We start from the raw sequence: 57671 nt of genomic DNA on the forward strand, positions 1-57671 counted from the left end.
ATCGGCGCGTGATACTGAACGTCCTGCCGGATCTTGGACATCGCCCTCTCTCTTGGCCCGAATTCGTAAAGGCCGCGCGACGCGTTAGCCATTTGCAGAATCACTATTAGCGTTTTGAGGGAAACCCAAAAAGCAATGGAATGAAAGCACAAAGCCCCAATTCACAGGGAATATCCGGGCTGTGTCCGCAGCCTGCCACGAACGGTTGCGCAACCGGCGCCCAGTCGCTACAGGACGGGCCTGTCGCGGTGCTTGTGCGGGCCCGAAAAAAGCCGTCAAATGAACGCAACCTGTCGCCAAGGAGTACACCTTCATGTTCGATGAGATCCTCGCTCAACACGGCACGAAGTTCCTGGTGGCCGCGCTGGCCGTTGTGCTCGGGCTGGCTTGCCTGGCGCTGGTGCTCTGGATCGTCCGCCGCCGTCCCTCCTCGCCCTTCATCCGGGGCGGCCGCAACCGGCAGCCGCGGCTGTCGGTGCTGGATGCGGCCGCGGTCGACACCCGCCGCCGGCTGGTCCTCGTCCGCCGCGACGACGTCGAGCATCTGCTGATGATCGGCGGCCCGACCGACATCGTCGTCGAAAGCCGCATCGTCACCACCGCGCCGACGGAACTTCCGGAGCAGGCCGCGCAGGTCCTGCCGCAGCCCGCCGTCGCCGAGCCCGCTGCGCGCCCGCAACCCGCCCTGCGTGTCGAGACGATCCCGGTCCCGGCCGCCGAACGCGCCGCCCCTGCGCCGGCACAAGAGGCCGCCGTCGAGCCGCGGCCAGCCGTGCCGATGCCGGTCCCCGCCGCGGTCGCCGTCAGCCCGCCCGTTGCCGCGCCGGTCGAACCGCCGGTGCCGCCCGCAAGCCGCATCTCATCGATGGGCAGCGTGCTCTACGGGGCCGAGTCGGACGTTTCCGAGACCCCCGCTGCGCCGCCGGCACGTCCCGCGCCGCCGCAGGAACCGCCTTTCGCAAGGACCGTCGCCGCCGCTGTTCCGGTGCCGCCCTCGCCCGCCGAACGCGATGCCATCGACGCGCTCGATCGCGCCCGCGACCGCGTGCTGACCAACCCGGTCGGCATCGGCAGCGAACGGATGACCACCGCTGGCGACCCCGCCAGAAGTCCCGCGGGCCTGCCGCAACGCGCCGTGCCGGACAACGCCGCGCTCGTCAGTGAATTCGAGAAGATGCTGGAAGCGGAGATCGCGGCCTCCCCGGCCCGCCCCGCCAACCCGGCGGGCGTCCGTATCGAGCCGGCCGGCCAGCAGCCGAAGACCCGCGAGGAGACCGAGGCGGAGATGAGCAGGTTGCTCGGCGAGCTCTCCGCCAACCGCAAGTCCTGAGACCCGCGCCGGCGGCCCGCCCGGCAGGCGCGACGACCCCACCGCCGCAGGGGCTGCTCATCAACGAGCCACCTGCCGCGGGGCCCTTGCGTCAGGATGACCTGAATGCACCTCGGCCCTGAACGCACCCTGCGAGGCGCCCGACGCCATCACACAAAAAAGCCTGCCGACAACGCCGGCAGGCCAATTGTTTCAATCTGCATCAGACCTCCGCAAGGCGATCCACGGCATGCACCCCGAGCCGCTTTGCCCGGATTGCCGCCGGCGACGATCACTCGTCGCGGTAGACCTTCTCGCGGCGCTCGTGGCGTTCCTGGGCCTCGATCGACAGGGTGGCGATCGGACGGGCGTCCAGCCGCTTCAGGCCGATCGGCTCCCCGGTCTCCTCGCAGTAGCCGTAGGTGCCTTCGTCGAGCCGCTGCAGGGCGGCGTCGATCTTCGAGATCAGCTTGCGCTGCCGGTCGCGGGCTCTGAGTTCGATGGCACGGTCGGTTTCGGAGGAGGCCCGGTCGGCGAGGTCCGGATGGTTGGCGCTTTCCTCGGCCAGATGGTCGAGCGTCTCGCGCGCTTCGCGCAGAATGTCGTTCTTCCATGCGTTAAGCTTCGCTCGGAAGTATGCACGCTGGTTGGCACTCATGAACTCTTCGTCTTCATTGAGGACAAAGGTACTAAGATCGATCTTCTCACTCAACGCGATTCTCCTGAAGAACATCTCAAGGGCGCTGTATATCCCTCTGAATGAGCCGATTCAAGCCTGCCAGAACTTGCACACCGAATTTTGAATCTGCCCTTTCCGCAGACTATCCGGCTAATATTTCATCAACATAACGACGCTGCATTCCGGCCCGCCCTGGCGTCGGAGCGGCGGCGGCACTATGCCGCTCCGGCCGGGCCGCCGGCACCACCGCTGCTTGTGCGAGCTTCCATGGCGGAAGGAGGCAAGCAACGTGCGTGCCGTTCGACCAAGTAACGCATAAGTGGCCGATATGGTTGCTTGGCTTGCCTCGCCGGCGAATTCGGTTGATCTTTGCCGCGCGGCCATGGAAAACGGCATGGCAGGAAGCATTCGCGACGAAGGGGACTGGCGCTTGGCAACGGTGACGACTGGAGTCTATCGGCTTTACCTCCTCCGGCATGCCCGGGCCGGCTGGGCGGCGCCCGGAAGCTCGGACTTCGACCGGGCGCTCGACGACCAGGGCTATGCGGAGGCCGAATTGATCGCCGCCGAAATGGCCGACCAGGGCTACCATCCCCAGTTGGTCCTCTCCTCCACCGCCGTCCGCTGCCGGGAGACCGCCGAACCGCTGCGTCGCGCCTTCGGCGAGGACCTGCCGATCGAATATGTCGATACGCTCTACCGCGGCTCGGTCGATGCCTATGCGGAAGTCGCTTTCGCCGGGCGGACGGAGACCGCGGTCCTGATCGTCGGCCACAACCCGATGATGGAGGAATTCTTCCGCCTGGTCGTTGGCCAGCCGGTGGCCGATGCGGCCGCGCCGAACGGGTTTCCGACGGCGGCGCTGGCGACGATCGACTTCGATCGAAAGCCGAGCGACCGCGACTATACCGGCGGCAGGCTGTCCTGCTTCATGACGCCGCGCTCGGGCCTGTAGACCACCCTGCCTTGCCAAAATCGCCGCCTCGTCTTTTCCCGGACGGGCGCGCGGCCTATATCGCAACTGGACCTCACCGACGCGGGACATGCGCTTGCCGACCCTGACCACCCTTGCAGACGATGCGCTGATCGCCCTCGATAATATCGGCGATCGCGCCGCCAGCCTCGTCAATCCCACCATCCGGCTCGGCGTGACGGGGCTTTCACGCGCGGGAAAGACGGTGTTCATCTCCTCGCTCGTCCACAATCTCCTCAACGGCGGCCGCCTGCCCCTGTTCGAGCCGATGCGCTCGGGGCGGATCTCCCGCGTCCGGCTGGAGCCGCAACCGGACGACGCCGTGCCGCGCTTCCAGTACGAGGACCACATCCGCGCCCTGATCGGCGATCGGCTCTGGCCGGATTCGACCCGCGCGATCTCGCAGTTGCGCATCACCCTCGACTACGAGAGCGCCAGCGGCTGGTACCGGCTGTGGTCGCCGGGGCGCCTCTCCGTCGACATCGTCGACTATCCCGGCGAATGGCTGCTGGACCTGCCGCTGCTCGGCCAGGACTACCGCGCGTTCAGCGCCGCCACGATCGCGCTGTCGCAGTCCGGCATCCGCAAGGTGCTCTCCGCCGGATGGCGCGCCGCAAACGGCCTCGTCGATCCGCGCACGACCGCCGACGAAGGCGACGCCCGCCGCCTGGCCGAGGCCTTCACCGCCTATCTCAGGGCCTGCAAGTCCGACGAACGCTCGCTGTCGACCCTGCCGCCGGGCCGTTTCCTGATGCCGGGCGACCTCGAAGGATCCCCGGCGCTGACCTTCGCCCCCCTGCCGAACCTGCCGGAGGGTCGCGCGCCCAAGGGATCGCTCTGGGCGATGATGGAGCGGCGTTACGAGGCCTACAAGGCGCATGTGGTCAAGCCGTTCTTCCGCGAGCACTTCGCCAGGCTCGATCGCCAGATCGTGCTGATCGACGCGCTCCAGGCCGTCAATCGCGGCGCCGAGGCGGTGCAGGACCTCGAGCGCGCACTCGGCGACGTCATGGCCTGCTTCCGCCCCGGCGCCAACGGCTTTCTCTCCTCCTTCCTGACGCGGCGGATCGATCGCGTGGTGGTGGCGGCGACCAAGGCGGACCACCTGCACCACGAGAGCCATCCGCATCTGGAGGCCCTGACCCGCCGGCTCGTCGATCGCGCCATCGACCGCATCGGGCTGTCGGGTGCCGGCGTCGAGGTCATGGCGCTCGCCTCCGTCCGCGCCACCCGTGAGGCCACCGTCAAGCAGGACGGAACGACGCTGCCCGTCATCGTCGGCACGCCGATCGCGGGCGAGACCATCGACGGCGAAACCTTCGACGGCAACCGCAAGACAGCGATATTTCCCGGGGACTTGCCGGAGAATCCGGATTCGCTTTTTCAAGCCGTTGAATCGGACACGAAGGCCGCTCTCGCACCCACGCTCAATTTCGTCCGTTTCCGTCCGCCGGAGATGGAAGCGCCCGGTGGCGAGCTCAAGCTCTCCATCCCGCATATCCGGCTCGACCGGGCGATGCAGTATCTGATCGGAGACAGGCTGGCATGAACGACAAGCGTCCGGGCAGCAGGCGTCCCGCCGCCTTCGACCTTCCGGAAGAGCCGCAGCGGCCAGCGCGGACGGTGCCGCGGTCGCCGGCGCGCTTCGACGAGGGCGTCGTACTGACGTCCGACGCCGAGGACCCGTTTGCCGGAACGACGGTCGACCCCGCCCTGCTTCCGGCGACGGAGGTGGCGGAGCCGCGCCGCCGGCGCCTGACGCTCGGCGGCATCGCCGCCACCGCCTTCGGCATCCTGCTCTCGCTGGCGCTGGGCCTCTGGCTCGACGGCCTGATCCGCGACCTCTTCGCCCGCAGCGACTGGCTGGGTTACCTGGCCGCCGGCGCGGCCGCCATCGGCGTCGTCGCCCTGCTCGGGCTCGTCGCGCGCGAACTCTTCGGCCTGCGCCGCCTCGCCGTCGTCCAGGACATCAAGCAGGAAGCGGCGGAAGCCGCCGCCGCGACGGCGGCCGCACCCGCCCGCAAGGTCGTCGCGCGCCTGATGCATCTCCTCGCGAGCCGTCCGCAGACCGCTCGCGGCCGCACCCGCCTGCAGGAGACCGAGGGCGAGATCATCGACGGCCCGCATCTCCTGGACCTTGCCGAGCGCGAGATGCTCGCCCCCCTCGACCGCGAGGCCCGGGCGCTGATCCTGGCCGCATCGAAGCGGGTCTCGATCGTCACCGCCGTCTCGCTGCGCGCGCTCGTCGACCTCGGATACGTGCTGTTCGAGAGCAGCCGGCTGATCCGGGCGATGGCCGAGCTCTATGGCGGCCGGCCGGGCAGCCTCGGCATGCTGCGGCTGATGCGCGACGTGATCGCCCATCTCGCCGTCACCGGCTCGATCGCCGTCGGCGACAGCCTCGTCCAGCAGGTGCTCGGCCACGGCCTCGCCTCGAAGCTGTCCGCCCGCCTCGGCGAAGGCGTGATCAACGGCCTGATGACCGCACGCATAGGCATCGCCGCGATGGACCTGTGCCGGCCGATGCCCTTCCGGGCGCTGAAGCGGCCGGGGATCGGCGATTTCCTCTCCGACCTCGCGCCCGGCGCCCTCGGCAAGGGCAAGGACCTCACCTAGCGGCAGGCGGAAGGGCAGCCTCTCGGACGCCCCCGCAGACCGCTCCAAAACAGGTCCGAAGGCACAGGCGCGAAACCGTTCGTTAACCATTTTAGCGCAAGGCTGGATCCGACCAACCGACCAGCCCGTCAAGGATCGTTCATGTACTCGCGCACCTCTTTGATCGCCCGCGGCATCGCAGCGGCCCTCTTCGCCGCCACCACCGTTGCAAGCCCGATCCAGGCTGCCTCGAACGACAAGGCCTTCTTCGACCAGGTCAGCGGCTCCTGGCAGGGTCCGGGCGAGATCGTCGCCGGCAAGTACAAGGGCACGAAGTTCACCTGCAATCTCAGCGGCGATCCGGCCGCAGCCGGCGGCGAGGGCATCAAGCTCGACGGCCATTGCCGCGTCGGCGTGTTCAAGCAGCCGATGTCGGCGCTGATCACCCGCACCGGCGGCACCTACAAGGGCAAGTTCCTGGACGGCGCGGCCGGCAAGGGCCTCGACATCCTCTCCGGCAAGGTCTCCGGCGACAAGGTCGTCGTCGCCATCAACCGGCAGAAGCTGAACGGCGCGATGATCGCCCGCCTGCAGGACGACAACACCATGAACATCACGATCTCGGTGAAGGTCGAGGACAAGATGATCCCGGTCATCGGCATGTCCCTGAACCGAAAGGTCGACACGATGGCGGTCGGCTCGATCAAGTAAGGCGGCCTTCGGCGAGGCTCCTGCCCCCCGGCGCGAACTCTAGTCTGCCCGCCACCAGCCGTCGTCATCACTGACGCGCTCGATGCCGCCGATATCGGCGTCTGCCAGCCAGGACGACACCGCCCTGCCCCGCACGATCGCCTCCGGCGCGATATCGGCGAGCGGCATCAGCACGAAACCGCGCTCGGTCATGCGCGGATGCGGAATTTCCAGCGTCGCGCCGGTCCGCACCAGGTCGTCGTAGGTCAAAACGTCGATATCGATCGTCCGCGGGCCCCAGCGTTCGATCCGCTCCCGCTTCATCTGCCGCTCCATCGACAGGCAGGCGTTGAGCAGCTCTTCCGGCGAGAGCGACGTCTCGATCAGCGCGCAGGCATTGAAGAACCAGGCCTGGTCGGTTTTCCCCCAGGGCGGGGTCCGGTAGAGGCGGGAGACCGCCGTCACCCGGCAGTCGGCGCGGGCGTCGAGACCGGCCAGCGCCTGCCGCATCGCGGCCACCGGATCGCCGATATTGCCGCCGAGCCCCAGCGCCGCGCGATGGCGGCGCACCTCAGACGACATGATCGACCGTCACCTGCACATAGTCCAGCACGCCCGCGACGGGCGCGTTCGGCTTGCGGACCGAGATCCGGGCGCGCCGGATCTGCGGAAAGCGGGCACAGAGCGCCGTCGCGATCTCCTGGGCGAGCGCCTCGATGAGGAAACGTCTGCGCCCCGTCACGATCGCCTCGATCTCCTCGAAGGCGACGCCATAGTCGACGGTCGATTCGATCTGGTCGTCGGAGAGCGGCATCGACGGCGACACGTCGAGCTCGGCGTCGACGAAGAAGCGCTGCCCGAGAAACTCCTCGGCGTCGTGCAGGCCGTGCCGGGCGAAGAATGCGCAGTTCTTCATCGTGATCGTGTAGGTCGTGGTCATTTCCAATAGATCCTTCAATCGCCGGCGCGTGCGGCGCGTCCAAGCCGCGCCTCCACCATAGCATCTGCCACCAGCAGCGCATCCCTGTTGAATGCGACATCGTGCACCCTGAAAATCGCCGCGCCCGCAAGCCTGAGCAGCGCCGTCGTCGCCGCCGTGCCCGCATCGCGCTCGGCGGCCTCCCGCCCCGTCAGCGCCCCGATGAAGCGCTTGCGCGAGGTGCCGGCGAGCAGCGGCCGCTCGAAACGGAGCAATTCCTCGAAGCGGGCCATCAGTTCGACGTTCTCGTCGGTGTCCTTGGCAAAGCCGAAACCGGGGTCGAGGACGATCGTCTCGTCCGCGACGCCGGCGTCCCGCGCGATCCTCAGGGAGGTTTCCAGAAATGCGAACTGGTCGTCGATGACGTCCGGCAGCTTCTGCCGGTCGCGGCCGGTGTGCATGATGCACAGCCCGGCGCCCGCCTGCGCTGCCACGGTGGCGATTTCGGGCTCCCGCTGCAGGCCATGCACGTCGTTGATGATGTGCGCGCCGGCCGCCACCGCGAGCCGGGCGGTCTCGGCGCGGTAGGTATCGACCGAGATGACCGCCTCCCCGTCGCTGGCGAGCGCCTCGACGACCGGCAGGATGCGATCCTGCTCCTCGCCGGCGGAAACCGCGGCGGCACCCGGCCGGGTGGATTCGCCGCCGATGTCGATGATGTGCGCCCCTTGCGCGAGACAGAGGCGGGCATGCTCCAAAGCCTTTTCCGCCGTGTCGTGGCTGCCACCGTCGGAAAAAGAATCGGGCGTAACGTTGACGATCGCCATGATCAGGCCTTGTGGCCCCAGTAGCAGGCTGCGACCGTGCGCGAGCGACCATTGGAACGGGGCGAAGGCAGAGTACATGGGAACATCCATCGACAGCGGGCGCAGGCACCGGCAAAAGGGGCTTCGCCTTGAGAGCGCTATGCCCCAACCCGGTGGCGAGTTCAACCGCCTTTGCGGCCGGCTGTCCCGTCCCGCGGCACGCCGGCGTTAATCCATTTCGCAACAAGCACCGCTAGACTCGCACCGGACCAGTCCGCAAAATGGAACGGACTTCGAGGAAGACAATGCCAGCCACCGCCAAGACGCTCCTTCTGCTCCTGATGATCTCAGCCGCCGCAGCGACGGCACGCGCGGAGACGCTCACCAACAAGACGTTCTCCTATTTCTCCGTCGGCGGCAGGACGGCGGCCGAGCTGGACGACGAGCTCAGCAAGCGCGGACCGAAGATGAAGAACACCGGATCACGCCATCCCGGCGCGACCCGCATCCGCTTCGGCGGTTCGGTCACCTATGTCCGGCGCGGCGAGAAATGCTACGTGGGCGATGCCAAGGTGACGCTGACGACCAACATCATCCTGCCGCGCTGGAAGCATCGCCGCACCGCCAGCAAGTCGCTTGCCCTCATCTGGGACACGCTGTCGAGCGACATCAAGCGCCACGAGGAACGCCACGCCGAGATCGCCCGCAACCATGCGCGGGACCTGGAGAAGCAGTTGAAGGCCCTGCGTCCGGACAAGGATTGCGACCGGCTGCAGCAGAAGGTCGACCGCGTCACGGCCGCCGCGGTGGAAGCGCATGACAAGGATCAGGCCCGCTTCGATCGGGTCGAATCATACAATTTCAACGAGCGTATGCTTCGCCTCCTCACCCATAGACTGGAAGCGGCGCAATAGCCCGCCGAATCGGCAAGCACGTCCGATGTATATCGCAATGGTTGCTTAATAGAATCGGCTCCACCACATCTAATGAATGGTGAATTCTAGCGATGGCGAGATGCCGGGAATCGGCGTATCCTCATTATCAACTTAGAGAGAAGACCTGGTGACAGGTTCTGCTTTCGAAATCCGGAATTGCAGCAGTTTCTCCTGGCGCGTCCCCTTTGTGCAGCAGGCGTAACCTCCCACGCCCGGCTTGCGATGCGCCCCACTGGCCTCGCCTGTCCATCGGATCGGCGAGGCATTTTTTTCGCCCTGTGAAATCGGGGCGTCAGTCGCGTCCGAGCCGCTGGCGCACGCGCCTGGACGTGGTGGAATATTCGACGGACGATCGTTTCCCGCCCGAAAGATGCCGGCGCATCTGCTGCGTGGCCAGCGCAGCCTCGTGGAAACCGGACAGGATCAGCTTCAGCTTGCCGGGATAGTCGCAGGCGTCGCCGATCGCAAAGAGGCCCCTGCGTGCCGTCTCGAACGTGGCCGGATCGACGCGGATGCCGCCGCGGCTGCGCTCCAGCGGCCATTGCGCCGCCGGTCCCGGGACGAGCTCGGCCGCCTCGACAGCGCCCCCCGGCGGGATGTCGAACATCCCGATCCCCGTCGCCAGAATGACGCCGCCGGCCCGAAGCCGCGTGCCGTCGTCGAGGCCGACCTCCCAGGTTCCGTCCGCCTCGCAGGCAAGCTCGACCGCCGCCCGTCCGAGCGTGAAGCGCGGCTCGCACGGCGCCGCCTGCCGCATCAGCAGCTCCGTCAACGCGCCGCCGCAGGTCTCGGGGAAACCCGGGACGTCGTAGATCGGCTTGTCGGGATAGAGCACGGCGCACTGACCGCCGGCGCGGTCCAGGCGGTCGACGAGATGGCAGCGAAAGCCGTAGATGCCGAGCTGGAAGATCGCAAACAGGGCGGCCGGACCGGCTCCGACGATCAGGACATCGGCATTTTCGCGGTTCGACATCCCATCACCCACAGACGTGCGCAGTAAAGAGAAGGCCGGCAGACGTGGCCTGCGATCAGCCCTGGCGCTCCGGCACGTGCACCACGAGCCCGTCCAGCGCGTCGGACATCTTGATCTGACAGCTCAACCGCGAGGTCGGGCGGACGTCATAGGCGAAGTCGAGCATGTCCTCTTCCATCGCCTCCGGCGTGCCGACCGCAGCGGTCCAGGCATCGTCGACATAGACGTGGCAGGTGGCGCAGGCGCAGGCGCCGCCGCATTCCGCCTCGATACCGGGGACGGAATTGCGTACCGCGTTCTCCATCACCGTGGAGCCGTTGGCGACTTCCAGGTCATGAGATGTGCCATCGAATGCGACGATCGTAAGCTTGGTCATCGTGAATTTCCGGAACGATTGCTCGATATCGGCGTCGAACGCCAGGGGGCGGGCGCGCCTGCATGTTGCGGCCTACTTCCAACAATTCCCCTGGACAGTCAACAGCACGGGGCGATCGATGGCACCGCCCGCTCGCCGTCGCGGGCGGCGGGTATGGCAAGGAAGGGCGATCGGGAATGCTCAGCGGTAAAGGCCGGCGATGAAGTGCTCGGCCTCGGCGACCGCGCTCCTGAGGGCGAGAAGGGCGTCTGCATCTGCCGGCCGAAGCTCCAGCGCCAGCGCCGCCTCCGCCACACCATGAGCGCCGACCCCGCGCGCCGCGCCCAGCAGGCGGTGTGCGACGGCCGTGAGGTGCCCCTCTTCCCCGCCCGCGTCGAGTTCGGCCAGGCACCGGCCGGCCTGCTGGACGAACAGCGCCAGAACCTCGTCGGCCACGTCCTTGTCGTCCATCGTCTGGCGGGATAGGTGTTCGAGATCGATCGGATGCTGCATCATCGGCTTTGCCTCCCCCGCGGAGCGGACTGCAGGACGCAAAGCCGGGGCGATGCGTCGGCATGGACCGCACCGGTCCGCACGGCGCTGTCGAACGGCCATTATGGCCTGCCGACCTGCTGCTCCACGTAAACGCGGCCGCGACGACGGCCAAATTCGCCTGCTATGGTTAACGGTAACCCAAATCTGGGATTTTCCTGTCTTTCCGCTATGATACAGCGCCCGATATCGTTAACTTTCTGTTAGGAACCGTGCTCGCCGGCGGACCTGTCAATTGTGTGGAACACGGGAATGTGCCACTACGATACGATCAGGGACGGTTTATGCCGAACCGGCGGCCGGTCCTGGTGGATAACAACGTCCTGGGGTAACGCGCCTTTAGGATTTGGGGTTATCAAACGCGTTTGGAGTAGGAAGTGACGGTCCCGCCCCGCAGTCGGCATGATGCCTCTGCAATGGCGCCGTCGCGATCGGAAGCAATCCGGTAACCTGTGCTGGCGGCAGGCCCATCCGGAAAGCGTCCGTACAATGTAACGAGGCGTATTCGCATGGCGACGAAGAAAACCACAGAGTCGATCGACGACACCGCTTTCCAGGCCCTTGAGGAAGCGCTGAAGATCGATTTCGACGATCTCGCACCGGCGACACCCGCAAATGCCGCCAGGGAACAGGCTGCCGCCAGCAGCGCCGAAAGCGCGGCCAAGCCCGCCCCGCGCGCCGCAGCGCAGCCCGAGAAGGCCGACAAGCCGGAACGCAAGAGCGCGCCCGAGCCCGCGCCGAAGAGCCCGGCCTTCACGCCGGCCAACGACGCCTCGCGCAAGTCGCCTGCCGCGATCCTGCGGACGCTGGAGATGCGCTCCAGCCGATCGGCCATCCGCATGGCGGCGATCATCTCGGTTCTCTGGGTGATCGGCGGCCTCGGCGTCGCCAACCTGCTCTATGCGCCGCAGATCTGGCAGATCCGCTCCGTTGCCGACCTCGTCGCCCTGCCGGGCGCGATCGGCATGCTGGTCGCGATCGTCATGCCGATCATGCTGTTCTTCGCCTTCGCCACGATGATCTCGCGCGCCCAGGAACTGCGCAACGCCGCCCGCTCGATGGCCGAGGTCGCCCTCCGCCTGTCGGAGCCGGAAACGGTCGCATCCGAACGCATCATGTCGGTCGGCCAGGCCGTCCGCCGCGAAGTCTCCGCCATGAACGAGGGCATCGAGCGCACCATCGCGCGCGCCACCGAGCTCGAGACCCTGGTCCATTCCGAGGTCAACGCGCTGGAGCGCAGCTACGCCGACAACGAGATCCGCGTGCGCACGCTGGTCCAGGAACTCGGCACCGAGCGCGAGGCGATCGTCAACCACTCCGAGCGCATCCGCACCACCATTTCGAGCGCCAACGAGCAGTTGCGCCGTGACCTCGAGGCAGCGAGCGAGAACATCGCCACCCGCATCGCCACCTCCGGCGAGGCCTTCGCCTCGATGATCGACACCCGCGCCGCCATGCTGATGGAGAAGTCCGACGGCGCCACGCAGACGATCGGCGCCATGCTGTCGGCGCGCACGGATTCGCTGCTGTCGACGCTCAATTCCTCCGGCTTTGCGCTCGCCAACGAATTCGACAGCCGCCTCGAGGGCCTCTCCGAAGCGCTGGAGCGCCAGGGCCAGACCCTGCTGAAGCAGTTCGAGACCCGCGCCTCCTCGCTGGATGCGAATACCGAAAAGCTCAATGCCGCGCTCAACGAGCGCGCCCGCCAGCTCAATGAGACGCTGATCGCCCGCACCCGCGAGATCAACGAGAGCCTGACGATCGGTCAGCAGGCGATCAACAGCGGCCTCGACGACGTCATCCAGACGATGAACGCGACGCTCGACGAGAAGGGCGCGCAGTTCCGCCAGAACCTCAAGAACGCGGCCGACGACACGATCATGGATCTCGACCTGCGCTCCGGCTTCTTCGACGAGAAGCTGCAGGCGACGATCGGCCATGTCGCGAGCGCCTTCGACCAGCGGCTGTCCGATTTCGCCACGGCCTTCGACCAGCGCGCCGGCACGCTCGACACCAAGCTGATGGAAAGCCTCGGTCGCCTGAACGAGACGATCAGCAGCGGCAACGAGGCGATCGACGGCATCCTCAACAGCAGCATCGAGCGGATCGGCACCACGCTGACCGACCAGGCTTTCGCCCTGACCACCGCGCTCGGCACCGGCCAGGAAGTCTTCGAAAGCGCCGTGAAGGATCATGCGAGCGCGATCCGCGCGTCCGTCGACGGCGCGCACGACCGGATGCGCAGCGTCATGTCGGAGGCGGAGACGCGCCTGGCCGGCTCGCTCAGCGACGCGCAGGAGAAGATGCAGTCCGCGCTGAGCCAGCGCGCCGATGCGCTGATCGGCGGCCTGTCCCAGTCTCAGGAGCGGTTCGAGAACGGCTTCATCACGCGCGCAGACCAGCTCGTGTCGACCATGGCCGCCAGCGAGGAGCGCCTGATCGACGCGCTGGACACCCGCACGCTCGGCTTCGCCGTCAGCCTCGACTCCGCCCAGAGCCGCATGGAAGAGGCGCTCGCGACCCGCGCCGACGAGATCACCTCCTCGATCGCCGCGAGCCACAACCGGATCGACACCGCCCTGTCCGAACGCACGGCGTCGCTGTCGACGATGCTCACCGAGACCAGCGGCGCGCTGGAAAGCTCGGTGCGCTCCGCTGCCGACCGCGTCGAAAGCGTGCTGGCCGAAGGCACCCGGCAGATCGGCGGCGTGCTCTCCGGCCAGGTCGCTGAATTCGCCGACGCCTTCTCCGGCCGGGCCGCCGAGATCGCCGGCACGCTGTCAGAGCGCGCCACCGAACTGGCAAGCTCGCTCGTCTCCACCCACGACCAGATCCGCTCGACGCTGGACGACCGCATCAATGCGATCAACGTCGCGATCACCGAGGGCCAGCGGCAGCTGTCCGATACCCTCTCCGACCAGGCGACGGCCATCGGCACCTCGATCGCCACCAGTGCCGGCATGCTCGAGATGAGCCTGGAGCAGCAGGAGGAGAACTTCCGCAAGGCCATCGACACGAGTGCGGCAGCCCTCGACAAGCGCATGCGCGACGGCGCCGGCGCCATTGCCGACCGCCTCAGCGCCACCTCCGACGAGATCACCCGTGCCGCCGAAACCTTCGGCAGCCGCATGGATACGGCGCTGAACGTCGTCAACACCCGCCTCGACGATACCGGCAGCCGGATCGAGAGCAATCTCGGTGCGCTCGAAGGCCGCATCCAGAACAGCGTCGAGCACGTGGCGAGCCTGGTCGATTCCGCCGGCAACCGGATCGCCGAGACCCTCTCCGACCGGATCGGCGACCTGGAACGGGCCGCAAGCGACGCCTCCGAAAGCATCGGCTCCGCCGTCGCCGGCAGCGTCAGCGAACTGGAACGCGCCTCGCGGGCATCGGCCGACGCCATCAGCCTCGCCGTCTCCAGCAACGTCGACCAGATCGAGCGCGCCTCGCTGGAAACGGCCAGCGCGCTCAGCATCGCCGTCTCCTCCAGCATCGACACGCTGGAGAACGCCAGCGAGAACGTCGTCGAGCGGATCGCCTCGACGCTGTCGGGCCGCGCCGCCGAGATCGATCGCATCACCGACGAAGCGGCCAACCGCATCGCCGGCACGATCGACGAGCGGACCGGCCGCATCGAGGAACGTCTGTCCACCATGGACAAGGCGCTGTCGATCGGCCTGGAGAACGTCAACCGGACCATCGACGGCAAGGCCGCCGGGCTGGCGCAGACCCTGCGCCAGGCAGTCAGCCAGGCGACGCAGGACATGGACGCCGAAGCGGTACGCTCGGCCCAGTCGCTCGCCAAGACCGGCGAGGAATTCGCGAGCCTGAGCACGTCGCTGCGCGGGGCGGTCTCCCGCGCCGCCCAGGACATGGGCACCGAAGCGCAGCGCGCGGCCGAATCCATCGCCAAGACCGGCGAGGCCTTCGCCCGTTCCGTCGAGGAGACGACCAGCAGCACGCTCAGCCGTTTCGCCGAGGTCGAGGGTCGCCTGGAAGGCCACGGCCAGGCCATCCGCTCCGGCCTCTCCGACATGGAAAAGGCGCTGGATGCGCGCGGCAATGCGATCCGTTCGACGCTCGACGAGCGCACCCGCGAACTAAACTCGATGCTGTCGAGCCGTTCGGCCGAACTCGGCCGGCTGATCGACGAGAAGGCCAAGCCGATCATCGAGGAATATGCGGCGACCGGCCGCGAGGCCGCCGAACGCATCACCGCAGCGGCACAGGAAAACAGCGAGCGCCTGCGCTCGGAAAATGCCGCCCTGCTCGAGGCGATCTCGTCCCGCACCAACGATACGCTCGGCGCCATCGCAAGCCGGACGCAGGAGGCCGCCAGTGCGCTGCAGAAGGTCGAATCCGACCTGCAGGGCAGCGTCCTCAGCCTCATCGAACGCCTGTCCGGCAGCAACAGCGCCATCTCGGCCCTCGTGCAGGAGGCGACCGCCAACCTGTCGCAGGTCGACGAGAAGCTCAGCACCTCCAGCGAGCGCTTCACCGCCTCCGCCGACATGGTCTCCACCGCCTCGCGGCTGCTGGAAGGCAAGATCGACCGCCTCTCGGACATCTCGAGCGGCACGCTTTCGCAGATCGGCGGCATCGTCGGGCGCTTCGAGGACCACTCCAAGCTGCTCGCGCAGGCCTCCGACCTGCTCGGCGCGGCCCAGTCGAACCTCGTCAGCACGCTCGAAGAACGCCAGGATGCGCTGCGCAACCTCTCCATCGGCCTCGTCCAGCGCTCCGAGGACATCGAGAACACCATGCGTTCGCTCGAAGGCATGGTCGAGGGCGCCTTCTCCCGCGCCGAGCAGCGCTCGGGCCAGGTCGCGGCCAACCTGCGCAGCGGCATCCAGGCATCCTTCTCCGATGTCGGCCGCCTGCTGAGCGAGACGGAAGAACGCGCCCTGGCCGCCTCCAACACGCTGCGGGACACGCTGTCGCGTGCCGGCGAAGAGGCCGGGGCCGCCGTCGAGGGCGCCTTCTCGACCGCCGAGGAGCGCAGCCGCGAGGTTGCGAGCCGCCTGCGCGGCAGCGTCGGCGCCACCCTCTCCGACGTCGATCGCCTCGTTGCCGAGACCAGCCGGAAGTCCGACGCCACGACCCGCCAGATGGGCGAGACCCTGCGCCAGGCGGTCGAGGACGCGCTCGGCAAGTTCTCCGGGGCGACCGACGAGATCCGTCGCGCCGCCGCCGACATCCGCCGCGAGCTCGACCAGACCCGCACCGAACTGAAGCGCGGCGCCTTCGACCTGCCGGAAGAGGCAAAGGAGAATGCGGCCAGCATGCGCCGCGCCGTTTCCGAGCAGATCCGGGCGCTCCAGGACCTTTCCGACATCATCGGCAAGTCCGCCAACAGCCTCGAGGTATCGCGCCCGGCCGAGCATCGCCCGACCGCCGCCCAGACGGTCGCCCAGGCGATCCAGCAGGTATCGCAGCCGGCCCCGCAGCCGCCGCGCCAGGAAGAGAGCGCGCCCGCGCTGCGCGGCACGCTCGGCATCGAGCGCCCTGCCGCCCCGACGATCCGCGAGATCCAGCCGGTCCGCGAGGCCCAGCCCGCCGCGCGGATCACCGAACAGGCGCGTGCGCCGGAAGGCGGCGGCTGGATGCGCGATCTCCTGCGCGGCGCCTCGCGCGAGGAGCAGCAGTTCGGCCAGCCGCGGGCGGAGAACCAGCCGCAGCGCAGCACCGACACGCGCAACCCGCACCACGTCGTCGAATCTCTGAACTCGCTGTCGGTGGACATCGCCCGCGCCATCGACCACGATGCCTCGGTCGACCTGTGGCGGCGCTACCAGCGCGGCGAACGCGACGTCTTCACCCGTCGCCTCTACACGCTCAAGGGCCAGCAGACCTTCGACGAGATCAAGCGCAAGTACGAGCGCGAGCCGGAGTTCCGCACCGCCGTCGACCGCTACATCAGCGATTTCGAGAAACTGCTCGCCGACGTGGCCCGCAACGACCGCGACAAGGTCCTGACCCAGTCCTACCTGACGTCGGATACCGGCAAGGTCTACACCATGCTCGCCCACGCGGCTGGCCGCTTCAACTGAGGCGGACGGATCCGGGACAGACGAACGGCCGCGAAAGCGGCCGTTTGCTTTTGGCGGGAAGTCTTCTCTCAGCCGGTCCGCCGGCCGCGGCGCCCTGCCCGGGCGGTCCCACCGACGCGCTGCGGCCGGCCGACGCGCTACGGCTGCTACCGCCGCTTGCGCGCGGCCCCCTGCCGGGTGATCCGCTCTTCGATGATCAGCGGGCATCCGCCCGCAAGTTTCCTCAGCGTCGTCAGCGGAAAGGTGATCTGCGACAGGGCGTCGATGAAGGCCGTCTTCTCGTCGCGGGCAAAGGTCACGACGGCGCTGCCATTGACGAACAGCTTCCGTCCGCAGGTGATCAGGATCTCGCGCGCGCCGAGGCAGAGATAAAAGTGATCCGGCAGATAGCTGATGGCGCGCGAATGCAGGATGGCACCCTTCTCGGAAATCTGCACGATCCGCACCTGCATGCTGTGGAGCGATTTCAGGCCCGGCGCCGGAAACAGCGCCCTCGCCACCAGGTTGACCTTGCGATACCTGCCGGCCTCATTGCCGGAATAGAGTTCGGCCAGATAGTGGCGCGCCTTGGGGTTCTGAAACACCGGATTGATCCATCGACAAACAAATTCTTTAACAATGAATGAATTCGTATGTGCGGATGGGATTACGTTCAAGTGCAAGAAATAGCGGTATGCACACGACGGTTGCAATGACCGCCGCATCGGGATCGTCCTGCAGACGGACATCTGCCCGACCTGCGAAGGAATGCCGCAGCCACAGCGTGCAGCCGGAACGGCTCCGTTGCGCTATATCAACGGCGTTTCCGGAACACTCCTCGCCAGTCTCCAGGAGGAGCCAGAAGTTCCGGACCAGGAGAAAAGACTATGAGCATGATCCTTCGTTCCTTGGCAGGTGCCCTTCTAGCGACCGCCGCCCTTGGCGGTAGCGCCCTTGCCGCCGATTTTGAAATTCATATGCTGAACAAGGGAAAGAGCGGGGCGATGGTTTTCGAACCGGCCTCCGTCAAGATCGCCCCGGGCGACACCGTCACCTTCGTTCCGACCGACAAGTCCCATAACGCCGAAAGCGTCAAGGACCTCATTCCCGAAGGGGCCCAGCCGTTCAAGGGCAAGATCAACGAAAGCATCAAGGTTACCTTCGACGTGCCGGGCGCCTACGTCGTCAAGTGCGCGCCGCATGTCGGCATGGGCATGATCGCGCTCGTCGTGGTCGGCGACGCGCCCGCCAACGCCGAGGCCGTCAAGACGGCGAAACTGCCGAAGAAGGCCCGCGACCGGCTCGACGCCGAAATCGCCGCAGCCGGGCTCTGAAACCCGCTTGGCAAGGCCGGGCGACCGCGCCCCGGCAAACCATCAACGAGCTCCGGCCCTCAGGGCCGGAGATCATCGGCCATGCAACCGTCCACACGCAATGACCTACACCGCCCCGCCGGAGGCCAGGAAACCGAACTTTCCGGGAATTGAATCGCGGTCGGCCGCGCGTCAGATGGACTTGAGCGTCCAGGCGACGATGTCGGCGGTCACCCTGGCGAAGGCCGCATCGAGTCCCGCCACGAAGGCCGGATTGCCGGCCCCGCTGACAGGCGCCGTGGCGCGGAAGACCTGTTGCGTGCGCACCGTGCCGTTGCGGTCGTTGACGATCTTGGCGAAGATTTCCACCACCGCGGTCGCAGGGCCGTCCGTCCGCACCTCGAAGGTCCGCAGCGTGGTCACGACCTGATAGTCGATCGCGAGCCCCTCGCCCGGCTTGCCGACGCCGCCGAGCTTCCCCGTCGCCTCGAAGGCCTGCACGAGCTTGGCCTGCACGATCTTGGGCAGGGTATCGCCCCATTGCGCCTTGCCCAGATACTGGATCTCGGAGGTGGTGGGCCGCACCACGACCTGGTCGCTGCCGAGCGCCTTCAGCGCCGTCGGCTCCGGCACCAGGATCTGGCGGTTGCGCGCAGACGGCCCTTCGACCACGGGCACGGTCGTCAGGCTGAACGTGTCGTTCACCGCCTTCGTCCCGCATGCGGATACGACCGATGCGGACAGGAGTGCGACGGCGACCTTCGTCGCCCATCCGTAACCCCGCAGCGCCTTTTCAGAACTCGTCATGCTGTGCGAATCTCTCCGATGTGCAATCTGTAGCAGCGGCACGAGAGGCTGTCACCGCACCGCGACGGCACAAAATGCGCGGAAAGCAATCGCTTCCGGGGTTGTGGAGTTGTGGCCACAGTCGCAGCCCCGCACGGCACTCGAAGCGCCGTACGATAGGGCACAGGGGACCCTGCCCCTCACGTGCGGAACGACGGGACGCGGGTTTCGGGGAGGAGGCAGGCCTTGGCTAGCGCCGGGTCCGGCCGTCGTATTGCTTGACGGTCTCGCCGCCGAAGATCAGCCGGCTCGGGTTCTTGTCGAAGTCGGAGATGGTGTTCTGCAGGCTCTGCACCGTCTGCCGCGTCTCGCTGACGAGCGCCTCGACGTTGCGCAGGCCGCCGCCGGAAAAGCGCTGCAGGTTGTCGGCGATCGGGCCGATCCTGGCGTTCAACGAATCCGCCGCCCGCTTGAACGATTCGAGCGTGGCCTTGGCCTCGGCGACGAGCGACTGGGTGTTGCCCTCGCCGAGGAAGCCGTCGAGCTTGGCCAGCACGCCGTCGACCCGCGTCGAGGCGGCGTTCAGCTTGCTCGCCATCTGGCGGACGTCGGTGATCGTCTGGTCGATGTCCTCCTGGCGGGCGCCCAGCCTGTCGGCCACCTGCCGGATCGAGGCGATCGCCTGGCGCGCATCGGCGCTCGCAGCATTGATGTCGTTGATCGTCAGTTGCACCTTCTGGGTGTCGACGGCAGCCACCAGCTTGTTGACCTTGTCGAGCGTGGCCGTCGCGTTCTTCCCCACCGTGTCGAAGGTGTCGGCCGTGCGCTTGAAGCTCTCGATCGTTCCCTTCACGTCGCCGGAGGCGGCCGCGAGGTCGGTGGTCACCTTGTCGACGTTCGAGACCACGTGGTCGATCTTCTTGGCGTCCACCGCCTTGATCAGCGCATCGATCGCCGCCATCGTCGAATCCAGCCGCCCCGAGACGCTCGAGAACGTGTCGGAAAGCCCGCCGACGCTCTGCAGGAACTTGTCGATGTTGTCGGAATTTCGCGTCAGCGCGTCGGAGAACTTTTCGGCATTGCGGATCGTGGTGGTCAGCGGGCCGCGGGCGTCGGCGACGAAGCCCTGCACGTCGGAAATGGCGCTGTCGGCGCGCTTGAGGATCTTGTCGGCCGTGGCGAGCAGGTTGGTGACGCTCGACTGCTCCGCAATCAGCACCGCCGTGCCGTCCGTTTCCAGCGCCTGCTTGAGGATGTTCTGATCCTCGGCGCGCCCGCCGGAAAGCTCGATATAGGCAGCACCCGTCAGGCCCTGCACCTCGAGGACGGCGGAGGTCGATTGCTTCACCGGCGCCTCGGTCGACACCTCCGTCAGGGCGATCGAATAGCGCGGATCGTCCGAATCGATCGCGAGGCTGCGGACGGAGCCGACCGGAATGCCGTTGAAGCGAACCGGCGAGCCGACGCTGAGGCCGTTCGCCGAGCCCGGGATGCGGATGGCAAGCGGCGCCATCTCGCCGCTGCGGCCATATTGCGACATCCAGTAGACGAAGCCGAAGGCCGCCGCGATGACGAGCAGCGTGAAGAAACCGACGATTGCGTAGTTGGCCTTAGTTTCCATGTCTCTCTCAGTCCACCCGCATCCGCCGGAAGAGCGCCCGGCACCGTCCCGACAAAGCCATCAGCGATACAGCCGGGAATCGGACCCCGGCCCAGCAATTCAACCGTACCCTGTCGCCGCAGTCCACCCCGCCCCCTCAGGAGCGGACGATGGAGCGGGCGCGCTTGCCCTTGAAGTAGGCCTGCACCCACGGGTCGTCGAAGGCCAGCATGTCCTCGATCGTGCCTTCCACCAGCACCCGCTTCTTGCCGAGCACGGCGATCCGGTCGCAGACGGAGAACAGGCTGTCCAGATCGTGAGTCACCATATAGACCGTAAGTCCGAGGGTGTCTCGCAGCTTGGCGATCAATTCGTCGAATTCGGCGGCTCCGATCGGGTCGAGGCCCGATGTCGGCTCGTCGAGGAAGACGAGGTCGGGGTCGAGCGCGAGCGCGCGCGCCAGGGCCGCGCGCTTGATCATGCCGCCCGAGAGCTCGGAGGGAAATTTCTCCGCCGCCTCCGGCGCCAGCCCCACCAGCTCGATCTTGAGCCGCGCCAGGTCGTCCATCATCGCCTGCGGCAGGTCGAGATATTCCCGCATCGGCACCTGGATGTTCTCCATGACCGTCAGCGAGGAGAACAGCGCCCCCTGCTGGAACAGCACGCCGAGATGCATGTCGAGGGCGACTCGCTCGGCCTCGCTCGTCTGGTCGAAGTCGGCGCCGAGGATGCGGATCGTGCCGCCGCGCCGCGGCAGAAGCCGCAGCACCGTGCGCATCAGCACCGACTTGCCCGCCCCCGAGGCGCCGACGAACCCGAGGATCTCACCGCGGTAGATGTCGAGGTTCAGCTTGTCGAGCACCAGATGGTCGCCGAAGCCGACGGTCAGGTCCTTGACCGACAGGATGACCTCCCGGCCGTTCTTGCCGTCCGCCCTGTCGGCGCCGTTGCCCGCGCGCGCTTGCCCGTCCTTGTCCACGTCCGCCCCGCCCATCAGAAATCGATCGCCGCATAGAACACGGCGAACAGGCCATCCATCAGGATGACGACGAAGATCGACTTCACCACCGAGGCGGTGACGTGCAGGCCGAGCGATTCGGCGCTGCCGCCGACCTTCAGCCCCTCCACCGAAGCGACGATGCCGATCACCAGCGCCATGAATGGCGCCTTGATCATGCCCGAGACGATGGTCGACAGATCGATCGCCTCGCGCAACCGCGACAGGAAGGTGTCGTAGGTGATGCCCGAATAGGCGTTCGCCACCACCGCCGCCCCGATCAGGGCGGCGAAATTGGCGATGACCGTCAGCAGCGGCAGGGCGACGGTGAGCGCCACCAGCCGCGGAAACACCAGGACGCCGATCGGCGACAGCCCCATGACCTTCAGCGCGTCGATCTCCTCGCGCATCTTCATCGAGCCGATCTCGGCGGTGATTGCGCTGCCCGAACGACCGGCGATCATGATCGCGGTCAGGAGCACGCCGATCTCACGCAGTTGCAGGATTCCGACGAGGTCGACCACAAAGACCTCGGCGCCGAAATAGCGCAGCTGGAAGGCGCCCTGCTGGGCGATGATCGCGCCGATCAGGAACGACATCAGGACGATGATCGGCACCGCCTTGACGCCCATCCGGTCGATCTGGTTGACGATCGCCGCCGGCGAGACGCCGCTGCGCCGCCCGAGTTTCAATTGTGCCCCGCGCACGGCCGAACCCAGGATGTACATGGCCGCCACGAGATCGCCCCAGATCTCGGAGACGTTCCGGCCGATCGGCGTGAACAGCCGCACGAACAGCGTCTCGCGCTTCGTCTCCTCCTGCGGCTGCCGCAGTTCGTCGGGCAGCGCCTCGATCAGGTCGGAGAAGCGCCCCTGCGGATCGACCAGCTTGACGTCGGCGCCGTTCGCCGTCCGCTCGCTCATCGCCTGGCGGATCAGCCACGCGCCGGCCGTGTCCATGCCCTCGATGCCGCTGAGGTCGATTTCGACGGGCTGGCTGCCGGTCGCCGCCAACTGGTCGAGCCGCTTCTTGGCGCCGACGGCCGTCTGTGCGCGCCACGCACCCGTCAGCCGCCAGACCGACCCGCGCTGCGGGTCGTCGGCAACCTCGATATCTGCGGAGGGGATGGTCGAAGGCTTCAATGCTCTTGCTTCTTCCCGGACGATGTAACCAATGATGCCATGAACCGTTGATCGCGACTCATACCGGCTCGGCCCTCATCTGTCACCGCCGGAAGCCGGAACACAACCACGCCGATCCCGAATTCGCGAGGAAACCGAAAGATATGCGCCGACAACTCGCCTCCGCCACCGAGCGTTTCCCGATCGCGGGCAGCTTCACCATTTCGCGCGGTTCCAAGACGGAAGCGCTCGTCGTCACCTGCCGAATCACCGAAGGCGGCCACACCGGCAGCGGCGAGTGCGTGCCCTACCCGCGCTATGGCGAATCGGTCGACAGCGTGCTTTCGGAAATCGAGGCGGCACGGCCGACGATCGAGGCGGGCATCGGGCGCGCCGAACTCGGCCGGACCATGCGTGCCGGCGCGGCCCGCAATGCGCTCGACTGCGCGCTGTGGGATCTCGAGGCCAAGCGTGCCGGCACGCCCGCCTGGCGGCAGATCTGCGCCGACGAACCGCAGCCGCTCGTCACCGCTTATACGATCTCGCTCGGCGAACCTGAGGCGATGGCCGCCCAGACGGCGCTGCATGCCCATCGCGCGCTCCTGAAGGTGAAGGTCGGCACGGCCGACGACGCTTCGCGCATCCGTGCCGTCCGCGCCGCCGCACCGGACGCGCCGATCATCCTCGACGCCAACGAGGGCTGGACGGAAGAGACCCTTGCCCGCCATCTCGCCATCTGCGCCGAGGCGGGCATCGCCCTCGTCGAGCAGCCGCTGCCGGCCGGCCGCGACGACGCGTTGCGGCATGTCGAGCGCACGGTGCTCGTCTGCGCCGACGAGAGCGTGCATCTGGGCGCCGATCTGGCAGCCCTCACCGATCGTTACGATGCCATAAACATCAAGCTCGACAAGGCCGGCGGGCTGACGGAGGCGCTTTCCATGCGAGACGAGGCCCGCCGCCTCGGCCTGAAGGTCATGGTCGGCTGCATGGTCGGCTCGTCGCTGGCCATGGCGCCGGCCGTGCTTCTCGCGCAGGGTGCCGACTTCGTCGATCTCGACGGGCCGCTGCTCCTGGCGCAGGACCGCGAACCCGCGCTGCGCTACGAGGGCTCGCTGGTGTTCCCGCCGAAGGCGAGCCTCTGGGGCTGAAGCGCCCGCGCCAGCACCGTCAGCGACAGCCCGAGCGCCGCCACGACCGACATCGCGTAGAAGCCGTCGATGCCGTACCAGGCGAACAGGTAGCCGGACAAAAACGTCGTCAGCGCCATCAGGATGCCGTTGTAGAAGAAATAGAGCCCCTGCGTGGATGCCTCCCTTTCCTCCGCGACGCGTTCCACGATCCGCCCCTGTACGCCGACGTGAATGCTGGCATAGGTCAGCGCGTGCAGGCACTGCAGCACCATATAGCCCGAAAACCCGAGACCGGCCGGGAACACGATCCACCGGAAGACCGCCACCGAACAGCCGAGCACGATCAGCGTCCACAGGCTGAAGCGTCGCCGCAACCGGGCCGCGAAGATGAAGAAGACGATCTCGGCGGCCACGCCGACGCTGAAGAGCAGGCCGATCTCCGTTCCCGAATAGCCCTCCGCCCCCCAAAGGATGGCGGCAAAGGCATAGAACATGCCGTGGCTGGCGTTGACCAGCGCGGCACCGACCATCATCAGTTGCACGTCCATCTGCCGGACGGGTGCCGCGGGCGCCACCGCAAGCGCGGAAATCGGCGAGGGTCGCCGCGGCTTGCCGATCCGCGGCGCGATGAAGGCGCAGACGACCGTGGAGACGAAGCCCACGGTCATCGCCGGCAGCACCATCGCCCCGCCGAAGATGCCGGAGAGCCAGCCGCCGATCATCGTCGAGACGATGAAGGCGACCGAGCCCCAGAAGCGCATGTGGCTGTAGTCGAAGTTCCAGCGGCGGACGCCGCTGAGCGCGATCGCGTCGGTGATCGGCAGGTAGGGCGCGTAGACGATGCCCTGCAGCGTATAGAGGATCAGCACCGGCCAGAAATGCTCGACGAACAGCAGCGCGATCGCAGTCGCAAGCGACATCAGGCCCGACCAGACCAGCACGATCGCCCGGTCGCCGATCCGGTCCGCGATCATCCCGGCGATCGGCGCTGCGACCACGCGCACGACGAGCGGCACGGCCAGCACCACGCCGATCTCCCAGTCGCTCATCGATAGCGAGTTCAGCCAGATCGGGAAGAAGGGCAGTGCGATGCCGTTGACGAGCATCGGCGCGCAGAAGACGATGGCGGTACGCAGGACGAAGAAGCGCGGCGCAGCGCCGCTCGCGACCATGCCGTAAGGCGCGTTCATATCGGGAAACCTGAACAGAGGGACGCACCACGACTAGCACGCCGAGGCACGTACGCCAATCCGCCAATTGAGGGTAGTCCGGCGCCGCCGCTTCACGTTTTCATGGTGGCTGTCCCGCGCCGTGAAGCGCGCGGCCGGGACCTCGGCTCAGGCGGCCTTCGACGCCTTGCGACCGACGGCCGGAACACCCTGGCTGCGCGGCAGCACCGCGATCGGAGCGGGGCGTGCGGCGGGCGACTGCCAGGTCACGAGCTCCATGGTCCCGTCCCAGTGCTCGATCACCGCGGTGCAGCTCTCGACCCAGTCGCCGGTGTTGATGTAGCGGATGCCGCCGATGTCCTCGATCACGGCGTGATGGATATGGCCGCAGATCACCCCGTCCGCCCCGTGCTTGCGCGCCTCCTCGGCGACGACCTGCTGGAAGGCGCCGATGAAATTGACCGCATGCTTGACCTGCAGCTTCGCCCAGGCCGAGAACGACCAGTAGGGCAGGCCCAGCCGCCGCCGCACCGCCGCCAGCGCGACGTTGATGGCGATCGCCGCGTCATAGGCCCAGTCGCCGAGATAGGCGAGCAGGCGGGCGTTGCGCACCACCACGTCGAATTCGTCGCCATGCAGCACCAGGTACTTCTTGCCGTCCGCGGCTTCATGGACGAGCTGCTGGGCGACCTCGATGCCGCCGAAGTGCACGCCGGGGAAATCGCGCAGGAATTCGTCGTGGTTGCCGGGCACGTAGATGATCCGCGCACCCTTGCGCGCCTTCCTGAGCAGCTTCTGCACGACGTCGTTGCAGCTCTGCGGCCAGTACCAGCTCCGCTTCAGCCGCCAGCCGTCGACGATGTCGCCGACCAGGATGATCGTCGCCGCCTCGTGGCAGCGCAGGAAGTCGAGCAGGAAGTCCGCCTTGGCGGCCTTGGAGCCGAGGTGCACGTCCGACAGGAACAAGGTCCGGACGCGCCGGACGTTCGGCTCTGGGGCGTGGGCGTTCATGATCGTCTACTCCGGCGGTCGGGCTTGGGTTGCGCTGGCCTTTCGCGCTAGCTCAAAACCAGACTCGTGTATCAGGGGAATGACAGGGCCTGTTTACAATCGCCCGGCGGCCGCCGGGCCGCGCCGTCCCGGGCGGATCCGGTCGCCCCCGGCATTTGACGGTTGCATGCGCCGCCGATAGGGGCTTTATACCAACCTGCACTGATAGCGACCGGTCCGCCATGGCCTCAGTCGGCCACCGGCGGACGGCCCAGGCGACAGGTCGATGTCAGGGCGGGTTGATACTACCGCATCGGCAAACTTCACGGCGCGCCCCATCCGTGCCAGAAGGGCCGCACATCGATTGGAATCGGGCAGGAAAACAATGACGACTGGCGACAAACCGAAAGCGAAACCCACGCCTCCGAGCGGCGACATCGACCAGCAGGCCCTGTTCTTCCACCGCCACCCCCGCCCCGGCAAGCTGGAGATCCAGCCGACCAAGCCGCTCGGCAACCAGCGCGACCTGGCGCTTGCCTATTCGCCGGGCGTCGCCGCCCCCTGCCTCGCCATCCGCGACAATCCGGAAACGGCCGCCGATTATACGGCCCGCGCCAATCTCGTCGCCGTCATCTCCAACGGCACCGCCGTCCTCGGCCTCGGCAATATCGGCCCCCTCGCCTCCAAGCCCGTCATGGAAGGCAAGGCGGTGCTGTTCAAGAAATTCGCCGGCATCGACGTGTTCGACATCGAGATCGACGCGGCAACCGTGGGCGAAATGGTCAACGTCGTCTCGGCGCTGGAGCCGACCTTCGGCGGCGTCAACCTCGAGGACATCAAGGCGCCGGAATGCTTCGAGGTCGAGCGCCAGCTGCGCGAGAAGATGGATATCCCCGTCTTTCACGACGACCAGCACGGCACCGCGATCATCGTCGCAGCCGCCATCCTCAATGGCCTGGAGCTCGCCGGCAAGGACATCGCGAAGGCGAAGATCGTCGCCTCCGGCGCCGGCGCCGCGGCCCTTGCCTGCCTCAACCTGCTCGTCACCCTCGGCGCCCGGGTCGAAAACATCTGGGTCCACGACATCGAAGGCCTCGTCTACAAGGGCCGCGAGGTGCTGATGGACCAGTGGAAGTCGGTCTACGCGCAGGAGACCGACAAGCGCGCGCTGTCGGAGACGATCGACGACGCCGACGTCTTCCTGGGCCTCTCCGCCGCAGGCGTCCTCAAGCCCGAACTTCTGGCGCGCATGGCCGCAAAGCCGCTGATCATGGCGCTTGCCAACCCGAACCCGGAAATCATGCCGGAAGAGGCGCGCGCCGCCCGTCCGGACGCGATGATCTGCACCGGCCGCTCCGACTTCCCCAACCAGGTCAACAACGTCCTCTGCTTCCCCTACATCTTCCGCGGCGCGCTCGATTGCGGTGCCCGGACGATCAACGAGGAGATGAAGATGGCGGCGGTGCGCGCGATCGCGGCCCTGGCCCGCGAGGAGGTCTCCGACGTCGCCGCCCGCGCCTATTCCGGCGAGACGCCGGTGTTCGGCCCGAACTACCTGATCCCCTCGCCCTTCGACCAGCGCCTGATCCTGCGCATCGCCCCGGCGGTTGCCCGTGCGGCCGCCGAAAGCGGGGTCGCGACCCGGCCGATCGCCGATTTCGACGCCTATCTCGACCAGCTGAACCGCTTCGTCTGGCGCTCCGGCTTCATCATGAAGCCGATCTTCGTCGCCGCCAAGAATGCCGAGAAGAAGCGGGTCATCTTCGCCGAAGGCGAGGACGAGCGCGTGCTCCGCGCCGCCCAGGTGCTGCTCGAGGAAGGCACCGCCAAGCCGATCCTGATCGGCCGCCCGCAGATCATCGAGACGCGCCTGAAGCGCTATGGCCTGCGCATCCGCCCGGGCGCCGATTTCGAGGTGATCAACCCCGAGGACGACCCGCGCTATCGCGACTATGTCGACGACTATTTCAAGCTGGTCGGCCGGCAGGGCGTGATCCCGGAAGCCGCCCGCACGATCGTGCGCACCAACCAGACGGTGATCGGCGCGCTCGCCGTTCGCCGCGGCGAGGCCGATGCGCTGATCTGCGGCGTCGAGGGCCGCTATGCCAAGCACCTGCGCGACGTCCGCCAGATCATCGGCCTGCGCAAGGGGGTGACCGATTTCTCCGCGCTCAGCCTGCTGATCTCCCAGCGCGGCGCGACCTTCTTCACCGACACCTATGTCAGCTTCGACCCGACGGCCGAGGAAGTCGCCCAGATGACGGTGATGGCGGCGAAGGAAATCCGCCGCTTCGGCATCACCCCGCGCGCCGCCCTCGTCTCGCACTCCAACTTCGGCTCGCGCGATTCCGTCAGCGCCTTCAAGATGCGCAAGGCGATGGCGCTCGTGCGGGAAATGGCGCCGGAGCTGGAGGCCGACGGCGAGATGCACGGCGATTCGGCGATCTCCGAGGCCCTGCGCCAGCGTGTCATGCCGGGCAGCACCCTGACCGGCGAAGCAAACCTGCTCGTCTTCCCCAACCTCGACGCCGCCAACATCACGCTCGGCGTCCTGAAGACGATGACCGACGGCCTGCACGTCGGCCCGATCCTGCTCGGCGCCGCGATGCCCGCCCACATCCTGTCGCCGTCGGTGACCTCGCGCGGCGTCGTCAACATGGCGGCGCTGGCCGTGGTCGAGGCGTCCTATCCGGACTGAACGCCACATTCGGCATCGATGAAAAAGGCGCGTCCGGAGCGGGCGCGCCTTCTTCCGTTTTGACCAGCCCCGCTCAGGGCGCGATCTGCGCGGCGGGCATCTCGGCGATGCCGGGGGCCGCGGCCCGGCCCCGTTCGTTCTCCTCCCACCAGTCGGAGATGGCATCGATCAGGGGCACGAGCGCCAGCCCCGCCGCTGTCAGGTCGTACTCGACGCGCAGCGGATATCCCGCAAACGCCGTCCGCTGGACGATGCCTGCCGCCTCGAGCTTCCGAAGCTCCAAGGTCAACATGCGGTGCGAGACTGTCGGATTGTCGCGCCGCAGGTCGGCGAAGCGCTTGGTGCCATCCTTGAGGTAGTAGATCAGCAAGGTCGGCCAGCGCCCGCTGAGGACCTGCATGACTTCCTCGATCGGGCAGCGCGAGACCAGATCCTTCATCGCATTCTCCGGCATGGTGACAAAAAAGTGCGTAATTTACATGGGGAAGGGCAGCGGATAGGTCCAGTGTCGCTGCGCAGCGTGATCGAAAGAAATCACGGAGAAAGACATTGGAACCGATCCTTATCTATGGCTTCCCCGCCGGAAGCTCCATGGGCCTCGTCGCCGCGCTCGAATGGCTCGGCAAACCCTATCGGCTCTGCCGCGTCGACATGCTCGGCGAGATGCGCGATCCGTCATATGCCCGCATCAACGCACGCCACGAGACCCCAGTCCTGATCACCGACGACGGGCGGGTACTCACTGAGACGATGGCCATCGTCCACTGGCTGGCCGCACGCGACGACGATCGCCGTATCAGCTTCGCACCGCAATCGAAGGAGGCGGACCGCATGGTCCAGCTGATGGCCTTCGTCAACACCGGCTTCACCGGTGCCTTCTCTGCGCTCTGGACGGCGCTGGAACTGGATGAGCCGGACCCCGACTTCCAGGACGCCCTGCGCCGCTTCGGCCACAAGGCCGTGGTCGAACGCCACCGCAAGCTGGAGGCGATGATCGGCGATACCGCCTATCTCGTCGGCGACCGCCCCACGCTCGCCGACGGCATCTTCGTCGGCGTCGCCCGCTGGCTCGATATCCACGCGGTCTCGCAGTCGGACCGCTGGCCCAGGCTGGAAGCGCTGCGACGCAGGCTGGAAGCCGATCCGGCCGTCCGTTTCGCCACGGCGCTGGAGAACGGTGAGGCGGCGACAGGAAGCGGGGCATGCCGCGGCCACGTTCCCCTGACGGAAGTCATCGCGCGTTTCGGCCAATGAGACGAAAGAGGCCGGGATCGCTCCCGGCCTCTCCTGCTTCTCGGTTGCGATCTGGACCGCGGGTTCAGGCACCCGGCTTCTTCAGCCGCTTCGACCACTCGCCGGCCTTGCCCATGCCCGCCGCGACCCAGGGCGAGCCCTTCAGGCCGAGCTTGCCGCGCAAGCCCATGGCGCCGATGATCAGGCGGATCATCTGCGACTTGATGGGGGGCAGCGAGGCGATGTGCAGGCCGGTGAAGGGCAGGAACGGGTTGCGCCGCAGCGACCCGTAGATCTCGATGCGCGTCGTCTGCTTGTAGCTCGGGCAACGGGCGTGGAAGCCGTGGGTGTCGGCGACGATCAGGGTGTTGGCCTTGACCACCATCTTCACCGGCTGGCCGTAGCCCAGTGCGGTCAGCTCGTGCGGCATGATGCGCAGCGAACCGCGGGCGGAATACTTGTTCTCGATCGTGTCGGCGCTCTCGCTGATGCGCTGCTCCCAGGCGAGCCGCTGCGGCGTCACCTTGTGCGAGCCCGGCACGTAGGAGAACGGCCCGTCCTCCTCGCCGACGTCCTTGAGGAACAGCCAGGCCTTCGCGGTCGGCTGGAAGGTGTCGCTGTGCAGCGCGGTCTGCGGATCGGCCGCCGTCTCCTTCGACGGCGTCGACGCCAGCGCCATCACCACCTGCACGACCAGCAGCGGCTGGCCGTCGCTCGAGGACACGTAGCGCAGGAGATTGGACATGCGCGGATCGTTGCGCGCCGCCTTGAAGCCCGGAAGCCGCTCCACGTCGCTGTCGTCGATCAGCGCGCGCCGGGTCACGGTCGTCCCCTGCAGCATGTCGTAGCGGTCGAAGTCGCTGTTCTCCAGCTCCGAAGTCACCTGCGCGAACACCTCCGGCGGCAGGAAGTTCTCGATCTTCACGAAGCCGTTCTCGTCGTATTCGCGCCGCTGCTCGGCGGTGACCAGGTGCGCCAGAGACTTGCGCCGCCAATCGGCCATGTCCATGGCGAGCGACACCCGCTTGGCATGCAGGCCCATCCTGTTCAGCGTCTTGCTGCCGATGATGGGATTGTCCGCGAAGGACTTGGCACCCGAGGCCAGCTGGAGCGCATAGAACGGGCTGAGCAGAACGGAGGAAAGGCGCATGCGGTGACCTATGGTGCGTTCGACGGGATGGCGGCGCCGGAAGGCGGGCAACATGCCCCGCCAGGGGCCGCCGCAGCCAGCATTTGCTACACCAAGGGCACGGCGATAGCAATTCCGCTGCGTAAAACATGAAGAAAGAAATCAACTATTATTGACGTTAATCACTTTCGAGGGAGTGCATTGCCCATTTGCCCCTCCAAGCTATGATCGTGAGGAAGGATGCCCGGTCTGCGGCGGAAATCACGGGCTCCCGCCCGACCCGCCGGAACCGGAGAACCGCTTCGGCGTTACTCAAGCCGCCCTCGCCCGTCGCACCCGACCCGCGAGGCAAACGCGACGGGAGGGGACGAGGTGCAGTGGGGACTGGGAAGAGTGTGGGTTCTGGCCGCTGCGACGGCCCTCCCGATGGCCCCGTCATTGGCCCTGTCATTGGCCTTGTCGCTGGCGCCGACCCATGCTCGGGCGCAGGACGTCTGCAGCGATCTCCAGTCGCAGCTCGTCAACCTGCCGCCCGCGGCCGATAGCGCCCAGCAGGTGCGCAGCTACGCCAGCGCCATCGCAAGGCAGAACATCGAACTGCGCCAGGCAAGGGCCGACCTTCGCCGGCTCGGCTGCAGCAACGGCAGCGTCACCGTCTTCGGCGGTCAGAATGCCGGCGCCTGCGCCGCCATCACGTCGACGATCGACCAGATGGAGCGCAACCTCCGGCAACTCGTGCAACAGCGTGACGAGGCGTCCTTCGGCGGCGATCCGGCCGAGCGCGGCCGCATCCTGGCGGCCCTGTCGGAGAACGGCTGCGAGGGGACCATCGCGGCCGAGTCATCCGCAGAGGCAGAGGCAGAAGTGACCATGGAGGGCGGCGATCTTCCCGAAATCGACGATCCGGACATGCCGACGACGTTCGACAACATGGGCGCGGCAGCGCAGGATGGCCCGCTGCGGACGGTGTGCGTGCGCACCTGCGACGGCGGCTTCTTCCCGATATCGTCGGCGGCGACCCCGCTCGACTTCCGCCGGGACCAGCGCGCCTGTTCGATGATGTGCCCGCAGACCGAGACGGAGCTCTTCTACCAGCCGCTGCAGTCGCTCGACAGCAGCAACATGATCTCGACACTGACCGGACGGCCCTATACCGCTCTGGCGAACGCCTACGCCTACCAGTCCCGCGACCGCTCCGCCGACCCGTCCTGCGGCTGCGACCTTGCCGGCTACTACCGCAAGATGGCGGGCGCCGGCGGCGGCGCGTCGAACGCCGCCGCGGGCACGAAGCCGGGCACGATCAGGCAGGATGTCGGCTCGGTGACGACGATCCGGATGCATCCGGTCGCGGGCGCCGCAGCCCCCGGAACGGTCGTCAACGAGCGGCCCTACGATCCGGAAAAGGACCGGGTGCGGATGGTCGGGCCGAGCTTCCTTCCCGACGACCAGCCGCCGCTCGACCTTCGCAACCCCGGCGGGGCGAACTGAACCGCTGCGAAGCCTCGGCCGTCAGCGCCGCTGCCCCCACCGGTCGGCGAAGACCAGTTCCTCCAGCGGCAGCCGCTGGCGCCATCCCTTGAGCGCGAGCTCGGGCTCCTCGTAGAGGCGATCGACGTAGCCCAGGCAGAGCCAGGCGACGATCTCGATCCGCTCGGGAATGCCGAGCAGCGCACGGATGTCGGCATCGTGGAAGATGCTGACCCAGCCGACGCCCACCCCTTCCGCCCGCGCCGCCAGCCACAGGTTCTGCACGGCGCACACGGTCGAATAGGCATCCATGCGCGGATTGTGCGTGCGCCCCAGCACCACGCTGCCGGCCCGGTCCGGGTCGCAGGTCACGCAGAGGCTGACGGGCGCCTTGAGGATGCCCTCCAGCTTCAGTGTCCGGTAACGTTCCTGGCGCTCGCCGGAAAAGAGCGCGGCCGCCTCCTCGTTGGCGCGCTGGAACGCCCGGTGGGCGCCGGCGCGCACCGCCTGGTCGCGCACGACGATGAAGCTCCAGGGCTGCATGAAGCCGACGGACGGCGCACTGTGGGCGGCACCCAGCAGGCGCTCCAGCAGATCGTCCGGCAGCGGATCGCTCAGGAACTGGTCACGCACGTCGCGACGGGTCTCGATGGCGCGGTAGACTGCGGCCCGTTCGGCCGCCGTGAAGGGTTGGACGGGAACAAGCTCGTCCCGCTTGGAAGGTCGCATCGTCAACTCCCCAACAATGCTCGCGACCCCACCGCCGTCCGCGCGGGCGGGTCCATCTCGCCAGGCCGGTCTTCTGACTTCGGATCGCCCGGCCACGCCCGCCTTCCCGGCCTTTCGACCAGTGGCTGTCTGGCGAGGGGTTTCCCTCGCGGCTTGGCCGTCCCCGTCACAGCGTTGGGCACGTTCCGGCTTCGGCGCACGCGGACGTCGTCCTCGGCCCCACCGGATTCCCGATTCTCCCCGCGCAAGCGGGGCACCTAGCAGCGCCATTTGCACATGCGGGGCGAAAGTGCGCAAGAGGGCCCGTCCGGCGTCTGCCGGATATCCCCTTGCAGGGCGTGTGTTCAGGCCGCCTCGATGTCCGAGGTCGGTTGGGCGCCGCCGGGCACGCCGTAGTGGGCGCGGTTGCGGCCCGCGTTCTTGGCCGAATAGAGCGCCGCATCGGCTGCAAGCATGATCGCATGCGCCGACTGGCCATGGTGGGGAAAGGCGCCGATGCCGGCGCTGCCGCCGATCTGGAGCAACTGGCCCTGGAAGGGCACGGGCACCAGCGCATCGCGCACGAAGCCTTCGGCAAGCGGAAGGGTGATCTCAGGGTCCGTGATCCCCGGAAGCAGCACCGCGAACTCGTCGCCCCCGAGACGCGCGACCACCCCGTGCTCTCCGAGCCGGGCCATGAACCGCGCGGCGACGGCGCGCAGGACCTCGTCGCCGGCCGCATGCCCATGCCGGTCGTTGACCGCCTTGAACCGGTCGAGGTCGATGGCGATGATCGAAAAGGCCCTCTGCCCCCTCCGGGAAAGGTCGGTGATCGCGTGATCGAACCCGGATCGACTGAGGACGCCGGTCAGTGCGTCATGGCGCGCCAGATGGGCGTTCTTCGCCTCGCTTCGCTCGAGCGCGCGCACGAGCGAGGAGAACTTGACCGCGCCGAAGCCCATCACGACGACGAAGATCGCGATCAGCGCGGCGATGTGCGGCACCGCCATGGTCCAGACGAACGATCCCGGACGGTTCGGACGCCACGAAGCCACCATCGGGTTGAAGGCGTCGCCGCCCACGCCGGTCGTCAGAAGGTTCGGGTCGTCGGTCGTGATCGGCGAGAAGCCGAGGCCGGTGAGCCCCAGGCGCCGCTCGGATTCCGCCAGCATCGACGCCGTCACCGGCTTGACCGTGATCATCAGCACGGGGCTCCGGCGCTCGTCGGGGATGAACAGCCGCCGCGGCACCACCGCCTGGACGACGACGATGCTCATGCCCCCCTCGATCACCCGCATGCCCGTTGCGCTGATCTGCGGCACGCCCCCGTTCACGCGACCGGCACTCGTCGGCGACTTCGCCACGATCCAGCCGTCGCGCGTGCGCCGCAAGGAGGCGTGGTAGCTCGCCGTCGCCCGCTTGATCAGGTCGCTGATCCAGTAGAGCACCTCTTCCGACTGCCCGTCCGGCACGATGATGCCGTCGCGCATGGCCAGAACCGGTTCGCCGGCCGGTTTGACGAACACCAGCCACGAAAAGCCGGACTCCCGCCACAGCCAGTTCCGGAGGTCGTGCCTGATGAACCGCTCGCTGAGCTTGCCGTCGCCCAGTTCATCGAAGGTCCTGTCCCATACCGACAGGCCGCTCTGGTAGAGCACCACCTGCTCGATCTGGTTGCGGAATTCGCTCTTGACGAGGGTCTTCTCGGTCTCGGCGACAAACTCGTTCGCCTGGCGGACCGAATAGTCGAGGACGAGGAAATTGGCGCTGGCGAACAGCAACACGATCACCGCCGATGCGATGGCGATGCCCAGTTTGACCCCACCCCGGCGCGCGGCCACGGCGCCGGCCCCTGTTCTCGCCATGTCGATCCCCATAGACATGCCTGCGGCTGTCCGCCGCGTCTCGTTTGGACGAGGACCTTATCCTGCAAGCAGGAACATTCATTTAATCGGACTGGTATCCAAACAATTAACCCGTGAAAATCTAGGGTTGTTGCCGGCACCCCGGGCTTACGGGGCGTAGCGGACGAATGCAAACTGCGATCCGTCCGGCGACCAGTTCGGAACGTTCATCGTCCCCTGCCCGCCGAAGAGTTCGAACAGCACCCGGTCGTTGCCGCCGTCGGCATCCATCAGCCGCAAGCGGACATGATGGTCGCGCGGATGATCGAACACGTCGCCGTCGTAGGACAGCACGAGAAGCGAGCGGCCGTCCGGCGTCGGATGGGCGAACCAGTCGCCGAAAGGGCTGTCGGTGATGCGGGCGAGGTCCGTGCCGTCCGGGCGGATCCGCCAGATCTGCATACGGCCGGTGCGGCTCGAATTGAAGTAGATCCAGTCGTCGCAGGACCAGTCCGGACCGTCGTTGCGCCCTTCGCCGAAGGTCAGCCGCGTCTCGTCGCCGCCGTCGACGGGGATCGTGTAGATGTCGAAGACGTCGTCGCGGATGCCGCAGTAGCAGACCCGGCTGCCGTCCGGCGACCAGCCGTGCCAGTAGGACGACTGGCTGGGCGTCACGAGCCGCGGCGTGCCGCCGCCGGCGGGAAGGACATAGATCGCCGCCTTGCCGAACTCGGTCTTGTCGGTGACCGCAAGCCAGCGCCCGTCCGGCGACAGCCCGTGGTCGTTGTTGCAGAGGGTCGCAAAGCCCGTGTCGATCCGCTCCGGCGCGCCGCCCGAGAGCGGCAGCCGGTAGATGAGCCCGTCGCCGTTGATGACGAGCGAGCGGCCGTCGCGCGCAAAGTTCGGCGCCTCCAGCAGCTGGTCGCTCTGCCACACCACCCGGGACTGGCCGGAGGCGACGTCGTGGATTTCGACGGAACTGCGCATCGCCTCTCCTAGCGGTCGCGGAAGCGGTTGGTGATCGGGTAGCGCCGGTCGCGGCCGAAGTTCTTCCTGGTGATCTTGACGCCGGGCGCCGACTGCCGCCGCTTGTACTCGGCGATGTAGAGCAGGTGCTCGACGCGGTGAACCGTCGCCTCGTCATGGCCGCGTGCGACGATCTCCTCCGTGCCCATCTCGTTTTCGACGAGGCATTCGAGGATGTCGTCGAGCACCGGATAGGGCGGCAGCGAATCCTGGTCGGTCTGGTTCGGCCGCAATTCCGCCGACGGCGCCTTGTCGATGATGTTCTGCGGAATGACCTGTCCCGAGGGCCCGAGCGCGCCCGGCGGCACCGTGGTGTTGCGCCAGCGCGACAGCGCGTAGACCTGCATCTTGTAGAGGTCCTTGATCGGGTTGAAGCCGCCGTTCATGTCGCCGTAGAGCGTGGCGTAGCCGACCGACATTTCCGACTTGTTGCCGGTCGTCACCACCATCGAGCCGAACTTGTTGGAGATCGCCATCAGGATCGTGCCGCGCGCGCGGCTCTGCAGGTTCTCCTCGGTGATGCCGGACTCGGTCCCCTCGAACATGTCGGACAGCGCATCCATGAAGCCCGTGACCGGCGCCTCGATCGGCACGACGTCATAGCGGCAGCCGAGCGCCCTGGCGCAGGCGGCCGCGTCCGTCAGCGATTCCTCGGAGGTGTAGCGATAGGGCAGCATCACGCAGCGCACCCGCTCCTCGCCGAGCGCATCGACGGCGATCGCGGCACAGATCGCCGAATCGATGCCGCCGGAAAGGCCGAGCACCACGTTCTTGAAGCCGTTCTTGTTGACGTAGTCGCGAAAGCCGAGCACGCAGGCGCGATAGTCCGCCTCCTCCCGCTCCGGGATCTTCGACATCGGCCCGCCGTCGCAGCACCAGTCGCCGTCCTCGTTCTTCTTCCAGGTGACGAGCGCGATCGTCTCCTCGAACTGGCTCATCTGGAAGGCCAGCGTCTTGTCGGCATTGAGCCCGAAGCTTGCGCCGTCGAAAACGAGTTCGTCCTGGCCGCCGAGCTGGTTGGCGAAGACCAGCGGCAGGCCGGTCTCGATGACCTGCTTCAGCGCCACCTGATGGCGCACGTCGACCTTGCCGCGATAGTAGGGCGAGCCGTTCGGCACCAGCAGGATCTCCGCTCCGCTCTCGGCCAGCGTCTCGCAGACGCCGAGATCGTTCCAGATCTCCTCGCAGATTGGGATGCCGAGGCGCACGCCACGGAAATTGACCGGTCCCGGCATGGCGCCCTCGACGAAGACGCGCTTCTCGTCGAACTCGCCGTAGTTCGGAAGGTCGAGCTTGTCTCGGTAGACGAGGATCCGCCCGCCGTCGAGCACGGCCACCGAATTGTGCCGCCCGGACTCGCCCTGTCGCGGAAAGCCGACGATCACGCCCGGCCCGCCGTCGGCGGTGTCCTCGGCGAGCGCCTCGACCGCCTTCTGGCACGCCTTCAGGAAGGCCGGCTTCAGCACGAGGTCCTCCGGCGGGTAGCCGGAGATGAAGAGCTCGGTCAGAAGCAGCAGATCGGCGCCCTGCGCGGCCGCATCCGCCCGCGCCGCCCGCGCCTTGGCGAGATTGCCGGCGACATCGCCCACCGTCGGGTTGAGCTGCGCAACCGCAATGCGAAGTGTGGTCCTGTCGTCTCGTCCGTTCATCTCGATCCTCGATCCGCGTCGTCCGAAGCCAATTCGGGCAAGGCTGTTCTTTAGATGATGACGGACGGTTTGAAAATGAAGGGATTTTCGAATTGCCGTCCTGAAAATAAGACAGCCCCTGCTCAGGCGCGCTTGCGGCAGAGCGCCGCATTCATCCCCCGTTCAAGATAACAGCGATATGACAATTGGGCGAAAGTTTTATGACATTTTGGAGTAGCGCGTGAGAACCTCAGTCCGGGCCGTTTCGGCGACAGCAATGCAGGAGACGGCGATCGCCGATGCGACGTCACGCCGTCTTGCGGTCGTGGCGACGGCGATCCGCTCGGTCGCGCTGACGTTTTTCTTCGCGCTTGTCACCGTCACCGCCGTCGAACTCATCACGCGCAAGTCCACCGACGCCACCCTGACCTTCCTGACGACCTATGCCCAGCCCGGCTGGACGACCTGCGGGCTGTTCTTCCTCGCCCTGCTCGCGCTCGACGCGCTGATCGGCCGCCAGCACAAGGCGATCCTGGTGCTGGGGCCGCTCGCCATCCTTCTGGCGCTGATCTCGGAACAGAAGCAGATCTTCCTGACCGACCCGCTCTACCCGACCGACCTGCTCTTCGGGCGGCAGATCATGGAGCTGATGCCGGCGCTCGTCCGCGACCGCCCCTGGACCGCCGTTGCCATCGTCATTGGCTCGCTCACCGCCGCAGGCGCGCTGATTTCCCTGTGGGTCTTCGCCTGGAAGCGCTTTCGCCAGTTGAACCTGAGGCAGCGCGCCGTCCGCCTCGCCGTCGCCGTGCCGCTCCTGGCAGGCTTCGGCTCGATCCTCGACTACAACCAGTTCTCCGAGATCCGCGACCGCCTGCAGGTCTTCCCGATCATGTGGGACCAGACCGAAAACTACCGACACAACGGTTTCATGCTCGCTTTCGCGATCAACGTGCCGATGGCGAACGTCAAGGCGCCTGCCGGCTATTCGCCGGATGCGATCGACCATATCAACCAGGATCCGCTGCCGGCCGGCACCAGCCACCGCAGCAAGCCGGACGTCATCGTCGTGATGAGCGAATCGCTCTGGGATCCGACGAAGCTCACCAGCGTCAAACTGAGCCCCGATCCGATGCCGCTCATCCGCAAGAGTGAATCCGGCGCGATCTTCTCGCCGGAGTTCGGCGGCCTGACGGCGAATGTCGAGTTCGAGGCGCTGACCGGCTTCTCCAACGCCTTCCTGCCCACCGGCAGCATTCCCTACCAGCAATATGTCCGCGACCCGATCCCGTCGCTTGCGACCTTCTTCCGCGGCGAGGGCTACACCGCCCGCGCGATCCACCCCTTCGCCGGCTGGTTCTGGAACCGCACCTCGGTCTACAAGTCCTTCGGCTTCGAGACCTTCAAGACCGAAGAGACGATGCCGCCGATGACCAAGCGCGGGATCTTCGCCTCCGACGAGGCCCTGACGAAGGAGCTCATCCGCCAGGCCGATGCGCAGCAGGATCCGTTCTTCTTCTTCACGGTCACCCTGCAGGGCCACGGTCCCTATGAGGCCACCCGCTACGCGAAGAACACGATCAAAGTCGAAGGCAACCTGCCCTATGCCGACCGCCAGGTGCTGTCGACCTACGCACAGGGCGTGAAGGAAGCCGACGACAGCCTGAAGATGCTGATGGACTGGGCGAAGAACCGCGACCGCGAGACGATCATCGTCGTCTTCGGCGACCACCTGCCGCCGCTGAACACCGTCTACACCTCCGCCGGCTACATGAACGACATCACCGCCGCCCGCCGCGGCCCGGTCGAGCAGATGAAGCGCGAGCACGAGACGCCGCTCATCGTCTGGTCGAACAAGGCCGGCGTCAGGCAGGATATCGGCACGATCAGCCCCGCGCTCCTGCCCTACCACATCCTCAAGGAAGCGGGCTACGAGCACCCCTACTACACCGGCTTCCTCGGCCGCGTGCAGGAACGCTACGACATCATCGACCGCTATCAGCTGATCCGCCACGACGGCACCGCCACGCAGGACTGGTCGCGCAAGAAGAACGTCGACCCGCTGGTCCGCGACTACCGCTTCCTGCAGCACGACATCATGTTCGGCAAGCGCCGCGGCCTGGATCGCTTCTTCCCCGCCCACGCCGGCGTCGTCGGCGCCGCGAGCTGACGCGGCACAGGCACCGCGAACCCGGCGGCGTCCACCTTTCGGACCGGCCTGTCCTCCGGCCGGCCTCGCAGCGAAAGCGAAAAGGGCGGCACGAGCCGCCCTTCGGGCTGACGACAGGCCCCGTTCCGGGCGTCTGCTTCGTCGATCAGACCACAACCGCCCGCCATGCCGGGCTTGATCCGGAATCCAGCAGGCAAGTCGTTGCGCACAGGCGACGCTCTCGCGTTGTGGACGCGAATCCGGAATGACGAGCGAGAAGGACGGTCCCGACAAGAGCAGGTTCGTCCACATACGAAAAAGGGCGGCACGAGCCGCCCTTTCATCCTGAACCGCGTCTGGCCGATCAGTTCACCGCTGCCAGTCCTACGATCAGCCCGGTCGCAGCCGTGATCAGCAGGAACTGGTTGTCGACCCGCACCCATTGCTGGCCACGGCCGGGTGCATGCAGGTGGTGGCGCCGGTAGTCGCGAGCGTTGATGATCTGCCGCCTTTCGGCGCGCGTCAGCTTGTTGCCCTTTGCCCAGCGGTGCTTGTGGACGACCGTGCGCTTCTCGACGACGACCGTCTTGGTCACCACCCGCTTGTCGACGTGGTGCTGCGGCACCGGCTGCCGGACGTCGCGGGCCTCGGCGACCGAGAAGGACGTGGCAAGGACCGAAGTCGCGATCAGGGCTGCGAAGAGCTTTTTCATGGGTGTCTCCTTTTGTCTGGACACCCCCTTGATAGGGCTCGACGGATGAACGGAAACTGAAATCAAGATTAAACTTGTGTAATGTAATCAGCGACTTGGGGACACGAAATAGCGTAACGCACAAACTTTATCCCTGAGTGGGCACCTGCCCCGACCGATAGGTGAAGCGCGAGAAATCCGCCACCTGCGCCCGCCCCGAGGTATCGAAGCAGAACATGCCGGCGAAGGCGCCGGTGAAAGAGCCGTGCTCGCCGCGTCCGCCTTCGTCCGACACCACGCCCGCATCCAGCACGGGACCGATCGCGCTCCAGCGGGCGGCGCCGTCCGGCCGCCAGAAGAACTGCAGGTCGTTGCCCTGCACCGCCATCGCAAGCGCGACCGGCCCCTCGCCGACCGGAACGCCGCTGCCGGCCGGAAAGACGAGCCGGGCATCCGGATAGTCGCCAGGGCAGGACAGGATGGTCAGAACGCGCCCGAGCGTCTCGTGCAGCGTCAGCCCGAGCGCGTGAAACTTGTGGCGGTTGTAATAGTGCACCAGGCCTGCGACCTGCTGGTAGGTGTCCGGCTGGAACTCCAGCACGGTCTCGGCGGAAAAGTCATGGTGCTCCTGCCGCCGGGCGACGAGCGACTGCTCGAACCAGCTGCCGATGCTCTCGCGCCCGAACAGCCGCAGGTGCCCCGGTCGCGCGCCGAGCGAGAACAGCCTCTCCGGCTTCGGCGTGCGCAGCCACTGGAAATCGGCCGGCAGCGCGGGCCCCTCGAAGCGATAGGTGGTCTCGGCCGGCTTCTCGCCGGCCGCGGTCGGCACCGGCGCCGGAACATCCACCTGCGGCACCGGGCCGCCGCCGTCGAGATAGAGCCAGCCGTCGTCGCGCCAGACGCATTTCTGGATGGCCGTCTCGCGGCCGAGCGTGCAGCGCCGGCCAGGCGGCAGGGGCCGCCCGGTCAGGTGCGTGTGATAGGCCTGGCCGTCCGGCGTCTCGACATACTGCCCGTGTCCCGCCCGCTGCAGCCTTGCCTCCGGATGATCCTTCGAGGTGATCAGATGCACGTCCGGGTGCATCTCGTAGGGACCGTCGATGTTCCGCGAGCGGGCCATGGTCACCGCATGGTCGTAGCCGGTGCCGCCCTCGGCCGTCGTCAGATAGTACCATCCATCGCGCTTGAAGAGATGCGGGCCCTCGACGAGGCCGAGCGGGCTTCCGGCAAAGATGTTTTTCACCGGCCCGACCAGCCGCCCGGCCACCGGATCCCACTCCTGCAGCAGGATGCCGTCGAAGGCCGGAGACTTCGGCATGCCGCCATAGCTCTCCGTGCGATGGTTCCACTGCATGTTGAGGAACCATTTGCGCCCGTCGTCGTCGTGGAACAGCGACGGATCAAAGCCGGACGAGTTCACGTGGACGGGATCGGACCAGTCCGCCTCGATCGACGGCGCAGTCACGATGTAGTTGTGCGCGTCCTTGAAGTTGCCGTCGAAGCGCTTGACGTCGGTATAGACCAGCCAGAACCGGCCGTCGGCATGGGAAAGGCACGGCGCCCAGACGCCGCAGCTGTCGGGATTGCCGCGCATGTCGAGCTGGCTTTCCCGCTCCAGCGGCCGGCGCACCAGCCGCCAGTTGACCAGATCGCGCGAGTGGTGGATCTGCACGCCCGGATACCATTCGAAGGTGGACGTCGCGATATAGTAGTCCTGCCCGACGCGGCAGATCGACGGATCCGGATTGAAGCCCGGCAGGATCGGATTTCGGATCACGGGTTTGCTCCTCCTGCACCGTGGTCATTCGGTCTCACATGCCGCCCCTCCGCCTGCCGGAGCATCGCCGCTCAGGGAGAGAGCCCAGCAGGAGATCCCTCCCTGTCGCGAACACGGCCGCGTTCAGGAAGCGCGACAACGGATTGGGGATTGGCAGCGCCCCATCCAGTCTCCCCCTTCAAGGGGAGACGTGCGCCAGGACGGAGGGGGCGCCCCCTCCGCCCGATCCTTCAAACGAGCTCGGCAGAGCGCGTCCAGAGATTGATGTCCGCCTCGCGGGCATAGACGTCGATCTCCTTGAGCTCCTCAGCCGTGAAATCGGGGGTCTCGAGCGCCTTGACGCAATCGACGATCTGGCCGGCGCGGCTCGCCCCGATCAGCGCCGAGGTGATCCGTCCGCCCCGCAGCACCCAGGCGATCGCCATCTGCGCCAGCGTCTGGCCGCGACGCTCGGCGATCGCGTTCAGCTTGCGGATGTTGTCGATCGTTTCGGGGCGGATGAAATCCTTCTTCAGGAAGTGGTTCTGCGCCGCGCGGCTGTCGTCCGGAATGCCGGCGAGATACTTCGTCGTCAGCATGCCCTGCGCCAGCGGCGAGAACACGATCGAGCCGATGCCGAGTTCGTCGAGCGTGTCGATCAGCCCGTCGGTCTCGATCCAGCGGTTGAGCATGGAATAGCTCGGCTGGTGGATCAGGCAGGGCGTGCCGAGATCCTTCAGGATCGCCGCCGCCTCGCGGGTACGCTGCGAGTTGTACGAGGAGATGCCGACATAGAGCGCGCGGCCCGACCGGACGATGTGGTCGAGCGCGGCACAGGTCTCCTCCAGCGGCGTTTCGGGATCGAAGCGGTGCGAATAGAAGATGTCGACATAGTCGAGGCCCATCCGCTTCAGGCTCTGGTCGCAGGAGGCGATCAGATACTTGCGGCTGCCCCACTCGCCATAGGGGCCGGGCCACATGTCGTAGCCCGCCTTGGACGAGATGATCAGTTCGTCGCGATAGCCGGCGAAATCGGTGCGCAGGATCTCGCCGAAGGCGGTCTCGGCCGATCCCGGCGGCGGGCCGTAGTTGTTGGCGAGGTCGAAATGGGTGATGCCGAGGTCGAAGGCGGTGCGGCACATCTCGACCTTGCGCTCGTGCGGCGTGTCGCCGCCGAAATTGTGCCAGAGGCCGAGCGAGATCGCCGGAAGCTTCAGGCCGGAGCGTCCGAGGCGGTTGTACTTCATTGTTTCATAGCGGTTTTCCGCGGGCTGCCAGGCCATGGCTGTCCTCCATTTCATGTCTTGGGCGGGAATGGATACTCCCGCCCGAACCGTTCCCGCAAGGGGGCGCTGCAACCCGCAGCGGGCCGTCCCGGCTATTCCGCCGCCGCCTCGACGGCCGGCGCTGCGACGTCGTCGCGCAGAAGCGCACGCGCCTCCGCGATGCCCAGCGCCGCAGGCTGGGTGCAGGTGGTGACGATATCGATCGCCCGCCCCTCCTCGGCCGACCGCAGGATCGCCGTCAGCACGTCGATCGTGTGCAGCGACCGTTCGAGCGAGCAGCGATAGTCGCGCCCGGTCGCCACCGCCTCCATCATGTCGGAGAGGCCGACGCCGCGATAGTTCGCCTGCGTTCCCCAGTCGAAGGTGTAGTTCTTCGCCGTCAGCGGATGATCCCAGACCTCGACCGCTTTCGGCTCCCGGTCCATGCCCGCAACCTCGACCGTGCCGCCGAAGAAGTTCGGATCCGGTACGAAGATCGCGCCGTCGGTGCCGTAGAGTTCCATGTTCTGGTGGCGGTGCGCCCAGACGTCCCAGCTCGTCATCAACGAGATCTGGGCGCCGCTCTCAAACTCGAGCACGGCATGGATGTTGGTCGCGACGATCACCGGCACCTTCTCGCCGGCCCGCGGGCCGTTGCCGATCGTGCGCTCCTCGCGGGCCTTGTTGGCGAGTGCGACGACGCGCTTCACCGGGCCGACGAGGTTGACGAGGTTGTTGACGTAGTAGGGCCCCATGTCGAGGATCGGCCCGCCGCCCGGCGCGAAGAAGAAGTCCGGGTTCGGATGCCAGCTCTCCATGCCGGGGCCCAGCACATGCGCCGTGCCCGACATGATCTTGCCGACGCGGCCGCTGTCGATCAGATGGCGGGCGAACTGATGGGCGCCGCCGAGATAGGTATCCGGCGCCGACCCCACCTTCAGGCCCCAGGCATCGGCAACGCGGCGCAGTTCCTCGCCCTGCTCCAGGGTCAGCACGAAGGGCTTTTCGGAGTAGACATGCTTGCCGGCCTCCAGCGCCTGCTTCGAGACGGGAAAGTGCGCCTCCGGCACCGTCAGGTTGACCACGACCTCGACGGCCGGATTGGCCAGCAGCGCCGCGATCTCCTGTGCCGGCACGCCGAACTCCTCCGAGCGCGCCTTCGCCGCCGCCGGGTTGATGTCGGCGCAGGCGACGAGCTTGAGGTTCCGATAGAGCGGGATCAGCTTGAAATAGGCGCCGGAAATGTTGCCGCAGCCGATGATGCCGACGCCGAATTCTCTTGTCATGTTGGTCATCCTCAGAATGCCTTGATGGTTGCGATGGACCGCTCGGCGAGCCGCTTCAGGTCCTTCGGGTTGTCGTGTTCGACGATGAAGTATTTCGCCTTCGTGCCGGACAGCACATTCATCAGTTCGCCCCAGGGCAGCGTGCCGTGGCCGACGTCCGCCCAGCCGTCCTCGTCGGCGTTCTGGCCGGCAGGTGCGATGTCCTTGACGTGCACCGAGGTGATGCGGTCAGCGTATTTCTTGATCCAGGCGACCGGGTCCGCGCCGCCGCGCACGATCCAGGCGATGTCCGCCTCCCAGGAGAGGTCGGGGCCGCCGGCGAAGATGTGGTCCTGCGGGAAGCTGCCGTCGGCAAGCGCAGCAAACTCGAAGTCGTGGTTGTGCCAGCCGAAGTCCAGCCCGGCCTTGCGATAGGGTGCGGACGCCTTCTGCAGCCGCTCGCCAAAGGCGCGCCAGCCACCGGCATCCGTCGGACGGTCCTCGGGCATCAGATAGGGGCAGTAGATCGCCTTGATGCCGAGCGTGCGGGCGATCTCCAGCACCCGGTCCGGCTCGTTCTCCAGCATGTCGATGCCGAAATGCGCCGTCGGCATGGCGAGCCCGTTCCGATCGAGGTCTGCCTTGGTCGCGGCGATGGCGGCACCGTCGAGCGCGGCATAGAGCGCGCCGTATCCCTCGACCTGGCTGTAGCCGGCCTCCGACACCAGGCGGAACACATCCGAGAACGGCTGGAAATTGCGGGCGCTGTAGAGCTGGAAACTGACTTTCTGCACTGGGTCTCTCCTGGAAATGGCGCGCGGGAACGCGGCACAGGTTGAAGTCTAGCCAGCCGAACCGGACTGGCAGGATTGAAGGTCGAGGGCGTGGAAGGCAGGCATCTCGCCTTCGGCAGGCGGGTGCGACGGCGTGAAGACGAGCCGCCGTTCCTCATTCGCGAGAAGATCGAATGCATTGTCCGACCAGCGCCCTGCGAGATTTGCCTCGACCATCACATGAAGGGCCAGAGACCGCGCCGAGACAGTGACGTCGAACGCGCCGTCCGGCCGCGGCGCGGATGCGAGCGTCAGCCCGGACGGCTCGAGCTCGAGCGCCTTGTAGGGGACCGGCGCATGGTGCCCCTCGCCGCGCAGGCCGTTCGATGCTTCGAAGGTCCAGAACAGCAGCATGTCGTCCGGCAGGTCGGCCGCATCGATCACAAGCAGCGTCTCGGCCCGGTCCGGCCCGCACGTCGCCACCGCCTTGCGGAAATCGCGCGCCTCGCCCGAAAGCGAGACGAGCCGGCTGGTGAACGACACCTCGACCGGTGCCGCGGTATCGTTCACCATCGAGATAGCGATGCGCCTGCCGTCCTGCGACGGAATGGCCGCGACGGCGACCGGCTGGAAGAACCGGCGCACCATGTAGTGCATCGCCTTCCACCCCCCGCCATGGTCGAGGCTCGACCATGAGGCCACCGGCCAGGTGTCGTTCAACTGCCAGTATAGCGTGCCCATGCAATGCGGCTTGAGCGAGCGCCAGTATTCGACCGCCGTGCGGATCGCCAGCCCCTGCTGCACCTGGCTGAGATAGACGAAGCTCGGAAAATCCTTCGGGAAGCGGAAGGCGCGGAACATGGTCGCCGCGATCCGCTCGTTGCCGCCGGCGTTCTTCTGGTGCCATTCCATCACCGGCGAGGCGATGTTCATATCCTTCTCCGCGGCGAACCGGCGGATAACCGGCATGGATGTATAGGACTGGAAGCCGAACTCCGAGCAGAAGCGCGGCCGCACCGTGCGATAGTCCTCGAACGGCTTGTTCTCGTGCCAGACGGACCAGTAGTGCATGTCGCCGGAACCGTCCGCATGCCAGGCGTCGCCGAAGTCGAGGTATCCCGACGCCGGGCTCGACGGCCACCAGATCGCCCCGGGGGCCGCCTTGCGCATCGCAAGCTCGATGGTGCGGTTCAGGCGGTCGTAGGAGACGAGATAGCGGTCGCGATCCTTGCGCGAGACGTCGAACCAGGTCAGCGCGCCGACGAGCTCGTTGTCGCCGCACCACAGCGCGATCGATGGATGCGAGGAAAGCCGCCGCACCTGGTAGTCGACCTCGGCCGTGACGTTGTCGAGGAAGTCGGACGTCGAGGGATAGAGGTTGCAGGCGAACATGAAGTCCTGCCAGACCATCAGCCCCATTTCGTCGCAGAGGTCGTAGAACCAGTCGGGCTCGTAGAAGCCGCCGCCCCAGACGCGGATCATGTTCATGTTGGCGTCGACCGCCGATTGCAGGAGGTCGCGCACGCCCGCCTTCGTCACCCGCGAAAACAGCGCGTCGGCAGGGATCCAGTTGGCGCCGCGGCAGAAGATCTCGCGGCCGTTGACGCGGAGCGCAAACCGGCTGCCGGCCTCGTCGCGGTCGGTCAGGAGCTCGACCTGCCGGAAGCCGACGGTGCGGGTCACGCGCTCCGTCGGCGTCTCCACCGTCACCTGCGACACCGCCTGCGCGCCATGGCCGGCCGGCCACCAGAGCTGCGGCGCCTCGACGTGGAACAGATGCGTCAGCACCGTCTCGCCGGCATTGACGCCGATGTCGAGCCGCACCCGCTCCTCGTCGAGCGTGAAATGGACCGGCAGGATGCCGGGCTCCTCGGCATGGAAGCTGGCGGTGACGTAGAGATCGACGGACCCGTCGGCATGGTGAAACTGCCGCGTGGTGACGTGCTCGATCCGGGCGATCTCGAGCTTGCGCAGCACGATCGGCGCATAGATGCCGAGCGGTGCGATCGCGAGGTTCCAGTCCCAGCCGAAATGGCATTGCGGCTTACGCAGCATGTTACCGTTGGCGATCGGGGAATTGCCCTCGTGCCAGGGCACGAAGAACGGCTGCTCCGCCTGTCGCGCGGCGCCGGCGGCAATGGCGGAATGGATGACGACGCGGATCGTGTTCTCGCCGGCCTTCAGCGCCTCGGTCACGTCCGGCCGGTAGCGGCGGAAGCAGTTGTCGGTGTCCTGCACCAGCACGCCGTTGACATAGACCGAGGCCACCGTGTCGATGCTGCCGATGTCGAGATACCAGGCAGCCTCCAGCATCTCCGGCTGCACCAGGAACGTCCGCTCCATCGCCCAGTCGGCCTCGGCCACCCAGCGCGCATCGAGCTCGTTGCGACCGGCATAGGGGTCGGCGATGATCCCGGCTGCCAGCAACGCCGAATGCACGTCGCCGGGGACGGCCATGGCTGCCGCATGCTCGCCGGAAAGCGTCGCAAGCCGCCAGGTGCCGGAGAGGTCGATGGCTGTGATGTCCGGTCTCGTTGTCATCGATTTGGTCTCGAAGTCTCCATTGTCCGAGAGGACGCGGCCCCTTACCCTGGCCCTCTCCCCGCAAGCGGGGAGCGGGAACGTGCCACGCGCAAGTCAACCTGCCCAACGGTGCGGCGATCGCCCTTCTCCCCGCCTGCGGAGAGAAGGTGCCGGCAGGCGGATGAGGGGCGGAGCGCCGACGTCGGTCACCTCTCGGCGCACGCTCAGATCCGCTCCTCGCTCTCCGCATCGAACAGCGAGGCGAGCGTCATGTCGAATGTCAGCCGCACCCGCGTGCCCGGGCTGAAGCGGCGCGAGCCGGCGGTGCGCACCGCCATGGTGTGGCCGGCATGCTTGAGCCAGAGCAGGTTGTCCGCCCCCATCGGCTCCTCGATGTCGACGGTGGCCTCGTGCACCTCGCCCATGCCGCCCGGTTCGTCGACCTTCACATGCTCCGGCCGCACGCCGAGCACGACCTTGCGGCCCGGAACCAGCGTCTCGCCGGCGTGGTAGCCGTCGAGCGAGAAGGTCACGCCGCCGGCCACGACCGCCGGCCTGCCGGCCGCATCCGCCGCGATCTCTCCGCGCAGGAAGTTCATCGACGGCGAGCCGATGAAGCCGGCGACGAACATGTTCTTCGGCGCGTTGTAGATCGTGTTCGGATCGGCGAGCTGCTGGATCACCCCGCCCTTCATGATGGCGATGCGGTCGGCGAGCGTCAGCGCCTCGATCTGGTCGTGGGTGACGTAGATCATCGTGTTCTTCAGCGACTGGTGCAGCCGCTTGATCTCGACGCGCAGTTCCGAGCGCAGCTTGGCGTCGAGGTTGGAGAGCGGCTCGTCGAACAGGAAGACGTCGACGTCGCGCACCAGCGCCCGGCCGATCGCCACGCGCTGCCGCTGGCCGCCGGAAAGCTCCGAGGGTTTGCGTTTCAGCAGCGGCCCGATCTGCAGGATCTCGGCGGCGCGCGCCACCCGCTTGTCGATCTCGCCCTGCGGCATCTTCGCCACCTTCAGGCCGAAGGACAGGTTCTTCTCCACCGTCATCTGCGGATAGAGCGCATAGGACTGGAACACCATGCCGATGCCCCGGTCCTTCGGCTCGTCCCAGGTGACGTTGCGGCCGTTGATGAAGATCTGCCCGTCGGTGATGTCGAGCAGCCCGGCGATGCAGTTCAGCAGCGTGGACTTGCCGCAGCCGGACGAGCCGAGCAGCACCAGGAACTCGCCCTCCTGGATGTCGAGGTTGAGCTGGTCGAGGACGGTAACCTGGCCGAAGCTGAGCCTGAGGTCTTTGACGGAAACGCTGGTCATGCGCTTAGCCTTTCACGGCGCCGGCGGCGATGCCGCGGACGAACAGCCGGCCGGAGACGAAGTAGACGAGGAGCGGAACGGCACCCGTCAGGATCGTCGCGGCCATGTTGACATTGTATTCCTTCACACCCTGGACGGAGTTGACGATGTTGTTCAACTGAACCGTCATCGGGTAGTACTCGGGTCGCGTGAACACGACGCCGAACAGGAAGTCGTTCCAGATGCCGGTGACCTGCAGGATCATCGCGACCACGAAGATCGGCAGCGACATCGGCACCATGATCTTGAGGTAGATGCCCCAGAAGCCGGCGCCATCGACGCGCGCCGCCTTGAACAGTTCCTCCGGCAGCCCGGCGAAATAGTTGCGGAAGAGCAGCGTCAGGATCGGCATGCCGAAGATGGTATGGACGATGACGAGGCCGGACAGCGAGCCGTAGAGCCCGATCTCGCGCAGCACGATCACGATCGGATAGAGCATCACCTGATAGGGGATGAAGGCGCCGACGATCAGGATGGTGAAGAAGATGTCCGCGCCCTTGAAGCGCCAGTTCGACAGCGCATAGCCGTTGATCGAGGCGATCGCGATCGAGATGGCCGTCGAGGGTACGGTGATCATCACCGAATTCCAGAAGCCGCGCGACAGCCCGTCGCAGTTCAGCCCCGTGCAGGCGCTCGACCAGGCCTTCACCCACGGCTCGAAGGTGATTTCGAGCGGCGGCGAGAAGATGTTGCCGAGCCGGATCTCCGGCATGCCCTTCAGCGAGGTGACGATCATCACGTAGAGCGGCAGCAGATAATAGGCGGCAGCCACGAACAGCGTGCCGTAGACCACGATGGTGCGGGTCGACAGCAGACGGCGCGGCCGTGCCCCCCTTGGTCCGCTCTCCCAGCTCGCAGGCACTTCCGCCAGGTGGGCGGTCTTCTTCAGATGGCCACGATCAGACACGCTTGCGCCCTCCCCCGAATTCCAGATAGGCCCAGGGCACGATGATGATCGCGACCGTGATCAGCATCATCGTCGAAGCGGCGAAGCCCTGGCCGAGGTTCTGCGCCTGGAACATGTAGTCGTAGACGTATTTCGCCGGCACCTCCGAGGCGATGCCCGGCCCGCCGCTGGTCTGGGCGACGACGAGGTCGTAGACGCGCACGATGCCGCTGGCGATGATGACGAGCGTGGTGACGAACACCGGCCGCATCATCGGGATGACGACGAACAGGTAGGTCTTCCACATCGGGATTCCGTCAACCCGCGCCGCCTTCCAGATGTCCTCGTCGATGCCGCGCAGGCCAGCCAGCATCAGGCACATGACGAGCCCCGTGCCCTGCCAGAGCGCGGCGATCAGGATGCCGTAGATGACGATGCCGGAATCGTAGAGCGGATCGAAGGAAAAGCCCGCCCAGCCCATGGCACGCACCACCGACTGGATGCCGTGCTCGGGATTGAGCAGCCACTGCCAGACGAGCCCGGTGACGATGAAGGAGAGCGCGAACGGATAGAGGAAGATCGTCCGGAAGGTGTTCTCGAAGCGGATCTTCTGGTCCATCAGGGCCGCGAGCACGAAGCCGATCACCATGCTGAAGATCAGCGAGAAGATGCCGTAGATCGCCAGATTCTCGATCGAGACCAGCCAGCGCGGCGCGGCCCACAGCCGCTCGTACTGGTCGAGCCCGACGAACCGCAGCCGCGGCAGGAGCTTCGAGCTCGTGAACGAATAGAGCACCGTCCAGAGCGTGCCGCCGAGAAAGATGACGACGGCGGTGAGCATCATCGGGATGGATGCGATCTTGGCACTGAGGTTGCGCGTCAGGCGGTTCGGCCGCCCGCTGCGCCGAGGGACGGTCGTTCGATCCGTCGCTTGACCCGTCATGGGTGTCTCCTCTGCGGTCCTGTCTTTTCTACCGCCGGCGCGGCGCACAACCGGCCAGCCCGGACCGCCGGCTCCGTCCGGAGACCGGAGCCGGCGGCATCAGCGCAAACAGGCCGATCAGTCGGCTGCTGCGATGATCTCCACGAAGCGCTTCTGCGTGTCTTCCGGCGTCATCGACGGATTGGCGAAGAATTCGGAGAACAGGTCCTCCTTCTGCTTCTGGCTGTCGGCCGACAGCAACTGGTCGGTCCAGGGTACGACATTGCCCTTGGCGAGGATGTCGAGCCCCTTCTTCATGCAGTCGTTGGCGGCCGCAAGGTCGACGTCGCCGCGCACGGGCACCGAGCCCTTCTTCAGGTTGAAGGCGACCTGCACCTTCGGGTCGACGAGCGTCTCGGCCAGCGCCTCCTGCGCCTTGGACTTCTCCTCGTCCTCGAGCAGCGGGAAGTAGAAGGCATCGCCGCCGGTGGCGATCACCTCGGTGACGCCGAGCCCCGGCAGGCAGCTGTAGTCCTCGCCCGCCTTCAGGCCCGCGAGCTGGAATTCACCCTGCGCCCAGTCGCCCATGATCTGGCCGCCGGCCTTGCCGGTGATGACCATGTTGGTGGCCTGGTTCCAGTCCTGGACGTTGGTGCCCTTGGACATGCGCCTTGCATCGTCGGCCGCCTTGAAGACCTTCGCCATCTCGGGACCGGCCGCCACCTCGGCGTTCCTCTCTTGGAAGACCTTCAGGAACGTGTCCTTGCCGGCGAGCGCCAGCATCAGCACGTCGAAGGCGTTGCTTGCCTGCCAGGGCTGACCGCCGACGGCGAGCGGCACGATCCCGGCCTTCTCCAGCGCCGGCGCTGCGGCCACGAACTCGTCCCAGTTCTTCGGCACGGCGACGCCGGCCTTCTCGAACGCGGCGTTCGACAGCCACAGCCACTGCCAGGAATGGATGTTGACCGGCGCGCAGTAGATCTTGCCGTCGATCGTGCAGGAATCGAGCAGGCTCGCCGGGCGGATGATCTCCTTCCACTTGCCGCGCTCGGCGACGTCGGTCAGGTCGCGCATTAGGCCTTCCTGCACCAGCTCCTCCGCCTGGCGGCCGTGATTGAACTGCGTGGCGCCCATCGGATCGCCGCCGGTGATGCGGCTGACCATGATCGGCCGCGCCGTGCCGCCGGCGCCGGCGATGGCGCCGTCCACCCATTTGTTGCCGGTCGCGTCGAAGGCCTTGGCCAGTTCGGCGACCGCGGCAGCCTCCCCGCCCGACGTCCACCAATGCGTCACTTCCAGATCGGTCGCATGGCTCGCAGCGACCGGAAGCGCGACTGTCGCCGCCAAAGCGGCGATCGCGGAACGAAATTTCATGAGTCTCCTCCCTCACTGAAACGTTGCAGTAAAAACGTAGAGCATTCGATTTCGTCGCGCAACCCGCCTCCGAAAATTTCCTGAAAATTTGCAGCCGCGCCATCGAGCACGGAATGCTGCAATGCGATGCAATTTCCATAGATCGCTGAATTATCTGCAAAAATCCGGACAAATTGAGAAAATTCAGGCACAGGATTGCGCGCCACGGCCCTGCGGCACCGGTTGCCCGAACCCCTCAATCGCCATCACGAGACTCCAGGACGTCGCCGACCGCATCCGCTGGGCCCGAATTAGAGGCTCGACAACGCCACTGTATCGTTTCAGTATATTAGCGTGGTCGGCGTGGGAGTGGCGACTTGTCGTCAGGCATGCTAACCGGCCGGAGCAGAAGGGGTGGCACACGGGCATGGACAGGATGAGCAAGGAGCAGGCGGGAAGCGCCCCGTCCGGGCAGGAGCGGCCGACGCTGAAGACGATCGCCTTCATGACCGGGCTCGGCATCACCACGGTGTCGCGCGCGCTGAAGGACGCCCCCGACATCAGCCACGAGACGAAGGAGCGCGTCCGTCTCGTCGCCCGCCAGATCGGCTACCAGCCCAATCGCGCCGGCGTGCGGCTCAGAACCGGCAAGACCAACGTCATCAGCCTCGTCCTCAGCCTCGAGGAGGAGATCATGGGCCTGACCAGCCCGCTCGTCGCCGGCATCTCCGAGGTCCTCGGCGGCACACCCTACCACCTCGTCGTCACCCCCTATCGCACCGCCAACAACGCGCTCGATCCGATCCGCTACATCCTCGAGACGGGTGCGGCCGACGGCGTCATCATCTCGCGGACCGAGCCGCGCGATCCCCGGGTCGCCCTGATGATGGAGCGCAATCTGCCCTTCGTCACCCACGGCCGCACGGTGATGGGGCTGGAGCATCCGTTCCACGACTTCGACAACGAACGTTTCGCCTACGAGGCGGTCAAGCGGCTGGCGGAGCGCGGCCGCCGTCACCTGATGCTGCTGGAGCCGCCGCCGCACCTGACCTTCAACATCCACATGCGCACCGGCTTCGAGCGCGCCGTGCGCGACTTCGGCGCCTCGATCTATCCCTTCAGCGAGGTCAACCTCGATTCCAGCCTGCCGGAGATCCGTTCGGCCTGCGAGCGGGTGATGCGCGGCCCCGACGCCCCGGACGGCATCGTCTCCGGCTCGGGTTCGGGCGCCGTCGCGCTGATTGCGGCCGTCGAGGGCAGCGGCCGCCGGATCGGCCACGACCTCGACATCGTCTCCAAGGAGCCGAGCACCTTCCTGCAGTGGCTGAGGCCCGAGGTCATGACGATGCGCGAGGATATCCGCCTCGCCGGCCGCGAGCTCGCCAGCGCCGTCATCGGCCGCATCAACGGCCGCCCGGCAAGCGAACTGCAGACTCTGAGCTATCCGATCCCGACGGATTGAGCCCGACACCATCGGTGCGGTTGGAACAACGACGTGCGACACCGCCTGCCCCGGGCTTGGATCGAAAGACCAGCGGCCAAACGGCCCGTGACCTTTCCATCGACCAGCATCCCCCTCGTCGTCCTCGGGCTTGTCCGGAGGATGACACCCGCGGTGTCGCGCAGGCCCGCGCGCAACAAAAAGGGCCGGCGCGAACGCCGGCCCTCTCGTGTTTTTCGATCCTCGCCCGCTCAGGCGCCGGCGACGAGGCCGCTGCCCCAGGGACCATGGTGGTTGTCGGCACCGTCGACGCGGTCGAAACCGTGCGCACCGAAGAAGTCGCGCTGGGCCTGGATCATGTTCGCCGTGCCGCGGCCGCGGCGGTAGCTGTCGAAATAGCCGAGCGCAGAAGCCAGCGCCGGAACCGGCAGGCCGGCGAGAACCGCCGAGGAGACGACCCGGCGCAGCGCACCGTCGGTCTCCTTGACCATCGCCGAGAAGGCCGGCGTGACGATCAGGTTCGCCGCGTCAGGCGCCGCGGTGAAGGCGGACGTGATCTCGTCGAGGAACTGCGAGCGGATGATGCAGCCGGCGCGCCAGATCTTGGCGATGACCGGCATCGGCAGGTTCCAGCCGAACTCCTTCGACGCGGCCGCCATCACGGCGAAGCCCTGCGCATAGGCGCCGATCTTGCCGGCCAGAAGCGCGCTTTCGAGATCCTTGATGAAGGCCTCCTTGTCGGCAACCGAAAGCGGAGCGCTGCCCGGCAGGCCGAAGGTCTTCTCCGCCGCCTCGCGCTCGTCCTTCATCGACGACAGGCTGCGGGCAGCCACGGCCGCCTCGATCGCGGTCGCCGGCACGCCCATGTTCTGCGCCTCGATCACCGACCACTTGCCGGTGCCCTTCTGGCCGGCCTTGTCGAGGATCATGTCGACGATCGGCTTGCCGGTCAGCGGATCGGCGGTCTTGAGCACCGTTCCGGAGATCTCGATCAGGTAGGAGTTCAGGCGGCCCTTGTTCCAGGTGTCAAACACCTGGCCGATCTCGGTCGCGCTCATCTTCAGGCCGTCGCGCAGGATGCCGTAGATCTCGGCGATCATCTGCATGTCGGCATATTCGATGCCGTTGTGGATCGTCTTGACGAAGTGGCCGGCACCGTTCTCGCCGAGCCAGGCGACGCAGGGTTCGTCATTGTACTTCGCGGCAATCGAGGTCAGGACCTTCTCGACGCGCTTCCAGCTGTCCTCGGTGCCGCCGACCATGATCGAGGGGCCGTGGCGGGCCCCCTCCTCGCCGCCGGAAACGCCCATGCCGATGAAGGTCAGGCCGCTGTCCTTGAGCGCGTCGAAGCGGCGCATCGTGTCGCGGAAATTGGCGTTGCCGGCATCGATCATGATGTCGTTCTTTTCCAGGAACGGCTTCAGGAGCTGCATCTGCTGGTCGACCGGATCGCCGGCCTTGATCATGATGATGATCGGGCGCGGCGGGCGGATGGCGGCGACGAACGCCTCGATGGTCTCGCAGGGGATGATCTGGTCCTTGAGGCTGCCCGCCTCCTCGAAGAATTCCCGCGTGCGCTCGGGCGTGCGGTTGAAGACCGCGATCTTGTTGCCCTTCTCGGCAATGTTGAGGGCCAGATTCGACCCCATGACGCCGAGACCGATCAAACCGATTTCCGCCTGTGCCACGTTCTTACCTCCGTATGGGATGTTGCCTTGCCGGACGGCCGCGCGGGTCGAGGGGCAGCGCATGGATATGATTTCCCGTAAGCGGAACAGGAACAGGCCGCTCCACTTTCGTTAGGCGGCTGTTTTGGCACTCAAATCGATTTACGACAAGCGATTGTTTGGTAACAATCGCGCATGGCAGCTATCCGCCGTGCGCACCCGGCGGCCCGCCGCTTGCGCCCTCCTCGTCGTCGAGCACGCGCCAGGCCGCCCCGTCAAGGTCCTCGTACTGTCCGCTGCGGATGGACCAGAGGAAGGCGGCGAGCCCGAGCCCACCGAGGAAGAGCGCGATCGGGATGAGGTAGATCAGCGTGTTCATGCGGCCCTCGCCATGCCGGATGCCGGCTTCGGCGCCGAAACCTCCTGCCGCGGTGCCGGCGCCCGGCCGCGCAGCCGCAGCGAATTGGCGACGACGATGATGGACGAGGTTGACATCGCGACCGCGGCGATCAACGGCGTCGCATGGCCGAGGATCGCCACTGGCACGGCGATGACGTTGTAGCCGATCGCGAGCGCGAAGTTCTGCCGGATCAGGCGGCCCGCCCCTCTCGAGGTCTCGATGGCGAAGGAGACGGCATCCAGCCCCTCGCGCAGGAAGACGAGGTCGGCCGCCTGGCGGCCGATATCGGCCGCGGTCGCCGGCGCCATCGAGACGTGCGCCGCCGCTAGCGCCGGCGCGTCGTTGATGCCGTCGCCCACCATCAGCACCCGCGCACCCGCGGCAGCCGCTTCCCTGACCGCATTCGTCTTGTCGCGCGGCGCCAGTCCGGCGCGCCACCGGCCGATATCCAGAAGGGCCGCCACCCTTTCCACCGCTGCCGGACGGTCGCCGGAGACGATGCCGACCTTGATGCCGTCCCGGCGCAGCGCGGCGACGGTCTCGCGGGCCGAGGGCCGCAGCCGGTCCTCGAACCTGTAGGTCTCGATCGGGACGCCGTCGAGCGACAGCACCACCTCCGACGCCGCCGATCCGTCGCCTGCCGCGGCTCCGCCGCCGCAGGCGAAGGCGCGGTTGCCGAGCCGCCAACGCCCCTCCTGCGTCCGCGCCTCAAGGCCGCATCCGGGGATCTCGGCGACCGCCTCGAACTGCGGCACCGGCCCCGTATGGGCGGCGGCGAGCGCGGCCGAGAGCGGGTGGCGGGAATGCGCGGCAAGGGCTGCGGCGACGGCAAAGGCCCGCTCGGCCATCGGCGTCTCCGGCCGGCCCGCGGCCTCCCGCTCCGTCAGGCGTGGGGCGCCCATGGTGAGGGTTCCCGTCTTGTCGAACAGCGCGGTGTCGATCTCGGCCAGCCGCTCCATGGCCGAGCCGTCCTTGACCATGATGCCGTTGGCAAACAGCCGTCCTGCCGCCACCACCTGCACCACCGGGACCGCCAGCCCGAGCGCGCAGGGGCAGGTGATGATCAGCACGGCGACGGCCACCAGCATGGCATGCTTCCAGTCGCCATCGGCAAAACCCCAGCCGAGGAACGACACCAGCGCCAGCAGGTGCACCGCCGGCGAATAGTAGGACGCCGCCCGGTCGGCGATGCGGCGATAGCGGGCGCGCCCGCCTTCGGCCGCTTCCATCAGGCCGATGACCTCGGCCAGGAACGAATCCCGCGCCACGGCCACCGCCTCGACCACGAGCGCGCCGGTGAGGTTCATCACGCCGGCCTCGAGCAGGTGGCCCGGCCGCACCGTGACAGGCGCGCTCTCGCCGCTGACGAGCGAGCGATCGACGTCGCTGATGCCGGAGAGCACGCGGGCGTCGACGGCCAGGCGTTCGCCGGCCGCAATCGACAGCCGGTCGCCGACGGCGACCTCCTCGACGGCGCGATATTCCCGCTCCCCGCCATCCTTGAGCACCATGGTGCCGCGCGGCGACAGGCGGGCGAGGCTCGTGATCGCCGACCGCGCCCGGTCGCGCATGACGTG

The 57671-nt window shown here is 66.9% G+C and carries 48 protein-coding genes and 1 riboswitch (2 of these 49 only partly in view); of the genes, 14 read left to right on the forward strand and 34 right to left on the reverse strand.

Annotation, left to right across the window (positions count from 1 at the left end):
* Window positions 1-41, reverse strand: partial view of a PAS domain-containing sensor histidine kinase gene (locus tag P0086_RS21065; protein WP_275789637.1) — the start only. The gene continues 2566 nt to the left of window position 1, outside the view; the window shows 41 of its 2607 coding nt (coding positions 1-41); the start codon lies at window positions 39-41; the stop codon falls past the left edge of the window.
* 272 nt (window positions 42-313) lie between these two features.
* On the opposite strand from P0086_RS21065, the gene P0086_RS21070 reads away from it, so the two are divergent.
* Window positions 314-1330 (forward strand): flagellar biosynthetic protein FliO, encoded by a 1017-nt coding sequence (locus P0086_RS21070; protein WP_275789639.1) that lies wholly within the window; start codon window positions 314-316, stop codon window positions 1328-1330.
* Window positions 1331-1601: 271 nt separating this feature from the next.
* Here P0086_RS21070 and dksA read toward each other — a convergent pair whose 3' ends face one another.
* Entirely contained in the window at window positions 1602-2021 is a 420-nt protein-coding gene (gene dksA, locus P0086_RS21075) for an RNA polymerase-binding protein DksA (protein ID WP_112599439.1), read from the reverse strand.
* Window positions 2022-2382: 361 nt separating this feature from the next.
* Between dksA and P0086_RS21080 the strand changes: the two genes are divergently transcribed.
* The 4 genes from P0086_RS21080 to P0086_RS21095 all read left to right on the forward strand — a co-directional run bounded on the left by P0086_RS21080 (window position 2383) and on the right by P0086_RS21095 (window position 6267).
* Complete coding sequence (locus tag P0086_RS21080; RefSeq protein WP_162702538.1) at window positions 2383-2943, forward strand: histidine phosphatase family protein; 561 nt, start codon at window positions 2383-2385, stop codon at window positions 2941-2943.
* A gap of 88 nt (window positions 2944-3031) precedes the next feature.
* A complete protein-coding gene (locus tag P0086_RS21085) occupies window positions 3032-4510 on the forward strand; it encodes a YcjX family protein (RefSeq protein WP_275789644.1) in 1479 nt (492 codons plus the stop codon).
* Complete coding sequence (locus P0086_RS21090; protein ID WP_275789648.1) at window positions 4507-5577, forward strand: TIGR01620 family protein; 1071 nt, start codon at window positions 4507-4509, stop codon at window positions 5575-5577. The genes P0086_RS21085 and P0086_RS21090 overlap by 4 nt, the downstream gene beginning before the upstream one ends.
* A 141-nt stretch (window positions 5578-5718) precedes the next feature.
* Window positions 5719-6267: a hypothetical protein gene (locus tag P0086_RS21095; RefSeq protein WP_275789651.1), complete on the forward strand. Its 549-nt coding sequence runs from the start codon at window positions 5719-5721 to the stop codon at window positions 6265-6267.
* Window positions 6268-6306: 39 nt separating this feature from the next.
* On the opposite strand, the gene folK is transcribed toward P0086_RS21095, so the two are convergent.
* From folK to folP, 3 genes are read right to left on the reverse strand one after another with little or no spacing between them, the layout of a single operon-like run.
* Window positions 6307-6828: a 2-amino-4-hydroxy-6-hydroxymethyldihydropteridine diphosphokinase gene (gene folK, locus P0086_RS21100; RefSeq protein WP_275789653.1), complete on the reverse strand. Its 522-nt coding sequence runs from the start codon at window positions 6826-6828 to the stop codon at window positions 6307-6309.
* A complete protein-coding gene (folB, locus tag P0086_RS21105; protein WP_112599445.1) occupies window positions 6818-7186 on the reverse strand; it encodes a dihydroneopterin aldolase in 369 nt (122 codons plus the stop codon). The genes folK and folB overlap by 11 nt, the downstream gene beginning before the upstream one ends.
* A gap of 14 nt (window positions 7187-7200) precedes the next feature.
* Window positions 7201-8070: a dihydropteroate synthase gene (folP, locus tag P0086_RS21110; RefSeq protein ID WP_275789656.1), complete on the reverse strand. Its 870-nt coding sequence runs from the start codon at window positions 8068-8070 to the stop codon at window positions 7201-7203.
* A gap of 242 nt (window positions 8071-8312) precedes the next feature.
* On the opposite strand from folP, the gene P0086_RS21115 reads away from it, so the two are divergent.
* The gene (locus tag P0086_RS21115; protein ID WP_275789786.1) at window positions 8313-8885 is read left to right on the forward strand and encodes a DUF922 domain-containing protein; all 573 of its coding nucleotides are present in this window, start codon (window positions 8313-8315) and stop codon (window positions 8883-8885) included.
* 313 nt (window positions 8886-9198) lie between these two features.
* On the opposite strand, the gene P0086_RS21120 is transcribed toward P0086_RS21115, so the two are convergent.
* From P0086_RS21120 to P0086_RS21130, 3 genes are all read right to left on the reverse strand, one after another.
* Complete coding sequence (locus P0086_RS21120; RefSeq protein WP_275789658.1) at window positions 9199-9879, reverse strand: NAD(P)-binding protein; 681 nt, start codon at window positions 9877-9879, stop codon at window positions 9199-9201.
* Window positions 9880-9934: 55 nt separating this feature from the next.
* Window positions 9935-10255, reverse strand: coding sequence for a 2Fe-2S iron-sulfur cluster-binding protein (locus P0086_RS21125; RefSeq protein WP_112599449.1), 321 nt, complete (start codon window positions 10253-10255; stop codon window positions 9935-9937).
* A gap of 180 nt (window positions 10256-10435) precedes the next feature.
* Window positions 10436-10750 carry an Hpt domain-containing protein gene (locus P0086_RS21130; RefSeq protein ID WP_275789661.1) on the reverse strand — a complete coding sequence of 105 codons (315 nt, stop codon included), beginning with the start codon at window positions 10748-10750 and terminating at the stop codon, window positions 10436-10438.
* 545 nt (window positions 10751-11295) lie between these two features.
* On the opposite strand from P0086_RS21130, the gene P0086_RS21135 reads away from it, so the two are divergent.
* Window positions 11296-16836, forward strand: coding sequence for a kinesin (locus P0086_RS21135; RefSeq protein WP_275789664.1), 5541 nt, complete (start codon window positions 11296-11298; stop codon window positions 16834-16836).
* Window positions 16837-16982: 146 nt separating this feature from the next.
* Here P0086_RS21135 and P0086_RS21140 read toward each other — a convergent pair whose 3' ends face one another.
* Window positions 16983-17420, reverse strand: a complete 438-nt coding sequence (locus P0086_RS21140) for a hypothetical protein (RefSeq protein WP_112612538.1) — start codon at window positions 17418-17420, stop codon at window positions 16983-16985.
* A gap of 282 nt (window positions 17421-17702) precedes the next feature.
* Between P0086_RS21140 and P0086_RS21145 the strand changes: the two genes are divergently transcribed.
* Complete coding sequence (locus P0086_RS21145) at window positions 17703-18149, forward strand: pseudoazurin (RefSeq protein WP_275789667.1); 447 nt, start codon at window positions 17703-17705, stop codon at window positions 18147-18149.
* A gap of 171 nt (window positions 18150-18320) precedes the next feature.
* Here P0086_RS21145 and P0086_RS21150 read toward each other — a convergent pair whose 3' ends face one another.
* The 4 genes from P0086_RS21150 to P0086_RS21165 all read right to left on the reverse strand — a co-directional run bounded on the left by P0086_RS21150 (window position 18321) and on the right by P0086_RS21165 (window position 22581).
* On the reverse strand, window positions 18321-18935 hold the full coding sequence (locus P0086_RS21150) for an ABC-type transport auxiliary lipoprotein family protein (protein ID WP_112599454.1): 615 nt from the start codon (window positions 18933-18935) through the stop codon (window positions 18321-18323).
* A gap of 229 nt (window positions 18936-19164) precedes the next feature.
* The gene (locus P0086_RS21155) at window positions 19165-20535 is read right to left on the reverse strand and encodes an MlaD family protein (protein ID WP_112599455.1); all 1371 of its coding nucleotides are present in this window, start codon (window positions 20533-20535) and stop codon (window positions 19165-19167) included.
* Between the two features lie 136 nt (window positions 20536-20671).
* Window positions 20672-21508 carry an ABC transporter ATP-binding protein gene (locus P0086_RS21160; protein WP_275789671.1) on the reverse strand — a complete coding sequence of 279 codons (837 nt, stop codon included), beginning with the start codon at window positions 21506-21508 and terminating at the stop codon, window positions 20672-20674.
* Entirely contained in the window at window positions 21508-22581 is a 1074-nt protein-coding gene (locus P0086_RS21165; RefSeq protein ID WP_275789788.1) for an ABC transporter permease, read from the reverse strand. The genes P0086_RS21160 and P0086_RS21165 overlap by 1 nt, the downstream gene beginning before the upstream one ends.
* A 215-nt stretch (window positions 22582-22796) precedes the next feature.
* On the opposite strand from P0086_RS21165, the gene dgcA reads away from it, so the two are divergent.
* Complete coding sequence (gene dgcA / locus P0086_RS21170; RefSeq protein WP_275789673.1) at window positions 22797-23780, forward strand: N-acetyl-D-Glu racemase DgcA; 984 nt, start codon at window positions 22797-22799, stop codon at window positions 23778-23780.
* Here dgcA and P0086_RS21175 read toward each other — a convergent pair.
* Together P0086_RS21175 and P0086_RS21180 are read right to left on the reverse strand one after the other, a co-directional pair.
* Entirely contained in the window at window positions 23732-24952 is a 1221-nt protein-coding gene (locus tag P0086_RS21175; RefSeq protein WP_275789675.1) for an MFS transporter, read from the reverse strand. The genes dgcA and P0086_RS21175 overlap by 49 nt on opposite strands.
* Before the next feature lie 147 nt (window positions 24953-25099).
* On the reverse strand, window positions 25100-25942 hold the full coding sequence (locus tag P0086_RS21180; RefSeq protein WP_162702539.1) for a UDP-2,3-diacylglucosamine diphosphatase: 843 nt from the start codon (window positions 25940-25942) through the stop codon (window positions 25100-25102).
* Window positions 25943-26306: 364 nt separating this feature from the next.
* Here P0086_RS21180 and P0086_RS21185 point away from each other — a divergent pair, with 364 nt between their 5' ends.
* Window positions 26307-28619: an NADP-dependent malic enzyme gene (locus P0086_RS21185; protein ID WP_112599461.1), complete on the forward strand. Its 2313-nt coding sequence runs from the start codon at window positions 26307-26309 to the stop codon at window positions 28617-28619.
* A 73-nt stretch (window positions 28620-28692) separates the two neighbouring features.
* Here P0086_RS21185 and P0086_RS21190 read toward each other — a convergent pair whose 3' ends face one another.
* On the reverse strand, window positions 28693-29058 hold the full coding sequence (locus tag P0086_RS21190; RefSeq protein WP_148148946.1) for a helix-turn-helix domain-containing protein: 366 nt from the start codon (window positions 29056-29058) through the stop codon (window positions 28693-28695).
* Between the two features lie 110 nt (window positions 29059-29168).
* Between P0086_RS21190 and P0086_RS21195 the strand changes: the two genes are divergently transcribed.
* Window positions 29169-29873: a glutathione S-transferase family protein gene (locus P0086_RS21195; RefSeq protein ID WP_275789679.1), complete on the forward strand. Its 705-nt coding sequence runs from the start codon at window positions 29169-29171 to the stop codon at window positions 29871-29873.
* Between the two features lie 64 nt (window positions 29874-29937).
* Here P0086_RS21195 and P0086_RS21200 read toward each other — a convergent pair whose 3' ends face one another.
* The gene (locus P0086_RS21200; RefSeq protein ID WP_275789681.1) at window positions 29938-31002 is read right to left on the reverse strand and encodes a phytanoyl-CoA dioxygenase family protein; all 1065 of its coding nucleotides are present in this window, start codon (window positions 31000-31002) and stop codon (window positions 29938-29940) included.
* Between the two features lie 405 nt (window positions 31003-31407).
* Here P0086_RS21200 and P0086_RS21205 point away from each other — a divergent pair, with 405 nt between their 5' ends.
* Window positions 31408-32469, forward strand: a complete 1062-nt coding sequence (locus P0086_RS21205; RefSeq protein ID WP_275789684.1) for a DUF2865 domain-containing protein — start codon at window positions 31408-31410, stop codon at window positions 32467-32469.
* 21 nt (window positions 32470-32490) lie between these two features.
* Here the strand turns inward: P0086_RS21205 and bluB are convergent, their stop codons facing one another.
* The 4 genes from bluB to P0086_RS21225 form a co-directional block, all read right to left on the reverse strand.
* Window positions 32491-33177: a 5,6-dimethylbenzimidazole synthase gene (bluB, locus tag P0086_RS21210; protein ID WP_112599466.1), complete on the reverse strand. Its 687-nt coding sequence runs from the start codon at window positions 33175-33177 to the stop codon at window positions 32491-32493.
* A gap of 45 nt (window positions 33178-33222) precedes the next feature.
* Window positions 33223-33453, reverse strand: a riboswitch (cobalamin riboswitch).
* A gap of 68 nt (window positions 33454-33521) precedes the next feature.
* Window positions 33522-35021, reverse strand: a complete 1500-nt coding sequence (locus tag P0086_RS21215; RefSeq protein ID WP_275789688.1) for a diguanylate cyclase — start codon at window positions 35019-35021, stop codon at window positions 33522-33524.
* A 147-nt stretch (window positions 35022-35168) separates the two neighbouring features.
* Window positions 35169-35987 carry a hypothetical protein gene (locus P0086_RS21220; RefSeq protein ID WP_275789691.1) on the reverse strand — a complete coding sequence of 273 codons (819 nt, stop codon included), beginning with the start codon at window positions 35985-35987 and terminating at the stop codon, window positions 35169-35171.
* Between the two features lie 8 nt (window positions 35988-35995).
* Window positions 35996-37675: an NAD+ synthase gene (locus tag P0086_RS21225; protein ID WP_275789693.1), complete on the reverse strand. Its 1680-nt coding sequence runs from the start codon at window positions 37673-37675 to the stop codon at window positions 35996-35998.
* A 256-nt stretch (window positions 37676-37931) separates the two neighbouring features.
* Here P0086_RS21225 and P0086_RS21230 point away from each other — a divergent pair, with 256 nt between their 5' ends.
* Window positions 37932-39821, forward strand: coding sequence for an LTA synthase family protein (locus P0086_RS21230; RefSeq protein ID WP_112612547.1), 1890 nt, complete (start codon window positions 37932-37934; stop codon window positions 39819-39821).
* A 343-nt stretch (window positions 39822-40164) separates the two neighbouring features.
* Here the strand turns inward: P0086_RS21230 and P0086_RS21235 are convergent, their stop codons facing one another.
* From P0086_RS21235 to P0086_RS21280, 10 genes are all read right to left on the reverse strand, one after another.
* Complete coding sequence (locus tag P0086_RS21235) at window positions 40165-40512, reverse strand: RcnB family protein (protein WP_148179947.1); 348 nt, start codon at window positions 40510-40512, stop codon at window positions 40165-40167.
* A gap of 127 nt (window positions 40513-40639) precedes the next feature.
* Window positions 40640-42268: a glycoside hydrolase family 43 protein gene (locus P0086_RS21240; RefSeq protein WP_275789696.1), complete on the reverse strand. Its 1629-nt coding sequence runs from the start codon at window positions 42266-42268 to the stop codon at window positions 40640-40642.
* 230 nt (window positions 42269-42498) lie between these two features.
* Window positions 42499-43530 (reverse strand): L-glyceraldehyde 3-phosphate reductase, encoded by a 1032-nt coding sequence (mgrA, locus tag P0086_RS21245; RefSeq protein ID WP_112599473.1) that lies wholly within the window; start codon window positions 43528-43530, stop codon window positions 42499-42501.
* Between the two features lie 95 nt (window positions 43531-43625).
* Window positions 43626-44798 (reverse strand): Gfo/Idh/MocA family oxidoreductase, encoded by a 1173-nt coding sequence (locus tag P0086_RS21250; RefSeq protein WP_275789698.1) that lies wholly within the window; start codon window positions 44796-44798, stop codon window positions 43626-43628.
* Window positions 44799-44809: 11 nt separating this feature from the next.
* Window positions 44810-45571, reverse strand: coding sequence for a sugar phosphate isomerase/epimerase (locus P0086_RS21255; RefSeq protein ID WP_275789700.1), 762 nt, complete (start codon window positions 45569-45571; stop codon window positions 44810-44812).
* A 48-nt stretch (window positions 45572-45619) separates the two neighbouring features.
* The gene (locus tag P0086_RS21260) at window positions 45620-48091 is read right to left on the reverse strand and encodes a glycoside hydrolase family 2 protein (RefSeq protein ID WP_275789702.1); all 2472 of its coding nucleotides are present in this window, start codon (window positions 48089-48091) and stop codon (window positions 45620-45622) included.
* A 206-nt stretch (window positions 48092-48297) separates the two neighbouring features.
* The gene (locus P0086_RS21265; RefSeq protein WP_275789704.1) at window positions 48298-49386 is read right to left on the reverse strand and encodes an ABC transporter ATP-binding protein; all 1089 of its coding nucleotides are present in this window, start codon (window positions 49384-49386) and stop codon (window positions 48298-48300) included.
* Window positions 49387-49390: 4 nt separating this feature from the next.
* On the reverse strand, window positions 49391-50314 hold the full coding sequence (locus P0086_RS21270) for a carbohydrate ABC transporter permease (protein WP_275789791.1): 924 nt from the start codon (window positions 50312-50314) through the stop codon (window positions 49391-49393).
* Between the two features lie 10 nt (window positions 50315-50324).
* Window positions 50325-51254 carry a sugar ABC transporter permease gene (locus P0086_RS21275; RefSeq protein WP_112599478.1) on the reverse strand — a complete coding sequence of 310 codons (930 nt, stop codon included), beginning with the start codon at window positions 51252-51254 and terminating at the stop codon, window positions 50325-50327.
* 117 nt (window positions 51255-51371) lie between these two features.
* Window positions 51372-52607 (reverse strand): ABC transporter substrate-binding protein, encoded by a 1236-nt coding sequence (locus tag P0086_RS21280; protein ID WP_275789706.1) that lies wholly within the window; start codon window positions 52605-52607, stop codon window positions 51372-51374.
* Window positions 52608-53013: 406 nt separating this feature from the next.
* Between P0086_RS21280 and P0086_RS21285 the strand changes: the two genes are divergently transcribed.
* Window positions 53014-54048, forward strand: coding sequence for a LacI family transcriptional regulator (locus tag P0086_RS21285; protein ID WP_112611341.1), 1035 nt, complete (start codon window positions 53014-53016; stop codon window positions 54046-54048).
* A 230-nt stretch (window positions 54049-54278) separates the two neighbouring features.
* Here the strand turns inward: P0086_RS21285 and gndA are convergent, their stop codons facing one another.
* The 3 genes from gndA to P0086_RS21300 all read right to left on the reverse strand — a co-directional run.
* Window positions 54279-55715 carry an NADP-dependent phosphogluconate dehydrogenase gene (gndA, locus tag P0086_RS21290; RefSeq protein ID WP_275789709.1) on the reverse strand — a complete coding sequence of 479 codons (1437 nt, stop codon included), beginning with the start codon at window positions 55713-55715 and terminating at the stop codon, window positions 54279-54281.
* Window positions 55716-55896: 181 nt separating this feature from the next.
* Window positions 55897-56073 carry a cbb3-type cytochrome oxidase assembly protein CcoS gene (ccoS, locus tag P0086_RS21295; protein ID WP_112612555.1) on the reverse strand — a complete coding sequence of 59 codons (177 nt, stop codon included), beginning with the start codon at window positions 56071-56073 and terminating at the stop codon, window positions 55897-55899.
* On the reverse strand, window positions 56070-57671 hold the 3' portion of the coding sequence (locus P0086_RS21300; protein ID WP_275789712.1) for a heavy metal translocating P-type ATPase. The gene runs 702 nt beyond the window's last position; 1602 of the gene's 2304 nt are visible here — the last part of the coding sequence; its start codon lies off the right edge, out of view; its stop codon occupies window positions 56070-56072. Before P0086_RS21300 ends, ccoS begins: the two co-directional genes overlap by 4 nt.

This window comes from Mycoplana sp. MJR14 (genome assembly GCF_029210525.1).
In the GTDB taxonomy this organism is placed as follows: Bacteria; Pseudomonadota; Alphaproteobacteria; order Rhizobiales; family Rhizobiaceae; genus Mycoplana.

Coding starts and splice junctions, on each gene's coding strand:
- P0086_RS21235 (WP_148179947.1), bottom strand. CDS start 40,512: ATGAAAAAGCTCTTCGCAGCCCTGATCGCGACTTCGGTCCTTGCCACG.
- bluB (WP_112599466.1), bottom strand. CDS start 33,177: ATGCGACCTTCCAAGCGGGACGAGCTTGTTCCCGTCCAACCCTTCACG.
- P0086_RS21225 (WP_275789693.1), bottom strand. CDS start 37,675: ATGAACGGACGAGACGACAGGACCACACTTCGCATTGCGGTTGCGCAG.
- P0086_RS21115 (WP_275789786.1), top strand. CDS start 8,313: ATGATCTCAGCCGCCGCAGCGACGGCACGCGCGGAGACGCTCACCAAC.
- P0086_RS21070 (WP_275789639.1), top strand. CDS start 314: ATGTTCGATGAGATCCTCGCTCAACACGGCACGAAGTTCCTGGTGGCC.
- P0086_RS21215 (WP_275789688.1), bottom strand. CDS start 35,021: ATGGCGAGAACAGGGGCCGGCGCCGTGGCCGCGCGCCGGGGTGGGGTC.
- folB (WP_112599445.1), bottom strand. CDS start 7,186: ATGACCACGACCTACACGATCACGATGAAGAACTGCGCATTCTTCGCC.
- P0086_RS21175 (WP_275789675.1), bottom strand. CDS start 24,952: ATGAACGCGCCTTACGGCATGGTCGCGAGCGGCGCTGCGCCGCGCTTC.
- P0086_RS21155 (WP_112599455.1), bottom strand. CDS start 20,535: ATGGAAACTAAGGCCAACTACGCAATCGTCGGTTTCTTCACGCTGCTC.
- P0086_RS21130 (WP_275789661.1), bottom strand. CDS start 10,750: ATGATGCAGCATCCGATCGATCTCGAACACCTATCCCGCCAGACGATG.
- P0086_RS21250 (WP_275789698.1), bottom strand. CDS start 44,798: ATGACAAGAGAATTCGGCGTCGGCATCATCGGCTGCGGCAACATTTCC.
- P0086_RS21135 (WP_275789664.1), top strand. CDS start 11,296: ATGGCGACGAAGAAAACCACAGAGTCGATCGACGACACCGCTTTCCAG.
- folP (WP_275789656.1), bottom strand. CDS start 8,070: ATGTACTCTGCCTTCGCCCCGTTCCAATGGTCGCTCGCGCACGGTCGC.
- P0086_RS21190 (WP_148148946.1), bottom strand. CDS start 29,058: ATGAAGGATCTGGTCTCGCGCTGCCCGATCGAGGAAGTCATGCAGGTC.
- P0086_RS21285 (WP_112611341.1), top strand. CDS start 53,014: ATGGACAGGATGAGCAAGGAGCAGGCGGGAAGCGCCCCGTCCGGGCAG.
- P0086_RS21090 (WP_275789648.1), top strand. CDS start 4,507: ATGAACGACAAGCGTCCGGGCAGCAGGCGTCCCGCCGCCTTCGACCTT.
- P0086_RS21085 (WP_275789644.1), top strand. CDS start 3,032: ATGCGCTTGCCGACCCTGACCACCCTTGCAGACGATGCGCTGATCGCC.
- folK (WP_275789653.1), bottom strand. CDS start 6,828: ATGTCGTCTGAGGTGCGCCGCCATCGCGCGGCGCTGGGGCTCGGCGGC.
- P0086_RS21080 (WP_162702538.1), top strand. CDS start 2,383: ATGGCAGGAAGCATTCGCGACGAAGGGGACTGGCGCTTGGCAACGGTG.
- P0086_RS21230 (WP_112612547.1), top strand. CDS start 37,932: ATGCAGGAGACGGCGATCGCCGATGCGACGTCACGCCGTCTTGCGGTC.
- ccoS (WP_112612555.1), bottom strand. CDS start 56,073: ATGAACACGCTGATCTACCTCATCCCGATCGCGCTCTTCCTCGGTGGG.
- P0086_RS21275 (WP_112599478.1), bottom strand. CDS start 51,254: ATGACGGGTCAAGCGACGGATCGAACGACCGTCCCTCGGCGCAGCGGG.
- P0086_RS21150 (WP_112599454.1), bottom strand. CDS start 18,935: ATGACGAGTTCTGAAAAGGCGCTGCGGGGTTACGGATGGGCGACGAAG.
- P0086_RS21120 (WP_275789658.1), bottom strand. CDS start 9,879: ATGTCGAACCGCGAAAATGCCGATGTCCTGATCGTCGGAGCCGGTCCG.
- P0086_RS21095 (WP_275789651.1), top strand. CDS start 5,719: ATGTACTCGCGCACCTCTTTGATCGCCCGCGGCATCGCAGCGGCCCTC.
- P0086_RS21145 (WP_275789667.1), top strand. CDS start 17,703: ATGAGCATGATCCTTCGTTCCTTGGCAGGTGCCCTTCTAGCGACCGCC.
- P0086_RS21200 (WP_275789681.1), bottom strand. CDS start 31,002: ATGCGCCTTTCCTCCGTTCTGCTCAGCCCGTTCTATGCGCTCCAGCTG.
- P0086_RS21265 (WP_275789704.1), bottom strand. CDS start 49,386: ATGACCAGCGTTTCCGTCAAAGACCTCAGGCTCAGCTTCGGCCAGGTT.
- P0086_RS21260 (WP_275789702.1), bottom strand. CDS start 48,091: ATGACAACGAGACCGGACATCACAGCCATCGACCTCTCCGGCACCTGG.
- mgrA (WP_112599473.1), bottom strand. CDS start 43,530: ATGGCCTGGCAGCCCGCGGAAAACCGCTATGAAACAATGAAGTACAAC.
- dgcA (WP_275789673.1), top strand. CDS start 22,797: ATGCGCCGACAACTCGCCTCCGCCACCGAGCGTTTCCCGATCGCGGGC.
- P0086_RS21280 (WP_275789706.1), bottom strand. CDS start 52,607: ATGAAATTTCGTTCCGCGATCGCCGCTTTGGCGGCGACAGTCGCGCTT.
- P0086_RS21220 (WP_275789691.1), bottom strand. CDS start 35,987: ATGCGCAGTTCCGTCGAAATCCACGACGTCGCCTCCGGCCAGTCCCGG.
- P0086_RS21205 (WP_275789684.1), top strand. CDS start 31,408: ATGGCCCCGTCATTGGCCCTGTCATTGGCCTTGTCGCTGGCGCCGACC.
- P0086_RS21125 (WP_112599449.1), bottom strand. CDS start 10,255: ATGACCAAGCTTACGATCGTCGCATTCGATGGCACATCTCATGACCTG.
- P0086_RS21180 (WP_162702539.1), bottom strand. CDS start 25,942: ATGAACGCCCACGCCCCAGAGCCGAACGTCCGGCGCGTCCGGACCTTG.
- P0086_RS21185 (WP_112599461.1), top strand. CDS start 26,307: ATGACGACTGGCGACAAACCGAAAGCGAAACCCACGCCTCCGAGCGGC.
- P0086_RS21160 (WP_275789671.1), bottom strand. CDS start 21,508: ATGGGCGGGGCGGACGTGGACAAGGACGGGCAAGCGCGCGCGGGCAAC.